Consider the following 57671-nt stretch of genomic DNA (forward strand, 5'->3'; position numbering starts at 1 on the left):
CCCCGGCCAGCACCAGCAGCACGGTGTGCCCGGTCGAGACGTGTCCGAACGCGGAGTCGCCGCGCAGGCTCAGCCATCCCAGGTACGCCAGCGCGGGCAGCGCCAGCACCGCCGACTCGACGAAGAGGCCCTCCGCGGCCGGCAGCCCCAGCCGCTTCTTCACGAACCCGTAGCAGGCGAAGCTGAAGGCGAGGGTGAGCGCCAGATAGGGCAGCCGGCCGTAGTCGACGGTGAGCACGGCGACCGCCAGCGCGCCGACGCCCAGCGCCGCCCATTGCGCCGGCCGCAGCCGCTCCTGCAGCACGAAGACCCCGAGCAGAACCGAGACGAGCGGGTTGATGAAGTAGCCGAGGGCGGTCTCCACCACCCGGTCCGAGTTCACCCCGTAGATGTAGGTGCCCCAGTTGACCGCGATCAGCGCGGCCGCGGCGGCGATGCCGGCCAGCGCCCGGGGCCGGCGCAGCAGCGCCCGCAGGAAGCCGACGTTGCGCATCGCGGCGAGCAGCAGCGCCACGAAGGCCACCGACCAGACGATCCGGTGGGCGAGGATCTCCATCGGCCCGGCCGGGCGCAGCAGCTTCAGGTAGAGGGGGAAGAAACCCCAGAGCAGGTACGCGCCGAGCCCGTACAGGTAGCCGAGGCGGATCGGGTTCACGCCTCCACCGTAAGTGGCGAAGCGGCGCTTTGCTCCTTTCCGGTGACCGGGTTCACCCGCTGGTCGAGCTGCATCCACCGGTCCGGGTCGACTGGGGTGAAGCCGACCTTGGCGTACACCGCGTGGGCGTCGGCGGTGGCCAGCACGATCCGGCGTACGCCCAGCTCGGCCAGGTGGTCGCGGGCCACGCCGGCCAGCCAGGTGCCCAGCCCGCGACCGCGCTCGGCCGGATCGACGTAGACGTCGCAGAGCCAGGCGAAGGTCGCCCGGTCGGTGACCACCCGGGCCACCGCCACCTGGCGCCCGTCACCGGGCCGGTAGACGCCGAAGCCGACCGAGCCGGCGAAGGCGCGCGCGACCGTCTCCCGGTCCCGCCCGAGCGCCCAGTACGCGTCGGTGGAGAGCCACCGGTGCACGAGGTCGAGGTCGATCCGGTCCGGGTCGGTGCTGAGCTGGTAGCCGTCAGGGCGGGTCAGGGTGCACACCCCGGTGACGCTAGTCCCGGCCCACCCGCTCCTCACGAGCCAATTCCCGCCCGCTGGACTGGCCGGCGGGCGGGAATCGGGTGCGTCGGGTGGTCAGTTGCGTCTCAGTCGCGGTCGAGGACGGCGCCGAGGATCCAGGTGACGATGCCGACGAAGAGCGCGCCGAGCACCGCGGCCGGCCAGAAGCCGTCCACGTGGAACGGTAGCCCGGCCTGGTCGGCGATCCAGCTCGTGAGCAGGAAGAGCAGCCCGTTGACGACCAGGGCGATCAGGCCGAGGGTGAACAGGTAGAAGCCGCAGCCGACGGTCTTGATGATCGGCTGGAGCACGGCGTTGACCACCCCGAAGATCACCGCGACCAGCACGAGGGTGGTGACCGTCTCGGTGACCGAGTCGGAGTTCAGCGAGATGCCTGGGATGAGCAGAGTGGCCAGCCAGAAGGCCACCGCCGTCGAGCCCAGCCGGATCAGAAGACCCTTCAGAAAACCCATGGCGGGGATCGTGCCACGGACCGTCCACCAGCGGAACCCGTGAAGATCGACGAATCCGCCGTTCGGCGGCCGGGTCGTCACCGGCGGGCGGCACGACCGACCAGTTGCGACTCGATCGGCGTCGGGGACAGCAGCGCCCAGCGCAGCGCCCGCCGGTTGACCACCGCCACCATGTCGTCCCGGATCCGGGTCAGCCACTCCGCCGAGCCGCCCAGCCCCAGGGCCGCGCCGGCCAGCGCCGCCTCACCCGGGTCCAGTGGTTGCAGGATCGCCAGGTCCGCCCGGGCCAGCGCGTCCACCTCCGCCGGGGTGAGCCCGTCCCGGACGACCAGGGTGCACTGCCAGGCCGTACCGGGCTGGGCCCCGTCCGACGCCGCGCCGGCGTCGACCACGAGCAGCAGCGGCCGCACCGGCGAGCCGGGCGCCCCGCCCACCGGCCGTCCGGGCGGGATGACCGGCACCGCCCCGCCGGGTGCGCCGGCGCCCCGGACGAACGGCTCCCAGGCCCGCGGCCGGGCGGTCTGCACCACCACCCGGGCGCCCAGTGCGAGCGCCCGCAGCACGACCAGCTGCGCGGCCCGTACTCCGCCGACGAGCAGCAGCCGGGTCGGCTCGGGACGGAACAGCCGGACGCTGACCGCCCCGCCGTGCCGGTTCGCGCCCACCATCAGCCCGGCCTCGCCGAGGCCCAGCTCCAGCGCGTCCAGGGCCGCCCCGCCCACCGTGCCCTCGGCCCGCGCCGACGCCAGCGGCAGGGTGGCGGCCAGCCCGCCCAGCTGCTCGCCGTCGAGCCGGCGGACCTCGGTGCCGAGGTCGGCGGCCAGTCGACGCAGCGCCCGGTCGGCGGCCGCCAGCTCCCCGGCGGTCCAGGCGGCCAGCCGTACGCTCAGCTCGGCCGGCACCGGCGCGGCGTCGGCCCCGGCGCGCGGGCCGATGCAGAGCGAGACGGTGGTGGCGGTGGCCGGCAGCGCGAGCAGCCGGGGCACCAGCCGCCGCGCGGCGTCGGCACGCGGATCCGGCCAGCGCCGTAGCCGGAACGTGGTCTGCAGCAGCCCGCCGGCTCCGACGGTCTGCCAGGACTCCCGGATGGGTACGCCGGCATCGTGGTGGGCCAGTTCGGCGAGCACCCGCAGCGCGGCCGGCTCGCCCAGCGGGCGGCCGGTCAGCGGCCCGAGCCGGCGGACGATCCGCCGGACCGTGCCGGACAGCGCGCGGCGCAGTTCCTCGTTCGACCAGCCGTCCACGCGCAGCACCCGGACGGCGAGCACGGCCCGCTCCCGCCCGGCCAGTCGCCCGTCGGTGAGCTGCCGGTACGACGTGCCGGCGGTGCCGGCGCCGACGGACGGTGCCGGGGCGGGCGCTGCGGAGAGCAGGAGCTGGATCCGAACCGGTGGGCTGTCCACGCTCGGGACCGGCAGCAGGGACAGCGGCGGCGGCAGGGTGCGCCGGCCGTCGCCGAGCAGGTCACCCGGGTCGCCGATCTCCAGCAGCGCGGTCAGCCCGGCGGCGTCGTCGACCACGGCGGCCGGACCACCGGCCAGCTCGGCGGAGCGCACCTCGGCGCCGGGGGCCACCAGGTCCACCAGGGCGGCCGGGCCGGCGGCCGGTGGGAGGGCGCGGCGCCGGGTGAGGTACGCCAGGCCGACGACCAGCCACTCGAAGAGCCAGCGGCCGTGGACCCGGACCCACGCGGTGGGCAGCAGCAGGGCGGCCAGCAGCAGGGCGGCGGCGGTGACGGCCGCCCCCCGGCCGACGGCGGCGACGAGCACCGCCACGGCCAGCTGCGCCGCCACGACCTGACCGGCCCGCGGCCCCGAGGCCGTACGCCCCCCGGTCCGCCTCCACTGTGGTGGCAGGGGCTGGCGGGCCGTCGCCGGCGCCGGGGATACGGTCCTGGTCGCCGTCACCGCGCCTCCTCCCGCCGATCCTCGGGTGACGATGGCGTGGCTCATCGTAAGGGTTCGCGGACCCAGCCGTTGTCCACAGGGGATGCGGAGGGGGTAGCACAACCGCAGTCGGGCGGCTACCGTCAGCGACGAGTTCCGTCGAGCGCGCCGCCGTCCCACCCCACGATGCCGGCCCCGCGCCACGGTTCGTCCACGGTGGTCGTTCCCGCGACCAGCCACGATCGAGGAGACGAGGTGACGTCCGGGTGTCCCAGACCCAGGCAGAAGCCGCGGTGATGCAGCAGACCGCCGCGAAGTTCGAGCAGGTGGACCAGTCCCTGCAGACCATGCTGAGCGGCCTGATGGCCGAGCTTGAGGTGTTGCAGCAGGCCTGGCGGGGCGCCGGCGGGCGCTCGTTCGAGCAGGTCAAGCAGCAGTGGTCGCAGGACCAGGCCGCGCTGCAGCGGGCCCTGCGAGAGACCGCCGCCGCGATCCGCACCGCCGGCCAGCAGTACCACGTCTCGGACACCGAGGCCGCCAGCCGGGTCGCCGGCACCAACCGCGGCATCCAGTTGCCGCTCTGACCTCACCGGAAGGGGAGATCCGATGGACCACGGTGTGCTGGTCGTCAACTTCGCCGCGTTGCAACAGGCCGGCGCGGACATCCAGAAGGCGCTGAACACGCTGGACAGCCAGCTCGGGCAGCTCGAACGGGACGCCGCGCCGCTAGTGGGGAGCTGGACCGGTGAGGCCCGGGAGGCGTACGAGCAGCGGCAGGCGAGGTGGCGGTCCGCCTCGCAGGACCTGCAGGCGATGCTGCGCGACATCAAGCTGGCGGTGGACGACTCCGCCGCCGACTACCTCGACACGGAGAAGCGGAACGTCAACCTGTTCCAGTGACCGCCGCGCGGCGGCGGCGTCGGGCAGCCCGCCCGGCTCCGCCGCCGCCCCGGGTCAGGTCGGGTCGGCCGGGCGCCAGCGGCGGCGGGTGCCCCGGGGCAGCACCACGGCCAGCAGCACCACCGCGGTCGTGGTCGCCCCGACCACGCCGGCCACCAGCAGCGCCCGGTGCCGCGCCACCGCCCGCCGGGCCCGGTGCGCCGCCGCGGCCGGGTCGGCGCCGTCCATCGGGAGTGCCACCGCCCGGGCGGGCCGGTCCACCACCGGTCCGGGTGTCTCGGTGACCGCGCGGTACGGATTCAGCACCCCGGCGCCGTAGCCGTCGCCGCGTCCCGGGGCCGGGTCGGCGCTGTCGACGATCCGCTCGGCCACCTCCGTCGCGGTCAGCTCCGGGCGGTACTGCCGAAGCAGCGCCGCGGTGGCCGCCACGAACGGCGCCGCGTAGCTCGTCCCCTCCGCCCGGTGGTGCCCCTGCCCGGGGGCGGCCATCAGCACGTCACCGCCGGGCGCAACCAGGTCGACGTACGGGCCGGTCTGCGAGAAGGGTGACCGCTGGCCGTCCGCGCCGATCGCGCCCACCCCGAGCACCCCGTCGTACCCGGCGGGGTAGGGGCGGGGGTCCCCGCTGTCGTGGAGGTTGCCCGCGGCGGCCACCACGACCACGTTCCGTCGCACCGCGTACGCGATCGCCGAGCGGACCGCGGGGTCGTCCGCGTACAGCACGACGGAGAGGTTGAGCACGTCGGCGTCGTGGTCGACCGCCCAACGGATCGACCGGGCGAAGTCGGCCGCGCCGACCGTACGCCCCGACTCCCGCCCGTCGACCACCTGCTGCTCGCTGACCCGCACCGGCAGGATGCGGACGCCCGGGGCCAGCCCGCGGAACGCCACGCCCGGGCGGGGCGCCGCCGCGACGATGCTCGCCACTCCGGTGCCGTGGCCGGCACAGTCCCGGGTGCCGTCGCCGCCCGGGTCGAGGAAGTCGGCGCCGTCGAGCACTCGACCGGCCAGCTGCGGGTGCCGCCGATCCACCCCCGAGTCGACCACCGCGACGACCACCCCGGCGCCGGTGGCCAACGGGGTGAGCCGGTCCGGGGCGTACCGTTGCTGGGGCCACGGCTGCTCGGCCACCGGGCGGACCGGCGCGGGCGCCGCGGAACAGGCCGGCGCGGCCCGGGCGGTGGCCGGCGCGGCCGGCAGGACGGCGGCGACGACCGCCGCCAGGGTGGTCAGGGCCGGGCGCGCGGTGGGCCGGGACATCGACCGCCTCCGTATCGTGGCGACTCCGGAACGCGATGTTAGCGCCTCCGCTGCGGGCCGGTGGGCCGACGACGGCCAGCAATCCTGATCTTGTTACTACCTTGTAGGTTGTACGCGATACCTATGGCCTGTTCGCGGGAGGAGAGGTGGCCGTGACCGGATGGGAACCGGCTACCGAGGCCGAGGTGGCGATGCGGGACGCGCTGCGTGCCCAGGACCAGGAGCTTTATTTCCGCATCCTGACCCGCGTCGAGCTGCTGTTGCCGGTCTCCGCGGAGGCGCTCGCCGGGCAGGCGCCGATGGGGTGGGGGACCTGGACCACCGGCGACCGGACGCACGTCCTGGCATTCACGTCGATCACCGCATTGCGGGCCAGTCTGGGTGAGAACGCGGGCACCAGCCGGCGCGTCCCGTACGCCGACCTGGCGGCGGACTGGCCGAACCACGAGTGGTGGCTGGCGGTCAATCCCGGGCTGCCGATCGAGGGCTACCTGCCCGCGTGGTTCGTCGCGCAACTCTCCCGGGGGGACGTCCGGCTGCCCGGGCGGACCATGGGCGCCCGGGCCCGCCTCGAACGCGCCGAGACGGCCGCCCGCGCCCGGGCCAGCGCCACCGTGCCCGGCCGGGACGCCCCGGTCTCCCCGGCCCCCGGCGAGCCGGTCTCCCCGGCCTTCGGCGGGTCCGCGTCGGCGCCGCCGCCCGCGGCGCCGGAGCCGTCGACCGTGCCGATCCCGACCGCGCCGGCCCGGCCCCGGGTTCCGCCGCCGGCCACCGCGCGCGGCGTTCCCCCGGCGGCCCGCCGGCCGGAGGCGCCGGACGCCCGAGCCGCCTCCGCCCACCCGACCTCGCCCGTCCGGTCCGGGCCGACCGGCGGCGAGCCGGCCCGGTCCGCGACCGGCACCGGTGACCGAGGCTCCGGCGACCGGTCCGGGGCGGGCGCACCCGTCGGCTGGAGCGGCACCGAGCCGACTGGACCGCTCGACCGTTCCGGCCGTGCCCGGCCCGGACCGGCGGCGCGGCCGGAGAACGGCGCCGAGGGCCTCTCCGGCTGGCTCGACGACCTCCGCCGCCCTGACGACCAGGACCCGTTCGGCTCCGGCCGGACCTCCGGCTCGACCTCGGGGCAGCCCGGGGCGGGGCCCGCGAACGGCGGGCGGGGCGACGGGGAGGTCATGCCCACCCGGTCGTTCTTCGAGCCCGCGTCCGGGCGGTTGTCCCGGCGGTCGTCACCGCTGGACGCGCCGCACCGCACCGGTGACCGGGCCGTGCCGCCGTCCCGCCTCGGTCGGGGCGGCCAGCCGTTCCCGCGTCGTCGGCCGCTGGGCGAACCGGTGCCGGAGGAGGCCAGCCGCGCCTTCCGGGTGGACAGCCCCGCCGAGCCGGCGCGGGGGCTTCCGCGTGCGCGGCCCGAGTCGCCTGCGGCCGAGTCGCCCGCGGCGTTCCGCCCCGCCGACCCGGCCGCCGGCGGTGACGTCGCCCAGGCCCTGCCCCGTCGTCGTCCGACGCCCGCCGGGGGGCCCGGGGCGGACGAGGAGACCCAGCCGATCCTCGCTCCCGCCGGACCGACCGCCCCGCCGTTCGTCGCCCCAGCCGAGGCGGAGGAATTGCCCCCGTTGATCGCCGAGCCGGTGTCGGGCCCGCCCGCGCCCCGGCGGACCTTCTCGCCGATCGTCATCGAGGGCACCGTCATCGAGTCCCGCGACCTCACCGAGCCGGCGGGCGATCATCCGGCGGGGTGGGCCGACGACCGTCCGGCCGGGACGGAGCCGGCGGAGCCCATCCGACCGGAACCGTACGAGGTGCCCACCGCTCCCGCCGCCGGATCGGCGGCGACCTCCGCCGACGCGGACCGGTCGGGAGCGCCCTGGGCGGGCGCCGCCGATCCCACCGTTTCGTTCGCCGTGGAACCGCGCACCGAACCGGCCACGCCCCCGACCGAACCGACCGCACCGCTGTTCGAACCCGGCACGCCGCGCGGGACCGCCGTGCCGCCGACCCAGCCGGCTGCGCCGCTGTTCGAGCCCATCACGCCGACCCAGCCGGCGGCACCGCTGTTCGAGCCCACCACGCCGACCCAGCCGGCGGCACCGCTGTTCGCGCCGGCCGCGCCGGCCGTGCCGCCGGCCGAACCGCTGTTCGCGCCGGCCCCGCCGGCCGAGCCGACGTCGCTGTTCGCACCGGTCACGCCGCCGGCAGCGTCCGCCGTGCCGCCGGCTGAGGCGACCACGTCCCCGGCCGAGCCCACCGGGCCGCTGCCCGCGCCCGGCACCTCGCCGGCCGGGACGACCATGCCGCCGGCGCAGCCGGCCACCCCGCCGGCGGGGTCGAGCACGCCGCCCGCCGCCCCCAGCAGGGCACCGGCCGAGTCGGCGACCGGGGCCGGTCGCGCGGCCGGCACGCCCCGCCCCGAGGAGCCGGCGCCGGTCGATTTCGTGCCGGCGAACGTCGTCGAGGAGGACCTGCTCGCGGCCGCCGGCAGCGGCAGCACGGACACGTTCCTCTCCACCTTGCTGCTGGCCCGGGTGCTGCTGCCCGCCGCGCCGGACTCGGCACCGGGCAGCCGGCCGGGGGACCCGGGCTTCGTCTGGCGGACCGAGGAGCTGGACGGCGAGACGTACGTGGTGGTCTACACCTCGCCGGAGCGGCTGGCGGACCGGGCCGACGGGCCGGTCGAGACGGTACGGGTCAAGTTCGTCCAGCTCATCCGCAGGTGGCCCGACGAGAGCTGGTCGTTCGCGGTCAACCCCGGGACCCCGGTCGGGGCGAAGTACCCGGGCGAGCAGGTCCTCGGGCTGGCCAACTGGGCCGCCGAGGTGGGGCTCGGCGACGACCCGGACAGCGAGCCGGAGCAGGCCGCCGTCGAGCCGGCGCCGGTCACCCCGACCCGGTACGCCCCGGTGGCGCACGACCCCACCCGCCCGGTGACCATGCAGAAGGCGGTCGCCGCGAGCCAGCTCGCCTACTACCTGGAGCGGGGCTACGACCGGGTCTCCGGCTTCGTGCACCGGGCCAACGAGCTGGCCCACCTGACCACCCCGGCGCAGCTGTACGACGCGCTCGGTCTCGGCCACCCGGGCTCGCCGTTCTCCCGGGACGCCGAGGAGATCTACGTGCTCCGCTGGCCGGCGTACCGGCCGAGCCTCTACCGCATCCCGTACGGCGGCCAGAACGAGCCCGCGATGCGGGCGATGGAGGGCTGGGTGATCGAACGTGCGCCGTTCCGGGGCAACGGGTTCGCCCCGGGGGAGAGCAGCGACGTGGTCGCGGAGTTCAAGGTGGACAGCGCGCGCCTGCCGCACGGCGCGCAGCTCTGGCGGATCGCCGTGGACGGCACCGAGCGGGTGGTCGCCACCCTGGACGCCGACGCGCTGCTGTGGCGACGGGTCGGTGAGCCGTGAGCCGCGACGGCTACGTGGCCCGCTGGCAGGGCCGCGAGTACCAGGCCAGCCCGGACGGCGACGACGTCCGGCTCTACCAGCCGGAACCGGGTGAGGGCTTCGAGGAGGTACGCCCCGGCCGGTACCGCCGGGTGGTGCCGGCCGCCGAGGTCGACGACCTGGCGTACGTGCGGACCACCTGCACCTGGCAGGGGCAGCCGTTCATCGTGCTGGCCCAGCACGACGGCTGGCTGCGGGTGGAGTACACCGGCGGACGCTGGCCGGTGGCCCAGGCGATGGGGCTGGAGGCCTTCGACTTCGGCGTCTACCAGGGCTGGGCGCCGGCGAACGAGGTGACCGACCTGCGCGAGCAGCGGGTCTGAGTCAGGACTTCGTCCAGCGCAGGATCTCGCCGAGCACCAGGTCCTTCGCCTCCATGTGCGGGAAGTGGCCGACCCCGTCGAGCAGCCGCCACTCGTACGGGGCGGTGACGTACCGGCCGGAGCCCTGCGCGGTGCGCGGCAGGGAGGCGGTGTCGAGCGCGCCGTGCAGTTGCAGGGTCGGCGTGACCAGCGGCTTCTGCATCAGCCGGACGAACCGGTAGCCGTGCAGCCGGAGCACCGACCGGAACGCCCAGCGGTAGCCCTCCAGCGCGCAGAAGGCGGCCTGCGGGATCTGCATCGCCTCGCGGCAGCACCGGGCGTACGCCTCGAAGTCCGGGCCGGCCACCCACTGTGGCCCGCCCCAGCGGCGCAGTATCGTCTCGACCTCGGCGGCGTCGTCCCGGGTGAGCACGTGTTCGTAGCGGGGGAGCTGGAATTTCAGCGCCGGGGTGGCGGCGGCGAACTGGCCGCGCGGGTCGGCGAAGATCGCGGCGCGCAGCCGGAGCGGGTGCGGGGCGGCGAGCACCACCAGCCGTCGGATCAGGGTGGGGTGGAACGAGGCGGCCGTCCAGCCGATCAGGCCGCCGGCCCCGGCACCGACCAGGGTCGCCGACCGCTCGCCCAGCGCCCGGATCAGCCCGGCCACGTCGGCGGCGAGGGTGTACCCGTCGTACCCCCGGGGTGGCTTGTCGCTCGCACCGTAACCGCGCAGGTCGACCGCGACCGCCCGGAACCCCGCGTCGGCCACGGCGGGCAGCAGGTCCCGCCAGGCCAGCCAGTACTCGGGGAAGCCGTGCAGGAAGAGCACCATCGGGCCGGTGCCGGCCTCGACGACGTGGAAGCGGCTGCCGTTGGCGCCGACGAACCGGTGCGTCCACGGCCCCTCGGGCAGGACGCAGGACTCGTCGACGGGTCCGCCACGCTGCTCGGTCATGTGCCACAGCCTAGGGTCCCGGCATCGCGGGGCCGGCCCGACCCGTCGGTCAGCGGCCGGGCACCCGTTACGGGCCGGCGGTGGCGTCAGGCGGTGACGATCCGCATCGGAACGGGCGATGCCCGGGCGGTGACCCGCCCGGGCATCGTGTGGTGCTGGTGGAACCTCGATCAGGAGATGCGGATCCGCATCGAGGTGCCGTTCTGCTTGAGAACCTGGATCTTGACCCCGTTGACCGGGACCTTCACGCCGTGGTTCGGCAGCTCCGGGTACCAGTACTGCTTGCTGTCGTCGAACAGCGGGGCAGCGGCCTGGCCGCGGATGTGCTGCGGCTCGCTGTTCACGTGGAGGGTGAACGAGTCGGCCTTCTTGAGGCTGAACGGCGCGTCGTAGATCTGCACGCGGGCCCGCCAGGGGTTGCCGGTCAGGTTGTACAGCGGCTTCGGGCGGGAGTCGATGTTCAGGTTCCGACCCTCACCCGGGTGACCGCCGGGGTTGAGCTTCTTGTCGTACGGCATGGTGTTGTTGTCCGCGTACCGGAGGTTCCAGTACGTGATCAGCAGACCCGTCTGGTACGCGTAGTGGTCGACGTAGTCCGGCCGGGTGTTGGCGTAGCCGAAGTAGTACGGACCGGTCTTCAGGTACTGGTCGTACGAGACGTACGACCGGTTGCCCGCGATGTAGTAGTTGGCGAAGTCGCGGGTGTAGGTCTCCTCGACGATGCTGAAGCCGTTGAGGGCCCAGTCGCCCGCGCCGGCCTCGGCGCCGTCGGAGAGGACGGTCTGCCCGTCGGCGGTCACGGTGATCGCGTCACCGTAGAACCCGCCGGCCGACACGCCGCCGTCGGTGATGTAGTGGTAGCGGAACTGCACGACCTTGCCCGCGGCCACGTCCATCGGGACGGTGAGGTCGACCCAGTCCGGCTCGTCGTCACCGTTGGTGTCGCTGTCACCGGTGAGGGCGTTGCGGCCGTTGCTGGTGGTCGGCGTGCCGTTGATCTCGAACGGCAGGGCCGTCCAGCTCTTGCCGCCGTCCAGCGAGGCCTCGAAGTACATGTAGTCGTAGTTGTTCTCGATGTTGTAGCGGGCCTTCATCGACAGCGACGCGCTGGACTTCCCGGTGAGGTCGAACGTCCGGGTCATCGTGGTGTTGAGGTTGTCGTCGTTGCCGGAGAAGTACTGCCTGGTGCCCTCGGCCGGCTTGCCGTTGTTGAAGGTGTAGGTCCGCTCCGGGAGCACCACCACCGCGGCCTGGGGCTTCTTGGAGTTGTACTCCTCCGGGCCCAGGTCGATCGTCTGCGGGTCCTGCTTGGCCGGGACCACGGTCTCGTAGTCCAGCCAGCCGAGCTGCAGCTTGTTCCAGGCGCCCAGGTCCGCGCCACGCTCGCCGATGCCGGCGTCGTTCTTGGCGCTGACCCGGCTCTGGGCCATCAGGGTCCAGTGCTCCTGGCTGTTGTCGCCGGCGGCGCCGGTGTTGTAGTCGTCCGGCAGGCCCAGGTCGTGGCCGTACTCGTGGTAGAAGACGCTCCGCCCGCCGTTCTCCGGCTGCACCGTGTAGTCGCCGATCCAGATGCCGGTGTCGCCGATCTCAGTGCCGCCGAGGGGCGCGTTGGCCGGACCGGTCTCGCCGATGTCCGTGCCGTACGCGTACCAGCGGTGGCTCCAGATGGCGTCCTCACCCTGCAGCGGGTCACCGTCGGCCTGGTCGCCGCCCGAGTGGACGATCTGGAAGTGGTCGATGTAGCCGTCCGGCTCGTTGAAGTTGCCGTCGCCGTCGACGTCGTACCGGTCCCACTGGTCGAAGGACTTCACGTCGGCCGCGATCTCGGCGTCGGTGCGGCCCTTGGCCTCCTGGTCGGCGACCCACTGGTTGGCGGCGTCCCGCACCAGCGCCCAGGTGTTCGGGCAGGTGGTGTCCTGGCAGACCGCCGGGTCGTCGTCCGGGTTCGGCGGGTCGTTCGGGTCCGGGTCCGGAACCGGGTCGTTCGACCGGCCGTAGCGGGCCTCGTTGTACCTGACCCTGACCCAGTCGGTGACCTCGCCGTCGACCGTGTACCGGCCGGAGGACTGGGCCTCGTAGTACTGCTTCAGCGACTCGTCGCCCGGCTTGTTGCCGAAGTACAACTGGCGGAAGTGCTCCGCGCCGTAGTTCGACTGCCAGACGGTGGAGTTGTCCACGGCCCGGTTGGGGGCCGGGATCTGGTTGTGCAGCGGACCGTCGAACCGGGTCGGCCCGGGGGTGTCCGGGTCGATGTCCTTGTCCGGGTAGGACGGGTGCCGCTCGGTGCCGAACTCGGCCAGGATCACGAAGATCCGGTCCGACTTCTCGCGCTGCAGCTCGACGTACTGGTCCTTCTGGCCGTTGCCGGCGCGAGCGGCGCGCGCGTCGGCGCCGACCGCGCCGGCCGCGCCGGCCGCGCTCCGGCCGACCTTGACTACCGTGCTGCCGTTGATCTTCTGTGCCTTGGCCTTGCCGGAGAGGACCTCGCTGAGACCCTCCTGGCGCAGCGCCCGCCGCTTCTCCTCGAGCGGGTTGGGCAGATCGTGGTCGACCTGGGCGGGCTCGCCGACCGACGGAGCGGCCGCCGGCAACTTGGGCGTGGGCGACGCGCTGGCGGTCGTGCCAACCACCAGTCCCGTCGCCGTCAGCGATAGCCCGAGCAGACCCACTGCGACTTTGCGCACGTGGTACCTCCGGTGTGAGGGAACCGGCCCAACGGGGGTACGGGCCGGCGAATTGGTCCCACGAGTGGGACCAATGGTGAAGATAAACATTCCCGTGACGGGTGGGAAGACAAGTTCGTCGATTTGTAGCAACTTTTTGTTGGGAATGCGTCGGCCCGTCACACCCTTACGCCGGTGGATACGCGGAAGGGGCCGGTGGCGTCGCCGCCACCGGCCCCTCCGGACTTGCTACCCGATCAGTTGGTGACCTTGACGACCATGTCGCTGGTCGGGGTGGTGCCCTGCTTCAGGATCTCGATGGTGGTGCCGCTGCCGGCCACCTTCACCGAGTTCCACGGGTTGCCCGAGTTCCAGTACTTGCCGATGCCCTTGTCACTGAAGATCGGCTGCGGGTCGAGCGCCGGGACCGTGACCGCCACGCCGTTCAGGTGGAAGGTCTGGGCCTGCTTGGCGTACAGACTGAACGCCGCGTCGTAGCCGTTGCGCCGGTTGGTGATGGTGCCCTGGCCGCCGACGTTGATCTTGTCCGGACGGACGTCAACCGGGAGGTTGAGGCCGTAGCCCGGGTGCGCCGACGTGTTGTTGTCGCCGTACGCGTAGTTGACGTACCAGACCAGCATGCCGGGCTGGTTCGAGAGGTGCTCCACCCAGTTCGGGCGGGTGTTGAGGAACCCGTAGTTGTACGGACCGGTCCGCAGGGTGTCGTCGTACCCGAAGAAGGTCCGGTTCTCGGCGATGTAGAAGCGGGGGTAGATGCCGGTCACCGAGCCGGTGATCCGGTTCCAACCCTTCACGGTCCACTCCGAGGCGAGGGTCTCCGCGTCGTCGGTCCACGCGACGGCGCCGTCCTTGGTCAGCGAGATGTTGTCCAGGAACGCGCCGGCGTAGTGCACGCCGCCGTCGGTGGCGTAGCGGTAACGGAACTTGACGGTCTGCCCGGCGTACGCGGACAGGTCGTAGGTCGAGTCGACCCAGGCACCGTTGCTGGAGCCGTCGATGCCGGCCTGGATGCTGCCGTCCTCGAGGGTGTCGTGCAAGGAGTTGGTGAGCTCCTTCCAGCTGGCGCCACCGTCGGTGGACACCTCGGCGAAGAGGTAGTCGTAGTCCTCTTCGATGTCGTACTGCAGCTTGGAGGTGATCGACGCGGTCGTCGCGCCGGTCAGGTCCAGGGTGCGGGTCAGCCTGCTCTCCAGGTCGTCCGCGCTGCCGCCCCACCACTCGTACGAGCCGGCGAACGGGGTGTTGTAGTTCGTCGTCTGCGTCTGAGTGGGCAGGTTGACCACGACCGCCTGGGCCTTCGGCCCGTCGCTGTCGCCGGCCGGGCCGAGCGTCACCTGGGTGGCGCCGCTGTTCTCGTCGACGACCGTGTGGTTCAGCCAGCCCAGGAAGAGCTTCGACCACGGGTCCATGTAGCCAGGGGTCGAACCGATGTCGTCGGTGCCGTGGCCCAGCCACGAACCCGAGGACATCAGGCTCCAGAAGCCGACGCCGTTGTCGCCACCCGCGGTGTCGTACAGGTCCGGCAGACCGAGGTCGTGACCGTACTCGTGGGCGAAGACGCCCAGCCCACCGTTCTCCGGCTCGGTGGTGTAGTCACCGATCCAGAGGCCGGTGTCGCCGATCTGCACACCACCCTTGAGGTTGCTGGCCGGGCCGGTCCTGCCCTTGTCGGTGAAGTAGGCGTACCAGCGGTGCGACCAGATGGCGTCCTCGCCCTGGGCACCGCCGCCGGCCTCCTCGCCCTCACCGGCGTGCACCGCCTGGAAGTGGTCGATGTAGCCGTCGGGCTCGTTGAAGTTGCCGTCCTCGTCGAAGTCGTACCGGTCCCAGATGTCGAACTGCTTGAGGTAGTCCTTGATCTGCGCCGGCGTCTTGCCGGCCTTGACCTGGGCCTCGTACCAGGACGTGGCGCTGTCCTTGATGAAGGGCCAGGTACCGGCGGCGTCGGAGATCTTGTTGCTGCCGTACCGGGCCTCGTTGTACGGCACGGTGACCCAGTCGCTGACGTCGCCGCCAACGGTGTACCGTCCGCCCGACTGCTTCAGATAGAAGTCCCGGAACGACTCGCCCTCGCCGTAGAACAGGTCCATGTAGTGCTCCCGGTGGAAGTCCGGGCGCCACATGGTGCTGTTGTCGTCGGTGGCATTGCCGTCCCAGTTGCGGTCCGGCTCGGGGATCTGGTTGACCACCGGGCCGGGTGTCCCGCCGGTCGTCGGGTGGACCTGGTCGCCGAAGTTGACCAGCATGGTGAAGATGGGGTCCACCTTCGGGGCCTGCTGGTACTCGACGAACAGGTCGTCCTTGACCTGGATGACCTTCGAGCCGTTGCGCGTCTGAAGCTTGGCCTTGCCCTGGAGCAGGTCGGCGATGGCCTGCTTCCGAACCTCCCGCTGCTGATCCGCGATGGGATTGGGGAGGTTGTCCGGGCGCTGCTTGGCCTGGTCGACGCCGGGGGTGCCTTCCGCCGCCGGGACGGCGGACGCCGGTGCCGTGACGACACCGGCTGCCAGCAGCGCGGCCGCAGCCGAAGCCAGGCCCGCTGTGACTAGTCTCCTCAAAGGTCCTCCTCCTTTGTGGATCTGTTACATGACAGAGGCAGCCAAGGCCGTCACTGTCATGTCATGCGTCACTCACAATGACACGGGTCTGCATCCTTGTCACGGGGCAATTATTCAAAGGGGGTGCACATCTTTTGCGGGCAAATCCGGACCAAAAGGCGTACGGATTTGGCGACGGTGCACATTACGTTTTGACCACGATCACGTAGCGTGATCGGAATTATGGAGGCCCCGTAGGGGAGCGCTGGGGGGTCGAAAAGTGTCACACCAAAAGTTGACTCGACGTCGGGCGGCGTAAGAAGAGACGGGGGGCCCGCCCGGAGCAGTCTGCTCCAGCCGGGCCCCGCCGTGTGTCCCGGTCAGCGCAGATAGCTGGCGTAGACGTGTCCGGCGACCGAGTCACCGGCCGCCACGCCGTTGTCCCCGTCCCACTGGTAGTGCACGCCGAGGTAGACCCGGCTGCGGGCGTTCTCCACCGCCGCGGCGGTGAAGGTGCTGAAGGTGCGGGTGACGCCGACCGCGTGCGGATCCTCCGTGGTCGCGGTGTAGGTGACGTTGTCCGTGCCGAAGTAGCGCCGCATGATGCCGGCCCAGGCCCCGCCGAAGGTGGCGTGACCGGAGACGTACGCCGGGAAGTTCGGCGAGAAGGGCACTCCGGCGTTGTTGGAGAGCGGCTGCCAACTGGCCTCCGCCGCTGTCTCCGCGTTGTTGTCGGTGCCGGCCTCCCGGATCGCGCTGACCGGCAGCAACCGGCAGGTCCCCGGGCGGTCCGGGACCGCCGTCCGCGCCAGGGTCTCGGGCGTGCAGATCACCCGGACCCGCGCGGCGCCGCCCCGCACCTGGGCGGGCCAGCCGGGCGGGCCGTCGGCGAGCTGCTGCCCGCGGACGTGCCGGCAGTCGTGCCGGGTCCCACTCACCAGCTCGTGCAGGCGGCCGACGATCTCGTCGCCGCCGCGCACCAGTTCCACCTCGCCGATGCCCGGCGTCCACCCCGGCCGGGGCAGGTCACGTTCCAGCCGGTCCAGCTCGGCGTACCGGTCGGCCAGCTCCCGGTTCGCCTCGGCCAGCTCCCGCTGCCGGGCGAGCAGCAGGCGGCGGAGGGCGGCGGCCGGTGGCACGGCGCGCAGGCGCCCCGTCGGGGTCCGGAACACCAGCGCGTGCCGCAGCAGCTCCGCCAGGGCCGGTGTCTCGCACGCCTCGGGTGGGCCGCTCGGCGGGCTGGTCTCCGCCACCAGGAGCTCGTACAGTCGTCCGGCATCGTCGGAGAGCAGCCCAGCAAACACCCTCGTCCCCCGTCCCCCGTGGCCGCCGGGTAGCGGCAGGTGCCGCGGCGCCGGTGCCGGATCGGGTCGGCGAACGCCCCGTCGCCTGCACAAATGCCACCGTCACGAACAGCATTCAGATCGTCACAGCGGAGTTCGGTCGCTGTCAATATCTCGCCGTCCGGTTCCGTCGCCCGGCCATCCGGATGGGCGGAACGGGCGAGGGGCCCGCCGGAAGCCGAAGCTCCGACGGGCCCCTCATCGGTCGTCGCGCGGGATCAGTTCGTGGCCGAGGTGACGTGCACCGTGGCGTACGAGTTGTCCTTCGCGGTCTTCAGATTCAGTGACGCGGCGGCGAGGGCGATGGCGGGTAGCGCGACGAGTAGGCGCCGGCGCGACCCAGATTGCGGTGATGTGTTCATGCCGCTCCGTTTCTCGGGCATGGGGAGGGAGAGAACCGATCGGTGCACGTCGCAGAGACGTACGTCGAAACCGAGCCGGTGCGGGTCAACCTAAATGAGAGCGGAGCCGTCCGACAGGGGCAGCCAACGCCTCTGGCCGTTCAGCCCGTACCTGCTCCACCGACCGACCGACGTGTGACAGCCGAGCGCCGTCACGCGCAGGTGCTGTTACGCGCGGTCGGCCGCGACGGCTCGACCGGACGCCGACTATCCGACGGCGGAGCGCAAAGTGACCCGATGGAGACCGAAAGTTATAGCGACGTTGACAAATGAAAGATGCATCGGTGAGGATTGATCGACCATCGCAGCGGGCCACGGGGGTTCTGCCGCGCGATAGTTCCCGCCGTCCTCGGCCCGGTGTCGAGGGCGCGGCTCCCCGTGGCCCAATATCGGGGAGGCCATGTGGTCGCAACACCTGCCGATGTCACACCCCTACTACTGATCCTGGCGTTCGCCGCCTTCGTCCTGGTGGGCGCGCGCCGACGCTCGACCTGGCCGGTCCGGCTCGCCCTGGCCGCGGGTGCGGGTCTCTGGATCGCCCTCGCCGGCGGCGCCATGTGGATGGTCAGCCAGGCCACCGCGGCGTCGCTGCCACCGCCCGCCGGCACACCGGGGAATCCCTGCGTCAGCGGAGCGCCGACGAAGACCTTCGACGTCTCGCTGATCAACCTGCCGATCTTCCTCAACCGGTTCGGGGACGTCGTCCCCGAGGGCAGGATGTACATCCTCGACTCGAACATCGCCACGGTCCGGCAGAACTTCGCCAGTGCCGCCGACCCGTACAAGGCGAACATCGACGACCTGATCGAGCCGCTCACCCTCCGGGTCAACAAGGGTGACTGTGTCACGGTCAACTTCACCAACCGGCTGAACGAGGCCGCACCGACCCTGGACCGCACGGTCCGGGACTCGGCGATCTACACCCTGCCGGGTGAGGTCAAGAAGGCGGCCGGGTCGACCACTCTCGGTGCCCGGGAGTTCGCGCCGGCGCTCTCCGCCCCGAAGATCGACTTCGATCCGACCACGGCGCCGAACGCCTCCATGCACTTTGACGGTCTGGACTACGACGTCAAGACCGCCGACGGCACCGTGGTGGGCAACAACCCGGACTCGACCGCGGCGCCGGGTGGCAGCATCACCTACCTGCTGCACGCCCAGGCCGAGGGCGAGTACCAGTTCAAGGACGGCGCCGACTTCAGCTCCCGGCAGACCCAGCCGAAGGACTCCACCGGCAAGGTGAAGTTCATCGGCTCGCACGGGTTCGGGGCGTTCGGCGCCATCGTGGTCGAGGCGAGTGACGCGACCTGGGTCCACTCGCGTACCGGTGGGCCGCTCGCGTCGGGCACCCGGGCAATCATCAAGCGGCCGAACAACAAGGACTTCCGCGAGCACGTGCTCTTCATGCACGACGAGGTGGAGGCGGAACCGGGCATCCTGACCCGGTTCTGCCGGGGCGGGTCGGCGGACAAGACCGGCTCCGAGTGCGTCCAGCCGAGCGCGGCGCAGACCGCGGTCCTGACCAAGGACACCCTGCCCGGCCTGGGCGGCGGTGACGCGGACGCCATCGTCCAGTACCACGAGGAGGTGCCGGTCAAGCTCGAGTGGTTCGCCTTCAACTACCGGGCCGAGCCGACCTTCAACCGGGAGGAGATCGGCTGCCCGGCGGCCACCGTGGCCGGCCAGGGCTACCAGGCGAACGAGTGCGTCGGTGAGGAGACCTCGCTGTCGTCGTGGATCTACGGCGACCCGGGCGGCGGCGACCTGGTCTTCCCGAACTACCGGGGTGAGCCGACCCAGGTCCGGCTGTTGCACCCGGCCGAATTCGAGACGCACACCTTTCACTGGCACGTCAACCGGTGGGCGTACGACCCGGAGAACGAGGGCGGGCTGGACGCGATCAGCAGCCCCAACCACATCACCGGCAAGACCAACATCCTCGACGTGCAGTCCGTCTCCCCCGGCACCAGCTACGACCTGGTAGTCCAGGGCGGTGCCGGCTCCTCGCACAAGACGAAGCAGGCCACCTTCGGCGACATCATCTTCCACTGCCATCTCTACCCGCACTTCGCCACCGGCATGTGGGGTTTGAACCGCACCCTCGACAAGTTCGAGGACGGTACCCGGAAGAACCCGGACGGCACGCCCATCCCGCGGTTGGAGCCGCTGGCCGACTTCGACTACGAGCCGGGCGGCTCGATCAACCCGCCGCCATCGCCGGACGCCACCCGCACCGGCTTCCCGCACTTCGTGCCCGGTGTCTTCGGGTACAAGGCGCCGAAGCCTCCGCTGGGGGTGTCGGATCGCAGCACGGGCGGTGTCTTCCCGCCGACCAGCAAGGAGAAGGCTGCGGCCGACACCGGCGCCCAGGTGCCGGGCGGCTTCTTCCAGAACCCCTGTCCGACCGGGCGGCCGGTGAAGACCTTCAACATCTCGGCCATTCAGCTCAACCAGGTCTACAACCCGAAGGTGAACTGGCGAAATCCGCAGTCCCGCGTCTACGTGCTCGACTCGGAGCGGGACGCGGTACTGGCCGGCAAAAAACCGGAACCCTTCTCACCCTTGCTCAATGTGGGTGACTGCGTGGTCTACAACCTGACCAACCGGCTGCCCATGACCTACGGCGGCACCGCCTTCGACCGGCTCCAGACCACCAACGAGGTCGGCCTGCACCAGCACATGGTCCAGTTCGACGTGCTCTCCTCGGACGGGGCCGCCAACGGTTGGAACTACGACCAGGGCGCGGACGGCGCGGCCGACGGCAACGGGCAGACCATCACCTACCGCGACTTCGTGCACGAGAACACCTCCACGAACTCCTTCCACGACCACTTCTACGCCAACGTCCACCAGGACGCCGGGCTCTTCGGCGGCGGGACCATCCACGACGCCGGCTGCACCTTCCGGGATCCGGTCAGCAACGCGGTGGTCACGATCGGCACCTTCGTCTCGGTGCAGTGCGCCGCCACGACCGACTACAACGGCAAGGTCACCGACGGGTACGACTACCGCAACGTGTCCCTCTTCATCGAGGATCACGTACCGATGTTCAAGGATCCGGATCCGAACACCGCCAACGACGACCAGTTCGTCACCGCCCACGGCGTGCCGATCCAGCCGGCCAAGTTCCCGTCCAGCAACGACGACCAGGGCGTGATGGGCATCAACTACCGGCTGGAGCCGTTCGAGGCGCGCCGGGACAAGGATCCGTCGCAGGTGTTCGCGGCCCCCGACGAGTTCTCCGGGAATCCGTACACCCCGATGCCCATGGCGTTCAAGGGCGATCGGATCAAATGGCGGATATTCCAGTTGTCCCAGGAGGAGTCGCACGGCATCAACCTGGACGGCAGGTGGAGGCACGAGCCCAAGGATCCCAACTCCAACATCGTCTCCGCCCAGCACATCGGCATTCTCGAATACTTCGAGATGCAGGTGAAACCGCAGACGGAAGGCCGTAAGGGCGGCGGGCCGGTGGACCGGGACGAGCTCTACTTCCTGGGCGGCTCGGACGACATGTTCCTCGGCGCCTGGGGCTATCTACGGGTCATGCGGTGCCAGTACTGGGGCCCGTCCGTCGGATCGGGGCCGGATGATCCGCCACCGGCGCCGAAGTCGCTGCTGTACCCGTTGCCGGACAACACCGCCAACGCAGCGAACTGCATCGACGAGAAGCCGACGACCGGGACCCCGCCGCCCGGAACACCGTGCGTCGACGGGGCGCCGGTGAAGGCGTTCAGCGTCGTGGCGATCAACCGGGACATCACCTACAACAAGGCCGGTGACCACGATCCCCACGGCCTGCAGTACGCCCTGGAGTCCGACTGGGCGAACAACACCGTCAAGAACGAGCCTCTGGTGATCAGGGCCAACGTGGGTGACTGCGTCGAGGTCACGCTGAAGAACAAGCTCGACCCGGCCAAGATGGTGCCGAGCTGCTTCGAGGGCGTGGAGCCGGGGCAGTTGGGTTACCGGACCGGATCGCTCAGCTACCCGGGTTGCCTCGACCAGCCGCCGAAGGACGAGGTCAATGTTCCGGGGTTCCTGCCGCTGCCGGTGAGCAACCGGGTGTCGATGCGGCCCCAGCTGACCGACCACTGGAGCTTCTCCGCCGGGGTGAACGTCGGCGCGATCCATGGCTACGACCGCACGGCGGGGCCGGGCGAGCAGGTCACCTACCGGTGGTACGTGCCCGCCGCCGGCATGGCGATGCTGCGCGACATGGCCGACCCGATGCACCACGCCTCGCACGGCCTGTACGGGGCGCTGATCATCGAGCCGGCGGGCAGCACCTACCTCAACCCGAGCACGGGTGCCCCGCTGGCCAGCGGAGTCAGCGCGGTGATCTCCAATCCGAACGTCGCGGACTACCGGGAGAACATCGTGCTGATGAACAGTGACCTGGCGCTGTTCCGCCAGGACACCAACGGCAACGTCGCCGACGACCAGCCGGTGCCGGACAACTTCGACCTGTCCCTGACCGCCAGCAACGAGGCGGACGACGCCGAGGACCAGGGCGAGTTCGGCATCAACTACAGCAACGAGCCCTGGGCCCACCGGTACGCCAACGACCAGAACATCACCAACATCTTCAGTTCGTACGTCCACGGGGATCCGTCGACCCCGACGTTCCAGGCCTACGGCGGGGACAAGACGGTGTTCCACGTCGGCCAGGCGGTCGGTGATCCCCGTTCGACGAGTTTCGCACTGCACGGCCACCTGTGGCGGCGCGGGCCAAACGACTCGCAGTCCCAGCTCGCGGCGGCGCAGGGGCAGTTCAACCCGGGTGTTTCGTACCAGATCGTGCTGGACCCGGCGGCCAACGGCGGCGCCGGTGGGCGACGCGGAGCGGCGGGTGACTACCTGTACCGCTCCGGCACCCTGGCCCGGCACCTCACCGGCGGCCAGTGGGGCATCTTCCGGGTGCACGGGGCGGGTCGGACGGGCCTGATCGCGCTCCCGGATCGGCCGGTCGCCGGCAGCGGCCCGGCGGCGTAGGCGAGGAGGAGTCACCAGCATGCAGGACGACATGTGGACGCAAGGGCGGTGCCGACGGTGACCGCGCTGAAGGAGAAGCTGCGGCTCTCCGACGAGATGCTCGGCCGTCCGGCGTTCGTCGGCAAGCCGGTCCGGGCCGGGAAACCGGCCCGGCCGGGGCGCCGGCCGCGCCGGCGGGGACCGAACCGGTTCCGGCAGGGCCTGCTCCTGGGCATCTGCGTCGGGATGACCGCCGCCCTGCTGGTCGGGGTGGTCGGCTTCCTGGTCACCCGGCCTCGGGGCGTCGCCCCAGCGGCCGCGGAGACGGCCCCGGCCGAGCGGCACGGCCAGGGCGACCAGCAGAAGCAGCCGCAGGCGGCGATCTCCATCGACAGCGAACACCTGGGCGACCTCCAGGTGCGGATCTCGGCGAAGGTCAGCTCCCCGACCAGCTACGACCCGATCAACAAGGGGCAGGTCGTGGCGTACACCGACATGGTCGCCATGCCGATGGCGCACAAGTCGGGTCCGATCGTGATGGCCGAGGCGCCCGGGCAGCCGGGCGTCTACCAGGCCCTCACGAACGTGCCGATGGCGGGTGAGTACAACATCATCGTCGAGGTGAAGCAGCCGATGGCCTCCACCGCGAACCAGCGGTTGGAGGTCGGCACGGTGCAGCCGAAGAAGTGACGGCATGACAAGGCGATGGGCGGGCCCCGTCGGGCCCGCCCATCGTCGTCCGTACCGGGTCAGTCCTCGGCCTTGCCGCCCTGCATGCCCGAGGAGATCAGCTCCATCACGGAGGAGTCCTGGAGCGTGGTGACGTCGCCCAGCGACCGGTGCTCCGCCACGTCCCGCAGCAGCCGGCGCATGATCTTGCCGGAGCGGGTCTTCGGCAGCTCCGGCACCAGCATGATCTGCCGGGGCTTGGCGATCGGGCCGAGCGTCTTCGCCACGTGGTTGCGCAGGTCGGCGATCAGCTGCTCGCCCGCCTCGCCGGAGACCTCCGTGCTGCCGCGCGGGATGGCGAACGCGACGATCGCCTGCCCGGTGGTCGGGTCGGTCGCGCCGACCACCGCCGCCTCCGCCACCGACGGGTGGCTGACCAGGGCCGACTCCACCTCGGTGGTGGAGATGTTGTGCCCGGACACCAGCATCACGTCGTCGACCCGGCCGAGCAGCCAGATGTGCCCGTCGTCGTCCTTCTTGGCCCCGTCGCCGGCGAAGTACATGCCCTCGAACCGGCTCCAGTAGGTCTCGATGAACCGGTTGTCGTCGCCCCAGATGGTGCGCAGCATCGACGGCCACGGCTCGCGCAGCACCAGGTACCCACCGCCGCCGTTCGGCACCGACTGGCCCTGGTCATCCACCACGTCGGCGACGATGCCGGGCAGCGCGGTCATCGCCGAGCCCGGCTTGGCCGCGGTGACGCCGGGCAGCGGAGAGATCATGATCGCGCCGGTCTCGGTCTGCCACCAGGTGTCCACAATCGGCAGCTCACCCCGGCCGACGTGCTGGCGGTACCAGATCCACGCCTCCGGGTTGATCGGCTCGCCGACGCTGCCGAGCAGCCGCAGCGACGAGAGGTCGTAGCCGGCGGGAATGTCCTCGCCCCACTTCATCATGGTGCGGATCAGCGTCGGCGCGGTGTAGAGGATCGTCACCTGGTACTTGTCGACGATCTCCCAGAACCGGCCCTTGTGCGGGGTGTCCGGGGTGCCCTCGTACATGACCTGGGTGGCGCCGTTGGAGAGCGGGCCGTACACGATGTAGGAGTGCCCGGTCACCCAGCCGATGTCGGCGGTGCACCAGTAGACGTCCGTCTCCGGCTTCAGGTCGAAGACCGCGTGCGTGGTGTACGACGTCTGGGTGAGGTAGCCGCCGGTGGTGTGCAGGATGCCCTTCGGGCGGGCCGTGGTGCCGCTGGTGTAGAGGATGAAGAGCGGGTGCTCGGCGTCGAACGGCTGCGCGGTGTGCTCCGGCGCGGCGGTCTCCACCGTCTCGTGCCACCAGTGGTCCTTCGCCGACCAGGCGACCTCCTCACCGGTGCGCCGGACCACCAGCACGTGCTCCACCGACGGGCAGTTCGCCACCGCCTCGTCCACTGTCGGCTTCAGCGCCGACGGCTTACCCCGCCGGTAGCCGCCGTCGGCGGTGATCACCACCTTGGCGGTGGCGTCCTGGATCCGGTTGGTCAGCGCGTCCGCGGAGAAGCCACCGAAGACCACGCTGTGCGTCGCGCCGATCCGGGCGCAGGCCAGCATCGCGACCGCCGCCTCCGGGACCATCGGCAGGTAGATCGCCACCCGGTCGCCGGCGGTGACGCCGAGGTCGGTCAGCGCGTTCGCCGCCTGGCAGGTCAGCCTGTGCAGGTCGGCGTACGTGAGGGTGCGGGTGTCACCCGGCTCGCCCTCCCAGTGGATCGCCACCTTGTCGCCCCGGCCCGCCTCCACGTGCCGGTCCAGGCAGTTGTACGCCACGTTGAGCTGCCCGCCGACGAACCACTTCGCGAACGGCGGGTTCGACCAGTCGAGCACCTGGTCCCACTGCTTCGACCAGGCCAGCCGCCCGGCCTGGCGCGCCCAGAAGCCGAGCCGGTCCTCGGCCGCCTCGGTGTACACCTCGGCGGTGACGTTGGCGTTCGCGGCGAGCTCGGCCGGCGGCGGGAACTGGCGCGTCTCGTTCAACAAGTTGGCCAATGCCTCGCTCATGCGGTGACTCCTTCGTCGCGTGACCTGCGTCTCCTACCCGGCTGAGGTTAGTCGTGCCGCGGCGCGCCCGCGACAGCCTGGTGACCGCCGACGCGCCCAGCGGCCCCCGTTGCGCGCCGGGTGGCCCCGGTCGCCTTCCGTCCGGGTGGCGCCCGGCGGGATGGGCGGGCTCGCTAACGTGGCGGGGTGACCACCGATCCGCTCGCCCCGCTGCTCGGGCTCGCCGACATCGCGCCCGCCGTCGAGCGCGCCCGCGACCGGGTCGACCAGGCACACCGCCACCGCGCGCTGCGCCGGCACGGCGGCCAGGTCGCGGCCGAGGTCAGCCTCCGGTCCGCGGTGGCCAGCGCCGCACTCGAGGGTCGTACGCACGAGCGCGAGGCGGTCCGGGCCGGCACCGTCACCGACGCCGTGCTCCAGGGCGCGCTGCGGGTCGCCGGGGCGCTCCCGGGACTCAGCGAACTCTGGCCGAAGGCGCCGCGCCAGGTCCTCGCCAAACTGCACGTCCTCGCCGCCCGTGACGTCGTGGCGGAGCCCGAGCTGGGCCGCCCGGTGGCAGACCCGGTGGTCGCGGCGCGCCTCGACGGGCTGGCCGACCTGGTCGCCGGCGGCACGAAGGTCTCCCCGCTGGTGCTGGCCGCCGTGGTGCACGGCGAACTGCTGAACCTGCGCCCCTTCGCCGGGCCGTCCGGGGTGGTGGCCCGGGCCGCCGCCCGGCTGGTGCTGCTCTCCACCGGCTTCGACCCGCGCGGGCTGGTCGCCGTGGACGTCGGCCACCAGGAGCGGGAACCGGAGTACGTCGGCGCGGCCGGCGCCTTCGCCACCGGCACCCCGGACGGCCTCCGCTCCTGGCTCCGCCACTACATGACGGCGGTCGAAATCGGCGCGGACCAGATCGAACTCATCGGCGACGAGGTCCTCGCCGCGTCCTGATCCGCCGGCCGCTCGCTGCCGCTGTTTCCGCGACTTGCCGCAGGTGGATGCCCCGGGCGACCGGGAGGCAGCGACATGCGGGAAACGGCGCCGATCCCCGGCCAGGCCGAACGGCCGGGCGGGCGGCGTCTTGAGGGCGGGGCGATGCCGTGCGGTCGGGGCGGCGTCTTGAGAGCGGGGTGGTCAGGCGACCGGGGCGATCTTGGCGCGGCGGTGCCGGCCGTACCAGGCGATGCCGATGGCCACCCCGACGCCGACGCCGAGGGCCGCCGCGGCAACCGGCACGGCGGGCCGCTCGCGCAGCCGCCGGCCCAGCGGGACGGGGTGCCGGAACTCCAGCACCGGCCAGGAATTCTCCACCGCCAGCCTGCGCAGTGCCCGGTCGGGGTTGACGACGGTGGGATGCCCGACGCACTCCAGGAGCGGCCGATCGCTGTACGAGTCGGAGTAGGCGTACGAGTCGGCCAGGTCGTAGCCGCGCGCGGTGGCCAGCTCGCCGACCGCGTCGACCTTGCTCGGGCCCGCCGCGTAGAACTCGACCTTGCCGCTGTACCGGCCGTCCTCGACCGCCATCCGGGTGGCGATCACGTCGGTCACCCCGAGCAGCGCGCCGATCGGGCGGACCATCTCCTCGCCGGAGGCGGAGACGAGCACCACGTCCCGCCCGGCGGCCTGGTGCTCCTCGATGAGGGCGGCCGCCTCGGCGTACACGTACGGGTTGATCAGCTCGTGGAGCGTCTCCGCGACGATCTGGCGGACCTGTTCCACCTGCCAGCCCTTGCAGAGCGTGGCCAGGTAGTCCCGGGTCCGGGCCATGGTCTGCTCGTCGGTGCCGCCCAGCCGGAACATCAGCTGCGCGTACGCCGACTTGACCACGTCTCGCCGGGTGATCAGACCGTCCCGGTAGAACGGCCGACCGAACGCCAGGGCGCTCGACTTGGCGATGACGGTCTTGTCCAGATCGAAGAAAGCGGCACTTCGGCCCACGGCGCGAAAGTCTAGCCCGATGGTGCCCGGTCGGCTGGTGCGCGGGGTCTCCGGGCCGGCCCGGACGCTCCCGCCGCGGCCGAGAGTGACGACGGTCACACTCTCCGAACACGAATTGGCAGTGGGTGGAGCGCAGACCACTCGACGTATACCGGTCCATTGCGGCATGCTTGTGCGCGACGAGAGCTCACGTCTCGTCCCCCGGAAGCCCTCGGCGGTTGCACCCCCCGTGACCGCTGAGTGGGTTCGGCTCGACCCCCCCGGAGCCGAACCTCCGACGACCCCCGTCTCCCCCCGACGGGGGTCGTCCCTTTCTGCCAGAAATGCTCCGCCGCAGGTCACAGGCCCTCCTCGTCCTCGTCCAGGACGCTGTCCGGCGTGGCTTCTTCCGCGAAAGGCAGCAGAGAGGCAGCAGAGCCGTCGAAAGCAGCGAGAACGCGAGCCGCGTAGTCGTCCGGGGTTTGCGTATAACGATTGAGCGTCGTGGACGCCTGCTCGTGGCCCATGACCCGCTGAACCAGGTTGATCGGTACACGGGGTGATCATTGGTTGCTGGGACCGACCAGGCCCGGGGACCGGGCTTCGCCCCACGCCCGATCCCCGGGTCGTCGGGATGTCACCCTCGCCTGTCAGCCTGGCGGAGCATCGCGTCTTGTTCGGGGTCGGGCATGAGCTCCCGGACCTCTTGCGCGCAGCGGCAACCAACGGCGATCTTGGCAGCCCACGCCAGCGCCTCCTCGCGTGAGGCCACGTCGACGACCGAGAACCCGCCAATGACCTCCTTGGTCTCCGGGTAGGGGCCGTCGGTGACCGTCCCGTCCGTGGCCACGACGCTCGCCCTCTGGCGTTCGAGTCCGGCGCCGAACACCCACACGCCAGCATTCACGGCCTCCTGGACCACCGCGTGCGAGGCCTTGCCCACGTCGGCCCACTCCTCGTCGGGGATGTGGTCCATCGCGCCGTCATTGAACGAGATCAAGTACCGGGTCATCCCATGACTCCCTTGTCCCGGCGGCCTCGTCCGGCCGCCTCTCACCTGTTCTACGATCGACCCGCCCCGGATCCGACGCTATGCCGGAAGAACTTTCACGGGGCCCCCGCCGCTCGGCGCCTGCGGGCGTCATGTCGCCCCTGTTCGCGGAGATCATCGCCGCTGCCACCGGCTACGAGTAGTCCCATCGCACTTATCTTCCGCCGGTCGGGCGTTACGGCACGCGACGGAGGAGCGGCTGCGGCCAGCGGGGTCGTGCTGGGAAGCGCACTGGAACATATCGGGACAACGCTCCGGCTTGAGCATCTGACACCGAGGCCCGGACTGGACAAGCCCCTTCGCGAGGGTAGGCGTCCGGCGCGTCTCGGGCCGCGGTTGCGGATGCCTCCGCCCATCTCACCGGTGGGCGAAGATGAACCCGCCCTCGATGTTCGGGGCTGGGCGGTGCATCATCTCGGCCTCGACGGTGAAGCCAGCGGCGTGCAGCCAGGCCGCGACCCGATCCGGTGGGCGGCGGTGCACGTAGACGTTCATCGGGTGTCCGCCGTAGCCCTCCGTCTTGAGCCGACTGCCGTCGCCGGCGTAGAACCCGAGCAGCATGATCGCGCCGGGCCGCAGCACCCGGTGGAACTCGGCAAGGACCGTCGGTACCTCGTCGTCGGGGACGTGGATCAGGGAGAACCAGGCGAGCAGGCCGGTCAGGCAATCGTCGGCCAGTTCGAGGCACGTCATGGAGCCGACCTCAAAGCGTAGGCCGGGATGGTCCCGCCGGGCCACGTCGATCATCGCGGGTGACAGGTCGATGCCGAACGCGTCCAGGCCGATGCTGTGCAGGTGGGCTGTGATGCGGCCGGGGCCGCAGCCGACGTCGGCGACCGGCCCGTTCCCCTCGGCGCGGACCAGTTCGGCGAAGAGCGCGAGGATGCCCCGCTGGAACGGTTCGTGGGCGAGGGCGTCGCGCAGCAGGTCGGCGTAGCTGACCGCCACCGTGTCGTAGGACGTCCGGGTGTCGTCGAGCCAACCGGGAACGCGCATGCGCTGCACGATAGCCCCGACTCGCCAGCGGCGTCGGTCTGGCCGACACCATGATCGGTCTGCGTAACTTCGTCCCCAGCTCCTGATCGCGTGCACGGATCTGCCGCCGACCGGGCGCTACGCAGCGTCACGACAACCGGATCACGCCGGCGCCCGGTCGTGCCGAGATCAGTGCATCAGTGTGTGAGGGATGCGGCGCGTTGGGAAGCTTCGATAATTCGTTGGTCGCTTGTTGGAGGCGGCCGTCCGGCACGCACTCGGCGCGGCGGGTGCGGGTCCGGCCCGTAGCAGCGGGTGAAGGGGATAAATGGCTTGCACAGGCGCCGGGCTGAGAGTTTGACTGCTCGCCATGCCTTTCCCCTCACCGATCTTCGTTGCGGGTACGGGTCGTTCGGGAACGTCACGGATCGCCGACATCATCGGCGAACATCCGCTGATCCATCGGATTCCCATGGAGACCCGGTTTCTCATCGACCCGGGTGGCCTGCGAAACCTGGCCGACGCGCTCACCGATCGATACGACCCCACCGTCGGTGAGGACGCCCTGCACCGGCTGAGCGACTTCCTCACCGTACGAGTGCCCGGCCGGCGCGACGATCGCGGCAAAACCGTTCCCGAGCTGGTCGGCGAGCGGCGCTACCGGGACGCGGTGCAACAGCTCTGGCCGCAGTTGATCGCGTACACATACGACGAACCTGCGCCCGCGGAAGGCTTCGGGAACGCCGACCGGCCTGCCGGGCCGTTCGAGCCGCTGAGCCGCCGGCGGGTACTACCCAGGTATTTCAGCGACCGGGGCGAACTGCTCGGAATCTTGCGGGGCCTGATCGACACCATGTTCGGCGGAGCAGCCGCCGACGCGGGCAAGCCGACCTGGTGCGAGAAGACACCGTTCAACCTGCTGTGCATGGAGTTCCTCTGGGAACTGGTCCCCGAAGCGACCATCGTGCACATCAAGCGTCACCCGGTCTCAGTGCTCGCATCCCACCTGGCCCAGCCATGGGCACCGCCCACCGTCGACGGCGCGCTCGCCTACCTCAAGCCGGTCTACCACCGATGGCTCACCTGGAAGAACACGGTCGACCTGACGGGCAGGCGATACATCGAGGTGAAAGCAGAAGATCTCGCAGCCGACTGGCCCGGGCAGCGCCGCGCCCTGTTCAAACGGCTCGACGTCGACGACTTCGCCACCCCTTCAACGTTTCAGTCGCACAAGCTGACGAACCGCAACGACCAATTCGACGACGAAGCCCGCGAGTTCATCGAAGAAGCACTCGGCAAGGTCATCCCGGCCATGGGATATGAGTGACGGCTCTGGCTCTCCACCTTGACGACGCCGCATCGTGCCCCTCGAACGCCCGGTAAACGCTGCTTCAGCCGAACCGCATCGCAGACCACTCGTTCCTAACTTTCCGGCCGTCTTTTGAGCCCGCGCTTATGGGCGGGTGCACGCTGCTGCCGCCGACCGCGTGTTACCGACAGTGACCCCACATCGACGCGCGGAGACGCCCGGTCGTGCCGAATTGAGGACGCGTCGCGCACTGGCGGGCGACGGGTGATGTTCAGGCAGGCAGTGACGGGCGCTCTTCCTCGACGGCCTCACGGAAGCGCCCTCTTGCCCGCATCATTTCGAGGGCCTGCCTAGCACTCGGCTGGACTCTGGTCGGCCAGCCGGAGCCAATGAACTGGTCCTCGGATTGGGCGTCCGGCGTCGCTGTGCAAGCAGCCCGGAGTAGCCGCTGAACCTCGGCGAGAGCCTGAACCTCATGTGGTGTGAAGCTGGTCCATTCCCGCCAATGCCACGGCCCGTCGTCGTCGATGATGTCGAAGAACTGCTCGACATACTCCACCAAGCCGACCTCTCGGACACCGTTGTCCCCCTTGCTATCTCCGGCGCTTCCATCGCCCGATTCCGCAGGGCTGTTCGACAAGGCGCTCGCTCGGGTGCTCGACATCGTTCATCTCAGTGAGGGTAACCAGAGGCAACGCACGCACATGCCGCGATCCGCGGCACGCAGCGTGACGGCTGGAGCTGCCGCTCGCCATCCGGATCTGCCGAATTGAGTGCGCCGCCACACCGGGCGGGTTGGTCGCGGGTGTGTATTGCGGGCGTATCGAGAGTGCTTACGCCACCGCAACAGCCCTACCGATTAGATGGGCACATGAACCACAGCGCATCCCTGTCAGCACCGACCCGCCGCACACGCAGGACCGTGCTCCTGAGCCTGGCGGTCATCGGCGTGGCGAGCGTCGCGTTCGCCGTGCGGCGACCGCTTCTGATGTCCGCTCCGAGGTGCATGGCCGGGCGGTGGCACGGCTGCTACGACACGGAGAACGGTGTGCTGCTCATGATGCTGGTGGGGCTGCCGTTGGCTGCTCTGGTGGCGTGGGCTCTGGCGCGCTTTCGGCGTGCCACCGGTAGCACATCGGCGTGGCGGATGTCGCTGGCCGAGATGGGCCTGGTCTACGGGACGGTACCGCTCGTATGGATCACCATGATGCCGGGACCGGGGGCCGGCACCGTCCCAGGCCGGGTGAGCCTGATCCCGCTGCGGGACCTGCTCACGATGGGGCCCGTCGGGATCGGCGGCAACCTGCTGATCTTCGCGGCGCTAGGGTTTTTCGCCCCTATGAGGTTCGCGGTGCTGGCGTCCGTGCCGCGGATCCTGGCGCTCGGGGCAGGCTGCTCGGCCCTGGTCGAAACCGCACAGTACGTGCTGCGGCTGGACCGGGTGTCCTCCGTCGACGACGTGCTGGTCAACGCCGCCGGCGCCGTGCTGGCCGGGCTCGCGTCGCGCCACTGGTGGCGCACCGCGGCGGAGCTACCGTCGGACCGGCCGCGCCCCGCGCCGGCAAGGGCAGACTGAGCGGCGTGTCCAGTAGGCGAATGTCAGCGATACTTTTCCTGATCATAGACATCCGGCATGCAGGTACTGATCGTGGAGGACGAGCCCTAGTAAGCCGCACTCTTCTGCCGCTGGTCGCGCTGTCGCTGGTCGAAGCGCGGACAGAAGCGGGTTTATGGTGGCCGGATGCTTGACCTGAGCAGGCTAGACCTGGAGGAGATCGCCACCGCGCTCGCGGACCAGACCGACTACGAGCACCGATGGCTGATCAACCCGCAGACTGGCGAGATCGTGTTCTGGACGACGGACGGCGGCATCGACGGACACACGCCCGTCGACCTTGACGACCTCGACCTGGTGGGCATCGATCCGCTGCCGTCCTACGTCTGGTACCAGGACATGGCCGACTTCGCTGAGAGGATCAGTGACGCGGCGGCCGGCAGCCGGCTCGCGCGAGCTATCCAGGGCAGGGGTGCCTTCCGCCGGTTCAGGAACGAGTTGCACGAGGAGTATCCGCACCTGCTGCCGGCGTGGTCCGCCTTCCGCGACGTGCGCGCGAGGCGGCGGGCGGTTGAATGGCTGGTCGACAACTCGCTGGTCGACGAGGAGACGGGCGAGCGTTTCGTGGCCGAGCACCGAGATCCCGACCTTCCCTGAGCTGGCGCCCGCCCCGCGCGACATCCTGTACGACGAACGCACGCATCTGCCGCGGATCGAGCGCGTAGGCGGCCGGTGCGGCCATCACCGTCCGTAGCTAAGCCCGCTCGGCAGATGTGCTTTGCCGGTGTGAGTGCTTGTTAAGGGGCTACGCCCAGGGCGCGATGTATCGGCCGACGTAGTCGCGAGCACGGGGGAGCGGGTCATGCCAATACTGGTTCGGCCTGCGGTGGTGGTGCTTCTCGCAGAACTCAGCGAGACTGTCCGTGATCTTGATGCGTTCTAGCGGGTGGCCTTCGAAGTCTGTGTTGACCGCCAGCAGTTGCGGCTCAGGATTCCAGCCCGAGTGGTCGAACGCCCAGCTATCCCAGGCCGCGTAGGTGTGGAAGACCTGCCGCTCGCCCAGGAAGCGCACCGCGGTTATCTCGATGGGCCGGTCTGGATAGGAATCCCGGCAGACCCAGGCGAGGATGTGACACGCTCCGGCAGCAAAGAAGGCCTGGTCCGTCCGTTCCCATGCGACCCGCTGATCTGATCGCTCGATCCGGCGTCCGATGAAACGCTCCCGCTGCTTTGGCTGCCATAGCCCGGACGGTAGTGGATGAGCCGACGCGTCCGCTGACTGCGCAGACTCTTCCTGTCGGCGGTCTCGTCGGGCACCGTGTCTGGTGCCGGCGGTCTCGGCAGCTCGTCCAGGCGCCCGTCCCAGTACCGATCAAGGAGCTCGACTCCGGCAGCGCTCGTACGGGCCACCTCCGCGCTTGCGGCCATCCACGAACGAACGAAGGTCATCGACCAGAACGATCGTTCGGCGGGCATCAACGCGATGATGATGCCTGGCACCACGATCCGCCATCCGGATCTGCCGCCGATGGTGCGTCTCGGATAGCGAATGTGGTGCTGCGGCGTGGGTGCGCCTCAGACCGAGGGGTTCGCGTTCGGCGCGGACGGCGGCTCATGGTCGACAAAGTGGTCGCCGGCGCGTCCGCGGTCGATCAGGGTTGGTGGCATCCTGTGAACCATGAGGTCTATGTGCTCCCTCTATGTGGATGTCGGTTACCTGCTCAGTTCCGCAGCTGTCCGGGTGACCGGGACGTCGCTGCGCAGCGGGGTTCACATCGACTACGCGCCGCTGATTGACGCGCTTGTTCGGCAGGCCGAGAGGATGTCGGAGCTGTCAGTGCTGCGGGTGCACTGGTACGACTCAGCTAAGGACGGCGTGCCCGATCCCCAGCAGCAGCGCATCGGCGAGTTGCCCAAGGTCAAGTTGCGGCTCGGCCGGTTTGGCATGGACGGCCAGCAGAAGGGCGTCGACCTGCGTATTGGGCTTGACCTCGTGACGCACGCGCGCAACGGAGCCGCCGACGTCTTCATCCTCGTCTCGGGCGACGACGACCTGACCGAGGCTGTCGAGGAGGCCCAAGTTCACGGCGTACAGGTCATCCTGCTCGCCGTTCCCAACACGGAGAACAAGCCCCACGGCATCAGCCGGCATCTGATTCGGGCGGCCGACGGGCTTGAAATCCTGCCTCCGGAGACCGTTGATCAGACGGTGGCGAAGGTCGAAATGCCGCCGACGCCACCGACGCCACCGACGCCACCGACGCCACCGACGCCGCAGCCGGTGGCGGTCGCGCCGCCAGCCGGGCAACCGCAGGTCAAGGCTACGCCCAGGGACCTCGCCGGGCTGGGACATCCAGGTGCGCTCCGTCCGTCGTCATCTGTGCTCGTCTACAGCGCGGCCACCGGCCGCGAGCCGCAGGTCACGACGGAGTATGAGGACTCCGCCGAACTTGCCGAACAGATCGACTCGGTGGTCATCAACGTCCTGACGGCATTCCGCAAGTCCGCCACCGCGGAGGCGCTGGCGGAACTCAAGGCTGGGAAGCCGTCGATCCCACGCGACATCGACAAGGCATTGCTGACCGATTTGTCCGACCGCCGTGGCGAATTTGACTTGAGTGAACAGGTGCGGCACAAGCTTCGGGCGCAGTTCTGGATAAAGTATGACGAGGCGCAGTGACGCAGGTTCAGTTGGTGGGGCAACCGACGGCCACCAGTGCTGCTGAGCATTGAACCTCACTCGTCGACAGCATGTACCCGGCTCCCCCCGACGGGGGTCGTCCCCTCTCTGGGTGATTGCTGCGCCGCAGGTCACAGCTCGTCTCCGTCCTCGTCAACGGCGCTATTCGGGGGCGTTTTCCCGGCGGAGGCGGCAGAGCGGTCGAAGGCGGCCAGGACGCGGGCCGCGTAGTCGTCCGGGGTGTACGTATAAAGATTGAGTAGTGCGTCTACGACCCGGACGACCGTCGGAAGCCAGCGAGTTGGTCACCGCACTTCGACGGCCGGGTAACCGACCTGACCGCGACCCGCGACCGGTTCGGCGCGATCGTCGCCGCCGCGCGCGGCCACCGCCCCTGACCCGCCTGCGGCGGATCTACAGGCGCTCCCGGTGCGACACGGGCAGAGCGATCCGACGCCGGAGGTGGTCCCGGTTAGACGCTTCATGAGGCGATCCGTCCATAGCAGATCAGAAACAGCGCCGGGGGCTGTCCACAGCGGTCAAACTTGTCCACAGGCGACCGAGGTGAGGCGGCGGGCCGGTCCGGCGGTCAGCAGGCTCGACGGCAGCACATTCGAGCCCGACCGCTGGAGGCCGCCATGCCGCCCCGTACCCCGCTCCCACCGCACCGCCGCCTTCCCCTGCTGGTCACCGCCGACGGCGACCTGCTCGACGAGCTGCTCCGGCTCGCCGCAGCCGGTGGCACCGAGGTCGAGCTCGCCGCCGACCCCGCCGCAGCCCGCGCCCGCTGGCTGCCGGCGCCGCTCGTGCTGGTGGGCAGTGACCAGGCTCAGGCCTGCCTGCGGGCTCGGCTGCCGCGCCGGCCTCGGACGGTGCTGGTAGGCCGCTCCGGTCACCTCGACCCGGGCGCGGAGATCGCCGAGCTGATCGGGGCCGAGCACGTGGCCACGCTGCCCGCCGCGGAGCCGTGGCTGGTCGACCGGTTCGCCGAGTGCGTGCTGGACCCGGCCAGCGGTGGCGCGGCACGGATGGTCGCGGTGCTCGGCGGGCGGGGCGGCGCGGGTGCCAGCGTGCTCGCCGGCGGCCTCGCGGTCACCGCCGCCCGAGCCCGACTGCGCACCCTCCTGGTCGACGCCGACCCGCTCGGCGGCGGGCTGGACCTGGTGCTCGGCTGGGAACAGCTGGAAGGCCTGCGCTGGCCCGGACTCACCGGCACCGACGGGCGGGTCGATCCACCCTCGCTCGTCCGGGCCCTGCCCAGCCGGGGTGACCTGGTCGTGCTCTCCTGGGATCGTGGCGACCTGCTGCATCTGCCCGCCGAGGCGATGGCCGCCACGGTCGACGCCGCTCGCCGGGGCCGGGACGTCGTGGTCGCCGACCTGCCCCGGCAACTCGACGACGCATCGGTCGTGGCGTTGCAGGCGGCGGACCGGGCCCTGGTGGTCGTACCGGCCGAGCTGCGGGCCACCGCCGCCGCAGCCCGGGTGGTCGCCACAGCCGCCCCGCACTGCGCCGACCTGGCGGTGATCGTGCGCGGCCCGGCCCCGGGCCGGCTTAAGGCCACCGAGGTGGCCCGGGCACTCAACCTGCCGCTCGCTGGCACACTTCGCCCCGAGCCCGGGCTCTGTCGCGGGCTGGAGCGGGGTGAGGCGCCCGCGGCGGGCGGGAAGGGGCCGCTCGCCGCGCTCTGCCAGCGGATCGTCGGCGAGCTGACCGGCGTGCCCGCCACCGGTGCGGCATGACCGGCCCCGTCGACTCCGGCGAGCTGGCGGCCCGCGTCCGGCGCCGGTTCGCCGCCGCGGCCACTCCGGTCACCCCCGCCGCCATCGTCTCCGCCGTACGCGCCGAGCCGAGCGCCGCCGTGCTCGGTGACACCGCCCTGCTGCGCATCGCCGACCGAGTGCACGATGACCTGGTCGGCGCCGGCCCGCTCGCTCCGTTGCTGGCCGACCCGCAGGTGACCGACGTGCTGGTGAACGGCACCCGGGTCTGGGTCGACCGTGGGCAGGGGCTGCGCCAGGTGGCGGTACCGATCGGCTCCGTCGAGGACGTACGCCGGCTCGCGCAGCGCCTCACGGCGGCCGCCGGGCGCCGGCTTGACGACGCCTCCCCGTGCGCGGACGCCCGACTGCCCGACGGCACCCGGCTGCACGCCGTGCTGCCGCCGGTGGCGACCGACGGGCCGTACCTCTCCCTGCGGACCTTCCGGCAACGGCCGTTCACCCTCGAGGAACTGGTCCGGCAGGGCACCGTGCCCCGGCCGGTGGCACCGGTCCTCGCTGCCGTCGTGGCGGCCCGGCTGGCGTACCTGGTCACCGGGGGCACCGGTTCGGGCAAGACCACCCTGCTCAACACGCTGCTCGGGCTGGTGCCGACGACCGAGCGAATCGTGCTGGTCGAGGACGCCGCCGAACTGCGCCCGGTGCACCCGCACGTGATCGGCCTCCAGGCGCGTACGTCGAATGTGGAGGGCACGGGCGCGGTGGGACTGAGCGACCTGGTCCGGCAGGCGTTACGGATGCGCCCGGACCGGCTGGTGGTGGGCGAGTGCCGGGGTGGCGAGGTGGTGGACCTGCTCGCTGCCCTGAACACCGGCCATGATGGTGGAGCGGGGACGCTGCACGCCAACGCCCCGACGGACGTACCGGCCCGGCTCGAGGCGCTCGGTCTGCTCGGCGGTCTGCCCCGGGCCGCGCTGCACGCTCAGGTCGCGGCGGCACTGCAGGTGCTGCTCCAGGTTCGTCGCGGCAGCGAGGGCCGCCTGCTGGAGTCGATCAGCCTGCTGGTGCCCGAGGGGCCGGAGCGACTGGTGACCGTGGTGCCGGCCTGGGTACGTGGTCGTGGCCTCGGCCTCGCCGCTCGGGCGCTCGGGGCGCTGCTGCGGGAGCGCGGGGTCGACGTACCCCCGATCCTCTGCGCGGTCTGGCCCGGCTCGGCGGGCCCGTCGTGAGCGGCCCGGCCTGGCTGGTGACCGCGTTCCTGGTCACGGCCGCGGCGGTGGTCGCCTGGCCGCTGGGAAAAGGCCGGGCTCGGCGTCGCGCCGTCTTCGGCCCTCCGTCGCGGTCGGCTCCCGGTGGTCCGCCGCCGATTGCCGTCCACGTTCCGGCCTCCCTCGTCGTCAGGTGTCGGTCGAGCCACGGGCGGCTGTTGACGGGGCCTGCGGTGGTTCGTCGCGGTGCCCCGGCCGGGGTCGCCGGGCGGTCCTTCCCGACCAGGCCGCCCGGTCGCCGGGACCCGCGTCGTCCGGCAGCCGCGTTTCCCGACGACCTCCGCCCCGTCGCGACGCTCGTCCGGCGGGCGGCTGCCCGATCGGGCGCAGCCGGCGGCGGACGCCGTCCCCGGCGGATCGGGGCATCCGCGCCGAGGCGAACGGTGCTGCTGGCCGCCGTGGTGGGCGGTGGGTTCGGTGGTGGGTTGGCCGGCCCGGTGGCCGCGGTTGTTCTCGCGGCCTACGTCGCGCTGGGGGTGCGTGCCGTCCTGCGCCGTCACGCCGGACGGCACGCGCAGCGGGCCCGTCGGCAGAGCCTGGACCAGCTCGGCGGCCTCGCCGCCGACCTGCGGGCCGGGTTGCCGGTGACGGCCGCGCTCCGCGGTCCGCTGCCGAGGTTGTCGACATTCGGGGATCCGCTGTTGGGCTCGGTGGCACTCGGGCGGCCAGGGCCAGGATTCGTGACATTTGACGGTCCGGGGTCGGGCTCCGTGACGTTCGAGGGCTCGGGGCCGGGCTCGGCAGGGCTCGGCGCTCCGGCGCCGGGGTCGGTAGGGGTCGGCGGTCCGGCCGCCGGGGGATCGGCGTTCGGGGACACGCTGCCTGGGCGGTCGCGGGCCGGCGAGGCGTTGCCCGGGCAGCCGGCTCTCGACGGGCCCGTGCCCGGGCAGCCGGCGCTGAACCGGGTGCTGGCGACGTCTGGGGAAGCGCTCGCGACCCGGGCTGCGGTTGCCGGCCCGCCGCCGCTCGTGGACGGCCTGCCGCCGGCCCTTCCCGATAGCGCCGGTCGCCACGTCGCAGCCGATGCCGGTGGGCCCGCCCGGTCGCCGCAAGCCCCCGTTCCCGACCGCCCGGACGGGCCGACGCGGGTCGCCGAGCTGGCCCGGGCTGCCGTGCGGCTGGCCGACCGCACCGGAGCTCCCCTCGCCGAACTCCTGGAGCGAATCGAGGCCGATGCCCGGGCGGCCGACCGTGGGCTGGCCGCGGCTGCCGCCCAGGCCGCCGGTGCGCGGGCCACGGCCTGGCTGCTCGCCGCGCTGCCGCTCGGCGGCATCGGGCTCGGGTACGCCATCGGGGTCGACCCCGTCGCGGTGCTGTTGCACACGCCGGTCGGTGGCGCCAGCGCGGTCGCCGCCGTCGGACTGCAGGTCGGCGGCCTGTTGTGGGCGGAACGGCTCGGCGCGGCCCCGGGGCGGGTTGGCTGATGCCCCGGCAGGCGTTCGCGGCGTCCTGCCTGGTCGGGGCGGCGCTGCTTGTGATCGTGGCCGGCTCGCCGACCGTCCGACCAGGCCGACGTCTTCGCCGGCTGGGCCGATCGTCAGAGGGCGGGGCTGAGCGGGCGAGGCCGGCGTGGTGGCCCGATCGGACCCGGCTCGGCGCCGGGCTCGCCGGTGTGGCCGCCGCAACCGTCGTCGGCGGCTGGGCCGGCCTGCTCGTCGGGATGCTGGCCGGACTCGCGGCGGATCGCCTGCTCCGTCGGATCGAGCCGCGCGCCGTCCGGGACCGGCGACTGCGCGAGATCGCCGATTTGCCGCTCGCCGCCGACCTGCTCGCGGCGGCCCTCCGCGCCGGAGCGCCGGTCGACCGGTCGGTGCTGGCGGTCGCCGAGGCGCTGGGTGGGCCGATGGCCGACCGGCTCGGCCAGGTCGGCCGGACACTGCTGCTCGGTGGCGAGCCGGCGGAGGCGTGGTCGCAACTGCTCCCCGTGCCCGGTGCGGACCGGCTGGTGGCGGCCGCGCTCCGCTCGTCCAACAGCGGGGCCGCGCTGGCCGGCGCGCTCACCCGTCTCGCCGACGACCTGCGGGCCGACCGATTCACCGCGGCCGAGGCGGCGGCCCGCCGGGCGGGCGTGCTCATCGTGCTGCCGCTCGGGCTCTGCTTCCTGCCCGCCTTCATTCTCGCCGGTCTGGTGCCGGTGATCGTCGCCGTCCTCGGCGACGTGCTCTGAACCCACAAGAAGGGAAACGAGATGCGGAAACTCTTCGCCCGCCTGCGCGGCGACGCCGGGATGAACACCGCCGAGTACGCCGTGGGCACGCTCGCCGCGGTGGCCTTCGCCGGCATCCTGCTCAAGGTGCTCACCTCCGGCAACGTGCAGTCCGCGCTCACCGCCGTCATCGACCGGGCACTGAAGTGACCGGGCGCCGGCCGGCCGGCCACCGATCGTCGGCCGGGCAGCGGACCGTCGGGTCGGAACGTGGCTCGTTCACCGCCGAACTGGCGGCCGGCCTGCCGGCGCTGGTCCTGCTGCTGCTCACCGGCCTCACCGCCGTCAACGCGGTGACCACGAGGAGCGGTTGCCTGGACGCCGCCCGGGAGGCGGCGCTCGCCGCCTCCCGGGGCGAGAACGGAACGGCCACCGGTGCGCGGTACGCACCGCCCGGCGCGGACGTCGCGGTCACCGTCATCGGCGATCGCGTCACCGCCACGGTCCGCGTACCGGTCCGCACCCTGGGGGCGCGGCTGCCCCGGATCACGGTGTCCGCCACCGCGATCGCCGCCGTCGAACCCGGTGCCCCGGCACCACGACCGTGACGGCGGTAGGCGCGTCCCGGGCGAACCGGGCCGGCGCGGCCACGGATCGCGGCGGCGCCACGATCTGCCTGCTCGCCGTAGGGCTGGTGTTCGTCCTGGTAGGTCTGTTCGGCGCGGCGCTCGGCGCCGCCCGGACGGCCCGGCAGCAGGCCCGGGTAGCGGCCGACTTCGGGGCGCTCGCCGGCGCCGGCCGGGCACTCGAAGGGGAGGCGGCGGCCTGCGGGACGGCCGGGAAACTGGTCGGCCTGAACGGCGCGCGGCTCTCCGCGTGCCGTCTCGACGGGATGGACGTGCTGGTCACAGCGGAGGTCACGGTCACGCCGTTGCCCTGGCTGACCCGCACCGCCACGGCGACCTCCCGGGCCGGCCCGATCCGAGGCTGACCGCTCCGGGTCGGCCCGCCGGGCCGCCCACGGGCCGGGTCGGTCGGGGCGCGGCGAGCTGCCGCGCCCCCGGACCGATTACGGCTCAGCGGGACTGGAGGGCGTCCAGGCCGACCGCCATGGCGATGACGAGTCGCCGGTCGATCTGCGGGTTCTGGATCTCCACCACGTACCGGTCGCGCAGGCCCCACTTCTTGACGACCGAGAACACCGGCTGACCCCCGGCGACGAAGTCGAAGTGGTACGGCAGCCAGGACAGCGAGTCGACGAAGCGGCGCAGCAGCGCCACCGGCAGGCTCCGCTCCTGGCCCGTGATCTGCGGCAGGCCGGCCTGTTCAACGTGCCACGTCGACCGCAGCAGCGACTGGGCGAAGTCCTTGCGGAACAGCCCGATCGGGTTGGCGGCGTGGTCGGTCACGTCGTACGTGGCGCCGAGGTCGAGCCGCTGACGGGCCTTGAAGCCGAGCAGCGGGGTCTGCTTGGAGTCGTCGGTGTAGATGGTCACCTGCTCCTTGAAGGCGAGCCGCTTCTGCTGCGCGAACGCGAGCAGCTCGCCCTCCGAACCGTCCGGCGCCACCGCGCGGACCTCGTACTGGTTGACCATCATCCGGATCCGCTGGCGGATGAAGAACTGGTGCTGGGTCTGCAAGGTGTCGAGCTGCATGCGATCTCCTTCGAGGGGTAACGCCGGAGTCTCGCACAGCCGGGCCCTCAGCGTCCGCCCTCGATGGTCGCCTTCATCGCCCAGGCGTTGAGCACCTGGTCAGCCGGGACGGCTGCCACAACGGCGAGGTGGCCCTTTCCGGCACGCCGGACACCGCGACATCGCCGAAGCCGAGTCGATCACCCCGCCCGCGAGCCCCGAGCACGCCGCGAGGCGGCCAGGTCGCGTCGGTCGTCGCGCTAAGGGTGGTCGAGGACCCGCTCGTCCTGCCGCGGCAGGGCGGGAGCCGGCGCCACCGGGGCGTCGCCGTCGGGCGACATCGGCAGTGCGGAGGCACTGCCCGTCGGGTCGTCGTCCTTGGGCGGAAGGTTGGCGAGGACCACGTCGAGGACCCGCACCGCGTCGGACTTGGACAGCGGGTTGTTGCCGTTGCCGCACTTCGGGGACTGCACGCAGGACGGGCAGCCCGACTCGCAGCCGCACTCGGCGATCGCGTCGCGGGTGGCGCGGAGCCAGGCCGCCGCCGTCCCGTACGCCCGCTCGGCGAAACCGGCTCCGCCGGGGTGCCCGTCGTAGACGAAGACGGTGGGCGCCTCGGTGTCGGGGTGCACGGCGGTGGAGAGCCCGCCGATGTCCCAGCGGTCGCAGGTGGCCATCAGCGGCAGCAGGCCGATCGCGGCGTGCTCGGCGGCGTGCAGCGCACCCGGAATGTCGGCGGCCTCCACTCCGGCGGCGGCCAGCGACTCGGGCGAGAGCGTGAACCAGACCGCGACGGTACGCAGCTCCCGGGCGGGCAGGTCCAGCGGCCGGGTGTCGATCACCTCGCCGGAGGCGATCCGACGGCGCTGGTACGACACGACCTGGCTGGTCACGTCCACCTCGCCGAGGAAGAGCCCGAGCGGCCCGGCGTCCACGTACGACCGGACCGACACCACCGACAGCGAGGTGACGTCGCGGGCGTGGGTGGACCAGTCCGGCTCCTCGGCGTGCACCAGCGCGCACCCGTCGGCCAGGTCGAGCGAGTCGACCACGTACGAGACGCCCTGGTGCAGGTAGACCGCGCCGGGGTGGATGAGGAAGTGCGACGAGCCGCCGTCGACGGTGCCGAGCAGCCGCCCGGTGGACGCCTCGACCACGCAGACCGGTGCGCCGCCCTCGCCGCGCAGGTCGACGTCGGGGCGTTCCCGATGCCGCCAGTACCACCCGGTGGGCCGCTGCCGCAGCGCGCCGGCCTCGACGAGCGAGTCGACCGCCTCCTTCGCGCCGTCGCCGAACAGTTCCAGGTCGGCCGGGGTGAGCGGGGCCTCGGCCGCGGCGCAGGCGAGCTGCGGGGCGAGGACGTACGGGTTGGCCGGGTCGAGCACGGTCGCCTCGACGGGCCGCCCGAACAGCGCCTCCGGGTGGTGGACCAGGTAGGTGTCGAGTGGGTCGTCCCGGGCCACCAGCACGGCCAGGGCCTCGTCGCCGGAGCGGCCGGCCCGGCCGGCCTGCTGCCAGAGCGACGCCCGGGTGCCGGGCCAGCCGCAGATCAGCACCGCGTCGAGCCCGACCAGGTCGACGCCGAGTTCGAGGGCGTTGGTGGAGGCGAGGCCGAGCAGGTCGCCGTGCAGCAGGGCCCGTTCCAGCTCGCGCCGTTCCTCGCGCAGGTAGCCGGCCCGGTAGGCGGCCACCCGGTCGCCGAGCCCGGGGACCGCTTCGTCCAGGGCACGCCGGGCGGTCGCGGCCACCACCTCGGCGCCCTTGCGAGAGCGGATGAAGGCGAGGGTGCGTACCCCCTCGGCGACGCTGTCGGCGAGCAGGTCGGCCGTTTCCCGCAGCGCCGACCGCCGGACCGGCGCGAGGTCCACGGCCTCGGACGCGGGATCACGAGGCAGCAGCGGCGGCTCCCAGAGCGCGAAGGTCACCCCGCCGCGCGGGGACGTGTCCTCGGTGACGGCGGCCACCGGCAGGCCGGTGAGCCGCCCGGCCGCCGTCGCCGGGTCACCCGACGTCGCCGAGGCCAGCACGAAGACGGGGGTACGACCGAAGCGGGCGCACTGCCGGCGCAGCCGGCGCAGCACGTGCGCCACGTGCGAGCCGAACACGCCGCGGTAGGTGTGGCACTCGTCGATCACCACGTACGCCAGCCGGCGCAGGAAGCCGGACCAGTGCGCGTGCCCGGGCAGGATGCCGTGGTGCAGCATGTCCGGGTTGGTCAGCACGAACCGGGAGTGCCGGCGGATCCACTCCCGCTCGGCGCGCGGGGTGTCCCCGTCGTAGCAGGCGGGGCGTACCCCGTCGAGTTCCAGGCCGGCGACGGCGCGTAACTGGTCGGCGGCGAGCGCCTTGGTCGGCGCCAGGTAGAGCACGGTGGCGCGCGGGTCGGCGAGCAGGGTGCTCAGCGCGGGGAGCTGGTACGCCAGCGACTTGCCGGACGCGGTGCCGGTGGCCACCACGACGTGCTGCCCGGCGTATGCCAGCTCGGCGGCCTCGGCCTGGTGCCGCCAGGGGGCGACCACGCCGCGGCGGGCGAACGCCGCCCGCAGTTCCGCCGGGGCCCAGGCCGGCCAGGGTGCCGGCTCGCCGGTGCTGGCCGGCACCCGCTCGACGTGGGTGACCGGGTCGGCGGTGTGCCGCGCGCGTAGCCGACGCAGCAGCTCGGCCGGCGGTCGCCCGGGGCCGGTGCCTGCGGATACGGTGGCGGCGGACGACGGCTTCAGGTCGTGGCGCGGCGCCAGACGCGCCGAGCTGAAGCCGTCGTAAGTCACGTCCTGCACTCTCGCACTGGTGTTCGGAATTGGGAACCCGGGGCGGTGGGTATGGGGAGCCTTCGCCGGTGACCCGGCAGGGGTCCGGTGGGCGGGATGGTTAGATGCCCAGGAGAGTCTACGAGGAGGACCGATGGAGCTGTCGCTGGCGACCCGCACCGTGGGGGAGCACACGGTGCTCGAGGTCGGCGGTGAGGTGGACGTCTACACCGCGCCGCGGCTGCGGGAACGGCTCCTGGAACTGATCGACGGCGGGGCCCGCCGGGTCGTGGTGGACCTGGGCCGGGTGGACTTCCTCGACTCGACCGGGCTCGGCGTGCTGGTCGGCGCCCTCAAGCGGCTCCGCTCGGCGGATGGCTCGTTCGCCCTGGTCTGCGACAAGGAGCCGCTGCTCAAGATCTTCCGGATCACCGCGCTGGACCAGGTCTTCCCGCTGCACCCCACGGTCGACGCGGCGATCAGCGCCGACCCGACCGGCGCCAGCGCGTGATGGCGACCGTCAAGCTCTCGTTCTCGCCCGCCCCGGTGCACGTGCGCACCGCCCGCCTGGTCGGCGTCGCGGTGGCCCGCCGGGCCGGGGTACGCGAGGACCTGCTGGACGAGGTGCGCCTGGCCATCGGTGAGGCGTGCACCCGGGCGGTGGCCCTGCACCGGCAGTACGGCCTGCACGATCCGGTGCTGGTGGAGATGTCGGACTCCGGGGCGTACTCGGTGCGGGTGGTGGACCGGGCTCCGATCGAGGCGAGCATCGGCCTGGCCGCGCTGCCCCCGGACGAGTTGGCCAAGGAGTCGCTCAGCGAGGACGCGCTGACCACCGGCGTCGGCTTCGCCCTGCTCGCCGGCTTCGTCGAGGATCTCCAGGTCCGCCCGGTCGACGAGGGCATCGGCACCGAGGTCCGGATGGTGTGGCCGGTCGGCCGCTGACCTGACAGTTCGTCCCGCAGGCCGCGTTCCCGCTCGGGAGCGCGGCCTCGTCGTGCTGGTCGGCCCATATATCAGATATTTCCTCATAACACAGTTACGAAGATCATCGAGACAGGGTGCCCCCTCGGTGTGACCTCCAACACTGCGGAGGGCTACAGTACCCGGGTTGTCAGCAAGTGACCCGTCCCGCAGCCAGCAGGAATGGGTGTTCATCGCTGGTCCGCGGTGGTGGGTTGGCGCGCTGGCGAGTTCGCATCCAGGCGTCGGCCCGTGCGTCTCCACGGCCGGCGCGAGTGTTCGGTACAGGAGGACATAGATGTCCGGGACCTTGGCCGCCGACGGCGGCGCACTGTCCCTTACCGGAGCCAACACGACGTACGTCGTCATCGCCGCGGTCATCGCGCTGGTGGCGCTCGTCTTCGCCGCCGCCTTGACCAAGGCCGTGCTGGCAGCCGGTAAGGGCACCACCAACATGCAGGAGATCTCCGGGGCGGTGCAGGAGGGCGCTTCGGCGTACCTGCTGCGGCAGTTCCGGACCCTGGCGATCTTCGTGGTGATCGCCGTCGTGCTGCTCTTCCTGCTGCCGGTGCACGACACCGACGGCAACCAGACCCTGGTGAAGATCGGCCGGTCGGCCTTCTTCGTGGTGGGTGCCCTGTTCAGCGCGTTCATCGGCGGCGCCGGCATGTGGCTGGCCACCCGCGCCAATCTGCGGGTCGCCGCGGCGGCCCGGGAGCGCGAAGGCGGCCGCGAGGGCGCCATGAAGATCGCCTTCCGGACCGGTGGCGTGGTCGGCTTCCTCACCGTCGGCCTCGGCCTCTTCGGTGCGGCGCTGGTCGTCATCCTCTTCCGGGGGGACGCGCCGACCGTGCTGGAGGGCTTCGGCTTCGGCGCCGCGCTGCTCGCCATGTTCATGCGGGTCGGCGGCGGCATCTTCACCAAGGCCGCCGACGTCGGCGCCGACCTGGTCGGCAAGGTCGAGCAGGGCATCCCCGAGGACGACCCGCGCAACGCCGCCACCATCGCCGACAACGTCGGCGACAACGTCGGCGACTGCGCCGGCATGGCCGCCGACCTCTTCGAGTCGTACGCGGTCACCCTGGTCGCCGCGCTGATCCTGGGCCGGGCCGCGTTCGGCGAGGACGGCCTGGTCTTCCCGCTGATCATCTCCACCATCGGCGTGCTGGTCGCGATCGTCGGCGTCTTCATCACCCGGCTGCGCGCCAGCGACCGCAACGGCCTGACCGCGATCAACCGGGCCTTCTACATCTCGGCGGTGCTCTCCGCGGTGCTGGTGGCGATCGCCGCCTACGCCTACCTGCCGGCGACCTTCGCCGGGCTGGAGGGTGGCCTGACCGACGTCGACCGGAACCCGCGGCTGGTGGCCATCGGCGCGGTGATCATCGGTATCGTGCTGGCCGCCGCGATCCAGGCGCTGACCGGCTACTTCACCGAGACCAACCGGCGCCCGGTGCAGGACATCGGCAAGAGCTCGCAGACCGGTGCGGCCACCGTCATCCTCGCCGGCATCAGCATCGGCCTGGAGTCCGCGGTCTACTCCGCGCTGCTGATCGGCGCGGGTGTGTTCGGCGCGTTCCTGCTCGGCGGCAGCTCCATCACGCTCTCGCTCTTCGCGGTCGCGCTGGCCGGTACCGGCCTGCTCACCACCGTCGGCGTGATCGTCGCGATGGACACCTTCGGCCCGATCTCCGACAACGCCCAGGGCATCGCGGAGATGTCCGGCGACATCGACGAGCACGGCGCGCGCACGTTGACCGAGCTGGACGCGGTCGGCAACACCACCAAGGCGATCACCAAGGGCATCGCGATCGCCACCGCGGTCCTCGCGGCGACCGCGCTGTTCGGCTCGTACACCGACACGCTGCGCAGCTCGTACGAGGACGCGGGGGTCGGCGACGCCGGGGCCGAGATCCTGAACGCGCTGAACGTGGCCAACCCGCGCAACCTGGTCGGCCTGATCATCGGCGCGGCGGTGGTCTTCCTCTTCTCCGGCCTGGCCATCAACGCGGTCTCGCGGTCGGCCGGCGCGGTCGTGATGGAGGTCCGCCGGCAGTTCCGCGAGCTGCCCGGGATCATGGACCGCACCCAGCGCCCCGAGTACGGCAAGGTGGTCGACATCTGCACCCGGGACGCGCAGCGCGAGCTGATGACCCCCGGCCTGCTGGCCATCCTGGCGCCGATCGCGGTCGGCTTCGGCCTCGGCCCGGGCGCCCTGGCGTCCTACCTGGCCGGTGCGATCGGGGCGGGCACGCTGATGGCGGTCTTCCTGGCCAACTCCGGTGGCGCCTGGGACAACGCGAAGAAGCTGGTCGAGGACGGCGCGTACGGCGGCAAGGGCTCCGACTCGCACGCCGCGACCGTCATCGGTGACACCGTCGGCGACCCGTTCAAGGACACCGCCGGCCCGGCGATCAACCCGCTGATCAAGGTGATGAACCTGGTCTCACTGCTGATCGCGCCGGCCGTGGTGGCCTGGAGCGTGGGCGACGACCGGAACACCCCGCTGCGGGTGACGCTCGCCGTGGTCGCCGCACTGATCATCGTGGCGGCCGTGGTGTTCAGCAAGCGCAAGGGCGTCGCGATGGCGGACACCGGCACCGGCACCGACGCCGGCGCGGGCAGCCAGGAGGAGCGTCCGGAGCCGATCAACGCCTGAGGGCCGGCCGGCAGCGGTTCCCGGTCGGCGGACGCCGGCCGGGAACCATCCTTCTCCCGTCCATCGGTGAAACCTGACCGGTGGCAGTTCCACCGGAAGGCCGTACGCTGCTTCGCATGCGTACGCGCCGGGCGGCAACCGCCGGAAAGCTCACGGTGGTGCTGGCCACGCTCGCCCTCGTCCTCGCCGGCTGCGGCGGTCCGAGCCCCCGGGTCTGGGCCGCCTCGGTCTGCGAGGCGCTCACCCCGTGGCGCGCCGAGATCAACAAGCTGACCAGCAGCACCCAGCAGCAGATGACCGCGCAGACCACCCCGGCGCAGGCCAAGGAGAACCTGGTCCGGCTCTTCGCGGGCGCCGAGCAGGCCAGCGAGACCGCCCGCCGCAAGGTCGAGCAGGCCGGGGTGCCGGAGACCGACCACGGCGCGGAGATCTCCGCCGGCTTCCGGGCCTCGCTGAGCAAGGTCCGGGACGCCTACGGTCGGGCCCGGGACACCATCGACGGACTGGACACCGGGGAGGCCAAGGCCTTCTACGACGGGGTCCGGGCCGCGGTGGAGACGCTCAACAAGGAGTACGACGCGAGCGCGCTGGACACCGGCAAGCTCAGCTCCACCGAACTCAAACAGGCCTTCGACGAGGTCCCGGAGTGTCGCTGACGCCACCCTTCCCCGATCCGGTCCGGCAGCTCTCGCTGTTCTCCACCGAGGCGGCCGACCCGTCCCTGGCGGACCTGGCGGGCCTGCTCGCCGGGCCGGCGGAGGTGGTCCGGATGGGCGGGACGGCCCGGCTGTCGGTGGTGGTCGACGCCGCCTGGCGGGTGCACGTGCTGGTGGCCGAGCTGGCCGCGCGCGGGGTGCCGGCGAGCTGGGAGCCGACCGAGGACGGCCGGCACCTGGTCCGCACCGCGTACGCCAGCACCCTGGCCCCGCTCGCGGTGGCCTGGTTGCGCGGCGCCGGGAAGCGACCGCCGGCCGGGTTCCACCTCAACGGGCGCCGGCTGCGGCTGTGGCTCGCCGCCGCCGGGGCCGCTGACCCACCCGGCTTCCTCCTCCGGCTCGGCGTCGGGGACCAGTCCTGCTGGCCGCAGGTGCGGGCGGCGCTGGCCGCGGTCGGCCTGGCCGGGGCGCTCCTCGACCCGGGGGCGGGCGGGCCGGCGTACCGGATCACCGGACGGCGGCGGCTGGCCCGGCTGGCCGAGCTGGTGGGTGACCGGCCACCCGCCGCGCCCGCGGCGGACTGGCCGGGCGGCGCAGCCTGAGCCCGCCCGGGTGGGTCCGGGCGGCCGTCGCGCCGGGCCCGCAACCCCCGTGGGCTGTCCGATCTCGGACACCGCCCGCCCGGCGGTTTGTCCAGGAAAACGGACCGGTGACGCCTCGGCCGAGGGTCCGTGATCGTCACAGTGGCCCGCTCCCCGCCCCACTCGCGGTGTACGGTGGCGCCGTCCGGCGGGAGTCTCCGCGTGGCCGGGCCGGCGGCCGCCACGTACCGACCGGTTTGCCGCCCGCGAAACCCGAAACGCGGCCGGCGCGTTACGTTGGACATCCGGACCGGCGGTGGTCCGGCCGGTGCAACACGGCCCGAAACGGGCATGGAGCAGGAGTGAGGTCGGAGAGAGACGTGCCGAGCAACGCTGGAACCACCCGTCTGGTCATCGTCGAGTCACCGGCGAAGGCCAAGACGATCTCGGGCTACCTCGGCCCGGGATACGTCGTGGAGGCCAGCTTCGGCCACGTCCGGGACCTCCCGCGCAACGCCGCCGACGTGCCGGCCAAGTACAAGGGCGAGCCGTGGGCCCGGCTCGGGGTGGACGTCGACAACGGCTTCCACGCCCTCTACGTGGTCTCCGCCGACCGGAAGCAGCAGATCAGCAAGCTGGTGAAGCTGGCCAAGGAGGTCGACGAGATCTTCCTGGCGACGGATGAGGACCGCGAGGGCGAGGCGATCGCCTGGCACCTGGTGGAGACCCTCAAGCCCAAGGTGCCGGTCAGGCGGATGGTCTTCCACGAGATCACCAAGCCGGCGATCCAGGCCGCCGTGGCCAACCCGCGCGAGATCGACCGGGACCTGGTCGACGCGCAGGAGGCCCGCCGCATCCTCGATCGGCTGTACGGCTACGAGGTCTCCCCGGTGCTGTGGAAGAAGGTCATGCCGAAGCTCTCGGCGGGCCGGGTGCAGTCCGTGGCGACCCGGATCGTGGTCGAGCGGGAGCGCCAGCGGATGGCCTTCCGCACCGCCGAGTACTGGGACATCCTGGCCACGCTGGCCGTCGCGAACGCCGGCGAGGGGCCGCGCACCTTCAACGCCACCCTGATCGCGCTGAACGGCGACCGGATCGCCACCGGCAAGGACTTCGAGCCGACCACGGGCCGGGTGCGGGCCGGGGCCGGCGTGGTGCACCTCGACGAGGGCGGGGCCAGGGGTCTCGCCGCCCGGCTGGCGGGGCGGCCGTTCACGGTCACCCGGGTCGAGGAGAAGCCCTACCGCCGGCGCCCGTACGCGCCGTTCATCACCTCCACGCTGCAACAGGAGGCGGCCCGCAAGCTGCGGTTGTCGTCGCAGCAGACGATGCGCACCGCGCAGCGGCTGTACGAGAACGGCTACATCACCTACATGCGTACCGACTCGGTGAACCTGTCGGAGACCGCCATCGCGGCGGCCCGCCGGCAGATCGTCGAGCTGTACGGCGAGCGCAGCGTGCCGCCGGAGCCGCGCCGCTACACCGGCAAGGTGAAGAACGCGCAGGAGGCGCACGAGGCGATCCGCCCGGCGGGGGACAACTTCCGCACCCCGGGCGAGGTGGCCAAGGAGCTGTCGGCCGAGGAGTTCAAGCTCTACGAGCTGATCTGGCGGCGCACCATCGCCTCGCAGATGACCGACGCGGTCGGCTCCAGCGTCTCGGTGCGCATCCGCGCGGTCACCTCCTCGGGCGAGGAGGCCGACTTCGGCGCCACCGGCAAGACCATCACCGACCCGGGCTTCCTCCGCGCCTACGTCGAGTCCAGCGACGACGAGAACGCCGAGGCCGAGGACGCCGAGCGCCGGCTGCCCACCCTGGTCAAGGACCAGCCGCTGACCGCCGAGGAGCTGGCCGCGCAGGGGCACCACACCCAGCCGCCGTCGCGCTACACCGAGGCGTCCCTGGTCAAGGCGCTGGAGGAGCTGGGCATCGGCCGCCCGTCGACGTACGCGTCGATCATGCAGACCATCCAGGACCGCGGCTACGTGACCAAGCGCGGCCAGGCGATGATCCCCACCTTCCTGGCGTTCGCGGTGATCGGGCTGCTGGAGCGGCACTACCCGCGCCTGATCGACTACGACTTCACCGCCAGCATGGAGAACGAGCTGGACGAGATCGCCGGCGGGGAGCACGCCGCCGTCGACTTCCTCAGCTCCTTCTACTTCGGCAGCACCAACGGCACCGGCGATCGGGCCATCGCGCACGCGGGTGGGCTGAAGAAGCTGGTCACCGAGAACCTCAGCGAGATCGACGCGCGCAGCGTCAACTCGATCCCGCTCTTCACCGACGACGAGGGGCGTGAGGTCGTCGTCCGGGTCGGCCGGTACGGGCCGTACCTCCAGCGGGCGGTGCCCGGCGAGCAGCCGGCGGCCCCGGCGGAGGGCGAGGAGGGCGGCGGCCAGGGCGACCGGGCCCCGATCCCCGAGGGGCTGGCCCCCGACGAGCTGACCCCGGAGAAGGTGCACGAGCTCTTCCTCGGCGGCGGCGGCGAGCGCAAGCTCGGCGACGACCCGACGACCGGCGAGCCGATCCTGCTCAAGTCCGGCCGGTTCGGCCCGTACGTGGCCAGCGGCGAGCGGAAGTCGTCGCTGCTGCGCTCGCAGACGCCGGACTCGCTCACCCTCGACGAGGCGCTGAAGCTGCTCAGCCTGCCCCGGCTGGTCGGCGTCGCCCCGGACGGCGTGGAGGTCTTCGCCAACAACGGCCGCTACGGCCCGTACGTCAAGCGCGGTGACGAGTTCCGCTCGCTGGACTCGGAAGAGAAGATGTTCACCGTCACGCTGGACGAGGCCCTGGCCCTGCTGGCCGCCCCGAAGAAGGGCCAGCGTCGGGCCGCGGCGCCCCCGCTGCGCGAGATGGGCAACGACCCGCTCACCGAGAAGCCGCTGGTCATCAAGGACGGCCGGTTCGGGCCGTACGTCACTGACGGGGAGACCAACGCGTCCCTGCGGCGGGCCCAGACCCCGGAGGCGCTGACCCTGGAAGAGGCCTCCGAGATGCTCGCGGAGAAGCGGGCCAAGGGGCCGGCGCCGAAGAAGAAGGCGGCGGCGAAGAAGGCCGCCCCGGCCAAGAAGACCGCGGCGAAGAAGACCGCCGCGGCCGCCAAGTCGACGGCCGCCAAGAAGACCACCACGGCCAAGGCGACCACGGCGAAGAAGGCCCCGGCCAGGAAGGCGGCGCCGAAGAAGGCAGCCGCCGCCAGCCCCGTCGAGGAGTGACGGTCGCCGGCCGCTGTCCCTAACGGCTGACATGCCCGGTTTGGCCGTAGGGCGCTGGTGGCTGTTCCCTAACGTGAGGGAATGTTCGTCGCCGTCGCCACGCGCCGCCGGGTGCTGCTCGGCGCGCTGGCGGGAGCGCTGCTGCTCGCCGCCGCCGTGGTCGGTTTCCGGGCGGTGGACGCGGGCGGACCCGCGCCGGCGGACACCATCGAGTCACCGGTCCACCGGCAGACCCTCGCCCCCGGGTCGTCGCCCGTGCCGGCCCGGGATCCCGCCGGCCGGCGGGTGGTGCGGGTCGTCGCCGCGGGCGACGTGCTGGTCCATCCGGAGGTGACCGCCCAGGCGCGCCGGGACGCCGACCGGACCGGACGGCCGGGTGCTCTGGACTTCGCCCCGATGTTCGCCGGGGTCGCCCCGGCGGTCGCCGGAGCCGACCTCGCGCTGTGCCACCTGGAGACGCCGCTGGCCGATGCCGGCGGCCCGTTCTCCGGTTATCCGTCGTTCAACGCGCCCCCGCAGGTCCTCGACGGGGTGCGCTCCGCCGGCTTCGACGGCTGTTCCACCGCCTCCAACCACACCCTCGACCAGGGCGCCGACGGGGTGGCCCGGACGGTCCGGGCGCTCGACGCCGCCGGGCTGGGCCACACCGGCAGCGCCCGGAGCGCGGCCGAAGCCGCCACGCCGCGGATCTACCGGGTGGGCGACGTCCGCATCGCCCACCTGGCGTACAGCCTGAACTTCAACGGGCTGAGCCGCCCACCGGGTCAGCCGTGGCTGGCCAACCTCATCGACCCGCCCGAGATCCTCGCCGCCGCCCACCGGGCGCGGGCCGCCGGCGCCGACATCGTCGTGCTCAGCCTGCACTGGGGTACGGAGTACCAGCACCTGCCGGACGCCGACCAGCGGGCCTGGGCGCAGCAGTTGATCTCCTCGCCCGACGTGGACCTCATCCTGGGGCACCACGCCCACGCGGTGCAGCCGTTCCAGCGCTTCGGCGACAAGTGGGTGGTCTTCGGGATGGGGAACGAGCTGGCCCGGCATGCCGAGCCGGTCGACGACAACCGCGAGGGTGTGATGGCCCGGGCGACCTTCACCGAGACCGCCCCCGGGCGCTGGACGGTGACCCGGATGGAGGCGCTGCCCACCTGGACCGACCTCGCACCGGACCTCCGGCTGGTCGATCTCACCGCGGCGCTGGCCGACCCCGCCACCGGGGCGGGCGTGCGGGACGACTACCGGGCGGCGTACGACCGGGTGCTCGGCTACGTCCGGGCCCTCGGCGCCGGCCCGGATCAGCTGGTGGCGCCGGGCGGCGGAGCGCCGTCGCCGAGGACCCGGTCGAGGTAGTCGTTGGCGAAGCGGCGGTCGGGGTCCAGGCGGTCGCGGACGGCGAGGAAGTCCGCGAACCTGGGGTAGGCGGGGGCGAGGTCGGCCGCGGCGCGCCAGTGCAGCTTGCCCCAGTGCGGGCGACCGCCCAGTTCGGTGGCCACCTCCTCGAACGCCCGGAAATACGGCTCGTAGGGCGCCCCGACGTACTGGTGGATGGCGACGTACGCGGAGTCGCGGCCGTACCCGTGGGACAGCCAGATGTCGTCGGCGGCGGTGAAGCGGACCTCGACGGGGAAGAGCACCTTGAACGGGAGCCCGTCGATGATCCGCCGGAGCGCGTCGAGCGCGGTGGGCAGGACGGCGCGCGGCAGGGCGTACTCCATCTCCACGAAGCGGACCCGGCGCGGGGTGCAGAAGACCTGGTCGGAGCGGCCGGTGTAGGTGCGTTCGGTGAGCGCCCGGGCGGAGACCGCGCTGATGCCCGGGGCCAGCGCCGGCACGGCGCGGCCGAGCCGGCAGGCGCCGGCGAACACGGTGTTGGCCAGGAACTCGTCGTCCAGCCAGCCGCGCCACCGGGGCAGCGGCCGGTCGTCGGCCGGCACCCGGTCGTTGGTCTTGACCTGCACGCGGGAGGTGTACGGGAACCAGTAGAACTCGGCGTGGTCGTGCCCGTCGATGAGGGCCGGCAGTTCGGCGAGCACCGCGTCCAGCGGCGCCGGGCGCTCGTGCGCGCGGAGCACGAAGGCGTCGACGCAGCGCAGGGTGACCTCGGCCAGGACGCCGACGGCGCCGAGGCCGACCCGGGCGGCGGCGAAGACGTCCCGGTGCTCGTCGGCGGAGCAGCGCAGCACCTCGCCGGTGCCGGTGACCAGGGTCAACGCCGTGACGAAGGTGGACAGGCAGCCGAGGCGGGCGCCGGTGCCGTGGGTGCCGGTGGAGAGCGCGCCGGCGACGGTCTGGGCGTCGATGTCGCCGAGGTTGGGCAGCGCCAGGCCGTGCCGGGCGAGCAGGTCGCTGAGGGCGTGCAGGGTCATCCCGGCCGGCACGGTGACCAGCCGCCGGGCGGTGTCGACGGTGACGCCGGTGTCCAGTTCGGCCAGTTCGAGGCGGTCCCCGTCGGTGAGGGCGGCGCCGGTGAACGAGTGGCCGCTGCCCACCGCCCGGATCCGTCGGCCCGCCGCGGCCGCGGACCGGACCGCCTCGGCGATGTGCTCGACGCTCCGAGGGCGCAGGATGGCGGTGGCCGTGCTGTGCTGGTTGCCGGCCCAGTTGGACCAGGTGGGTGGCGTACCGGGCATGGACGCTCCTCGAAATGAATATGAACTGACTTCATATCAGGAACGTTGTGCCTGGTAAATACCGCAATCGAGCCCCGTTCGTTGTACCGGTAGTCACAGTCCAGTGACGTGCAGATATGTTCATCCGTCGAAGGGGGGTGGCGAGTGTCCACACCAGCCGCCACGACCGGGCCGCTGCGCCGCGTACCGGTGCAGGGTCGAAGTGTCGCGCGGGTCCAGCGAATGCTGGACGCCTGCGCCGAGCTCGTCGACGAGGTGGGGTACGAGGGACTGACCACGACCCTGCTCGCCGAGCGCGCCGAGGTGGCGATCGGGTCGGTCTACCAGTTCTTTCCGGACAAGCGGGCGATCGTGCAGGCGTTGACCCTGCGCACGATGGAGTCCTACCTCCAGCGGCTCGACGAGCGGTTCGCCTCCGACGACCTGACCCACTGGTGGGACGGCGTCGACGCGGGGATCGACGAGTACATCACGATGCACCGCACGGTCCCCGGATTCCGTACCCTGCACTTCGGCGACGTGGTCGACCTGCACCTGCTCGATGAGCAGCGGGACAACAACGGCGTGATCGCCGACCAGTTGGCCCGGGTGCTGACCGAGCGTTTCGGCCTCGACGCGCCCGATCTCCGGTTCCACCTGGAGATCGCGGTGGAGGCCGCCGACTCCTTGATCAAGCTGGCGTTCCGTCGCGTCCCCGAGGGCGACGAGCGGGTGCTGGCCGAGGCCAAGGCGCTGATCCGGGAGTACCTGCACCGCCAGGTCGACGCCCGGAGCGAGGCCACCCAGCCGAACTGAGCACGGCGCCGCCGATCCGTGGTGCGTCGGCCGGCGGCCAGCGCAGAGCCCGGGTGCGACCGGGTGGCTCGACGGCAACCCGTCCGGGGTGCGACCGGGGCGGGAACAGCAACGGAACTCGCCCGGGGTGCGCCGGGTGGCACGACCGGCACCGAGGGCCGGGTGGCAGTTCAGAGGAACGCCCGGCCCTCGCCCCGGTACGTGGGGACGGTCGCGACCAGCGCGTCGCCGTCCACCAGGTGCAGTTCGTTGACGTGCTCGCAGAGCTCGCCGGCCTTCGCGTGCCGGAACCAGACCCGGTCGCCGACCCGCAGGCCGGCCGTCGCCGGGCCGGCCAGCGGGGTCTGCACCTCGCCGGCCCCCTCGGGGCCGAGCAGCTTCAGCCCCGCCGGCAGCCACGGGCGGGGCAGCCGGCTGTCGGCGGCGGGGCCGGAGGCGATCCAACCGCCGCCGAGCACCGTCGCCAGGCCGGGTGCCGGCCGGCGGACCACCGCGCAGGCGAAGAAGGCCGCCGGGGTGGGCCGCCAGGCACGGTAGGCGTCGAAGAGCGTCGGCCCGTACAGGCCCGATCCCGCGGTGACCTCGGTGACCACGGGATCGGCGCTGGTCGCGGCCACGCTGCCGGTGCCGCCGCCGTTGACGAATTCCAGGTCGGCGTGGTCGCGGACCGCGGCGACCGCCGCCGCGCGCCGGGCCAGCAGCTCGCGGTACGACCCGCGCTGGGCGACCCGGATCGCCGTGCCCAGCAGGGCCTGTCCGGGGGGCGCGTCGCCGAGGCCGGCGATCTGCGCCTCGTACGACATCAGGCCGACCAGCCGGAAGCCCGGCCGGCCGGCGACGGCGGCGGCGAGGGCGCCGGCGGCCCGGGCGCTGTGCACCGGGGAGCGGCGGACCCCGACGTGCACCCGCCCGCCCAGTGGCCGCCAGGAGGCGTCCAGGTCGAGGCAGACCCGCAGCGCCGGCCGGCGCCCGGGCGGGCACACCTCGTCGACCAGGTCGAGCTGTTCGGTGCCGTCCACCATCAGCGTCACCGCGTCGGCGAGCGCCGGGTCGGCCGCCAGCTCGGCGAGGCCGCCCCGGTCCGCGGTGGGATACGCCACCAGCACGTCGGTCGAGACGCCGGCCCGGGCCAGCCAGATCGCCTCGGGCAGGGTGAATGCCATCACCCCCTGCCAGCCGGGCCGGCCCAGCGCCCGGGTCAGCAGGTCCCGGGCACGCACCGACTTGCTGGCGACCCGGACCGGCTTCCCACCGGCCCGGTCGGCCAGCGCGGTCGCGTTCGCGTCGAAGGCGGCGAGGTCGACCACGGCGTACGGCGGGTCGAGGTGCGCGGTCGCCCGGTCCAGGCGGTCGCGAAGTTTGTCACTTTCGGTGGCCACGTCTGCACGCTAACTGTCTGGGCGTCAATGCGAAATACCCTCGCGTCTGTCCGGGCTGCGGCCGGTGGTGTCGGCGGCCTACGCTCGGCGAGCAGGCGAATGTCGCGGGTGGGGTCGTTCCCCACCGGGACTAGAGTGTTCCACCGGGGATGCCCAGCTCTGGGCCGGCACGTGGAGGTACGGCCATCGAAAGCCAGAAGAACGGCGAGTCGCCCGGCGTGTCGTCGCCCGGTAGCCAGGCCGACCGGTCCGGCGCCGCCGCGATCCGCTCGGTGCTGCGCATCCGGCCGTTCCGCCGGCTCTGGATCGTGCTCGGCGCGGCCTCCTTCGGCGACTGGCTCGGCCTGCTCGCCACGTCGGTCTTCGCCGCCGCGCAGGTCTCCGGCAGCACCGCGAAGGGCGCTGCCTTCGGCAGCCTGATCGCCGTCCGGCTGCTGCCGGCGCTGGTGCTCGGCCCGGTGGCCGGCGTCTTCGCCGACCGGTTCGACCGGCGCTGGACGATGGTCATCTGCGACCTGCTGCGCTTCCTGCTCTTCGCCTCGATTCCGCTGCTCGCGCTGACCGGCGCCAGCGGCGGGGTGGTGGTCAGCTGGGCAGCCGTCGCCACCTTCCTGATCGAGACGATCACCCTGCTCTGGATCCCGGCCAAGGAGGCCGCGGTCCCGAACCTGATCCCGCGGGCCCGGCTGGAGACCGCGAACCAGCTCACCCTGATCACCACGTACGGCCTGACCCCGGTCGCCGCCGCGATCGGCCTGGCGGTGCTCGACCGCAGCGTCCGGGGCCTCGT

49 protein-coding genes (2 of these 49 cut by a window edge) are annotated in these 57671 nt (G+C 72.1%); 27 read left to right on the forward strand and 22 right to left on the reverse strand.

The genetic code is table 11. The features are described from left to right. The 4 genes from rarD to eccE form a co-directional block, all read right to left on the reverse strand. Positions 1-655 carry the 5' portion of an EamA family transporter RarD gene (rarD, locus tag ACFOYX_RS31430; RefSeq protein ID WP_322441100.1) on the reverse strand. 284 nt of this gene lie to the left of the window's left edge, so 655 of the gene's 939 nt are visible here — the first part of the coding sequence; its start codon is at positions 653-655; the stop codon falls past the left edge of the window. Further along, positions 652-1140: a GNAT family N-acetyltransferase gene (locus ACFOYX_RS31435; RefSeq protein ID WP_322441099.1), complete on the reverse strand. Its 489-nt coding sequence runs from the start codon at positions 1138-1140 to the stop codon at positions 652-654. The genes rarD and ACFOYX_RS31435 overlap by 4 nt, the downstream gene beginning before the upstream one ends. A gap of 104 nt (positions 1141-1244) precedes the next feature. Further along, positions 1245-1631 carry a phage holin family protein gene (locus tag ACFOYX_RS31440; protein ID WP_322441098.1) on the reverse strand — a complete coding sequence of 129 codons (387 nt, stop codon included), beginning with the start codon at positions 1629-1631 and terminating at the stop codon, positions 1245-1247. Between the two features lie 77 nt (positions 1632-1708). Then, the gene (gene eccE / locus ACFOYX_RS31445; protein ID WP_377534657.1) at positions 1709-3538 is read right to left on the reverse strand and encodes a type VII secretion protein EccE; all 1830 of its coding nucleotides are present in this window, start codon (positions 3536-3538) and stop codon (positions 1709-1711) included. 245 nt (positions 3539-3783) lie between these two features. Between eccE and ACFOYX_RS31450 the strand changes: the two genes are divergently transcribed. Both ACFOYX_RS31450 and ACFOYX_RS31455 read left to right on the forward strand, forming a co-directional pair. Continuing rightward, positions 3784-4101: a WXG100 family type VII secretion target gene (locus tag ACFOYX_RS31450; RefSeq protein ID WP_322441096.1), complete on the forward strand. Its 318-nt coding sequence runs from the start codon at positions 3784-3786 to the stop codon at positions 4099-4101. 22 nt (positions 4102-4123) lie between these two features. After that, complete coding sequence (locus tag ACFOYX_RS31455) at positions 4124-4417, forward strand: WXG100 family type VII secretion target (RefSeq protein ID WP_322441095.1); 294 nt, start codon at positions 4124-4126, stop codon at positions 4415-4417. A 54-nt stretch (positions 4418-4471) separates the two neighbouring features. On the opposite strand, the gene mycP is transcribed toward ACFOYX_RS31455, so the two are convergent. After that, positions 4472-5677: a type VII secretion-associated serine protease mycosin gene (mycP, locus tag ACFOYX_RS31460; protein WP_322441094.1), complete on the reverse strand. Its 1206-nt coding sequence runs from the start codon at positions 5675-5677 to the stop codon at positions 4472-4474. Positions 5678-5829: 152 nt separating this feature from the next. Between mycP and ACFOYX_RS31465 the strand changes: the two genes are divergently transcribed. Together ACFOYX_RS31465 and ACFOYX_RS31470 are read left to right on the forward strand one after the other, a co-directional pair. Further along, entirely contained in the window at positions 5830-9075 is a 3246-nt protein-coding gene (locus ACFOYX_RS31465; RefSeq protein ID WP_322441093.1) for an SseB family protein, read from the forward strand. Then, positions 9072-9437: a hypothetical protein gene (locus ACFOYX_RS31470; RefSeq protein WP_322441092.1), complete on the forward strand. Its 366-nt coding sequence runs from the start codon at positions 9072-9074 to the stop codon at positions 9435-9437. The genes ACFOYX_RS31465 and ACFOYX_RS31470 overlap by 4 nt, the downstream gene beginning before the upstream one ends. A 1-nt stretch (position 9438) precedes the next feature. Here ACFOYX_RS31470 and ACFOYX_RS31475 read toward each other — a convergent pair whose 3' ends face one another. The 5 genes from ACFOYX_RS31475 to ACFOYX_RS31495 all read right to left on the reverse strand — a co-directional run bounded on the left by ACFOYX_RS31475 (position 9439) and on the right by ACFOYX_RS31495 (position 17297). Then, positions 9439-10371: an alpha/beta fold hydrolase gene (locus ACFOYX_RS31475; protein WP_109805454.1), complete on the reverse strand. Its 933-nt coding sequence runs from the start codon at positions 10369-10371 to the stop codon at positions 9439-9441. A gap of 170 nt (positions 10372-10541) precedes the next feature. Continuing rightward, complete coding sequence (locus tag ACFOYX_RS31480; protein ID WP_322441140.1) at positions 10542-13040, reverse strand: immune inhibitor A domain-containing protein; 2499 nt, start codon at positions 13038-13040, stop codon at positions 10542-10544. Positions 13041-13291: 251 nt separating this feature from the next. After that, on the reverse strand, positions 13292-15613 hold the full coding sequence (locus ACFOYX_RS31485; protein WP_322441091.1) for an immune inhibitor A domain-containing protein: 2322 nt from the start codon (positions 15611-15613) through the stop codon (positions 13292-13294). 359 nt (positions 15614-15972) lie between these two features. Next, complete coding sequence (locus ACFOYX_RS31490; RefSeq protein ID WP_322441090.1) at positions 15973-16845, reverse strand: vanadium-dependent haloperoxidase; 873 nt, start codon at positions 16843-16845, stop codon at positions 15973-15975. A 308-nt stretch (positions 16846-17153) separates the two neighbouring features. Beyond that, positions 17154-17297, reverse strand: coding sequence for a hypothetical protein (locus ACFOYX_RS31495; RefSeq protein WP_322441089.1), 144 nt, complete (start codon positions 17295-17297; stop codon positions 17154-17156). A 441-nt stretch (positions 17298-17738) separates the two neighbouring features. Here ACFOYX_RS31495 and ACFOYX_RS31500 point away from each other — a divergent pair, with 441 nt between their 5' ends. Both ACFOYX_RS31500 and ACFOYX_RS31505 read left to right on the forward strand, forming a co-directional pair. Beyond that, a complete protein-coding gene (locus ACFOYX_RS31500; RefSeq protein WP_322441088.1) occupies positions 17739-22328 on the forward strand; it encodes a hypothetical protein in 4590 nt (1529 codons plus the stop codon). Between the two features lie 33 nt (positions 22329-22361). Continuing rightward, the gene (locus ACFOYX_RS31505; protein WP_322441087.1) at positions 22362-22997 is read left to right on the forward strand and encodes a FixH family protein; all 636 of its coding nucleotides are present in this window, start codon (positions 22362-22364) and stop codon (positions 22995-22997) included. A gap of 59 nt (positions 22998-23056) precedes the next feature. Here the strand turns inward: ACFOYX_RS31505 and acs are convergent, their stop codons facing one another. After that, a complete protein-coding gene (acs, locus tag ACFOYX_RS31510; protein ID WP_322441086.1) occupies positions 23057-25018 on the reverse strand; it encodes an acetate--CoA ligase in 1962 nt (653 codons plus the stop codon). A gap of 186 nt (positions 25019-25204) precedes the next feature. Between acs and ACFOYX_RS31515 the strand changes: the two genes are divergently transcribed. Then, complete coding sequence (locus ACFOYX_RS31515) at positions 25205-25951, forward strand: oxidoreductase (RefSeq protein WP_322441085.1); 747 nt, start codon at positions 25205-25207, stop codon at positions 25949-25951. Between the two features lie 183 nt (positions 25952-26134). Here the strand turns inward: ACFOYX_RS31515 and ACFOYX_RS31520 are convergent, their stop codons facing one another. The 5 genes from ACFOYX_RS31520 to ACFOYX_RS31540 form a co-directional block, all read right to left on the reverse strand. Further along, complete coding sequence (locus ACFOYX_RS31520) at positions 26135-26938, reverse strand: HAD family phosphatase (protein WP_109800007.1); 804 nt, start codon at positions 26936-26938, stop codon at positions 26135-26137. 338 nt (positions 26939-27276) lie between these two features. After that, entirely contained in the window at positions 27277-27444 is a 168-nt protein-coding gene (locus tag ACFOYX_RS31525; protein ID WP_322441084.1) for a hypothetical protein, read from the reverse strand. A 110-nt stretch (positions 27445-27554) separates the two neighbouring features. After that, positions 27555-27929 carry a YciI family protein gene (locus ACFOYX_RS31530; protein WP_109800002.1) on the reverse strand — a complete coding sequence of 125 codons (375 nt, stop codon included), beginning with the start codon at positions 27927-27929 and terminating at the stop codon, positions 27555-27557. 396 nt (positions 27930-28325) lie between these two features. Beyond that, positions 28326-28964 (reverse strand): class I SAM-dependent methyltransferase, encoded by a 639-nt coding sequence (locus tag ACFOYX_RS31535; protein ID WP_322441083.1) that lies wholly within the window; start codon positions 28962-28964, stop codon positions 28326-28328. 400 nt (positions 28965-29364) lie between these two features. Further along, positions 29365-29514, reverse strand: coding sequence for a hypothetical protein (locus ACFOYX_RS31540; protein ID WP_336635929.1), 150 nt, complete (start codon positions 29512-29514; stop codon positions 29365-29367). A 27-nt stretch (positions 29515-29541) separates the two neighbouring features. Here ACFOYX_RS31540 and ACFOYX_RS31545 point away from each other — a divergent pair, with 27 nt between their 5' ends. Then, complete coding sequence (locus ACFOYX_RS31545; protein ID WP_336635931.1) at positions 29542-30270, forward strand: sulfotransferase; 729 nt, start codon at positions 29542-29544, stop codon at positions 30268-30270. A gap of 253 nt (positions 30271-30523) precedes the next feature. Here ACFOYX_RS31545 and ACFOYX_RS31550 read toward each other — a convergent pair whose 3' ends face one another. Beyond that, positions 30524-30811, reverse strand: coding sequence for a hypothetical protein (locus ACFOYX_RS31550; protein WP_322441081.1), 288 nt, complete (start codon positions 30809-30811; stop codon positions 30524-30526). A 363-nt stretch (positions 30812-31174) separates the two neighbouring features. Between ACFOYX_RS31550 and ACFOYX_RS31555 the strand changes: the two genes are divergently transcribed. Further along, positions 31175-31828, forward strand: a complete 654-nt coding sequence (locus ACFOYX_RS31555) for a VanZ family protein (RefSeq protein WP_322441080.1) — start codon at positions 31175-31177, stop codon at positions 31826-31828. Between the two features lie 165 nt (positions 31829-31993). Further along, the gene (locus tag ACFOYX_RS31560; RefSeq protein ID WP_322441079.1) at positions 31994-32464 is read left to right on the forward strand and encodes a UPF0158 family protein; all 471 of its coding nucleotides are present in this window, start codon (positions 31994-31996) and stop codon (positions 32462-32464) included. A 148-nt stretch (positions 32465-32612) separates the two neighbouring features. Here the strand turns inward: ACFOYX_RS31560 and ACFOYX_RS31565 are convergent, their stop codons facing one another. Continuing rightward, positions 32613-32879 carry a hypothetical protein gene (locus tag ACFOYX_RS31565; protein ID WP_322441078.1) on the reverse strand — a complete coding sequence of 89 codons (267 nt, stop codon included), beginning with the start codon at positions 32877-32879 and terminating at the stop codon, positions 32613-32615. Positions 32880-33494: 615 nt separating this feature from the next. Between ACFOYX_RS31565 and ACFOYX_RS31570 the strand changes: the two genes are divergently transcribed. From ACFOYX_RS31570 to ACFOYX_RS31605, 8 genes are all read left to right on the forward strand, one after another. Continuing rightward, complete coding sequence (locus ACFOYX_RS31570; protein ID WP_322441077.1) at positions 33495-34487, forward strand: NYN domain-containing protein; 993 nt, start codon at positions 33495-33497, stop codon at positions 34485-34487. A 638-nt stretch (positions 34488-35125) separates the two neighbouring features. Continuing rightward, the gene (ssd, locus tag ACFOYX_RS31575; protein ID WP_322441076.1) at positions 35126-36229 is read left to right on the forward strand and encodes a septum site-determining protein Ssd; all 1104 of its coding nucleotides are present in this window, start codon (positions 35126-35128) and stop codon (positions 36227-36229) included. Further along, positions 36226-37437 (forward strand): TadA family conjugal transfer-associated ATPase, encoded by a 1212-nt coding sequence (locus ACFOYX_RS31580; RefSeq protein WP_322441075.1) that lies wholly within the window; start codon positions 36226-36228, stop codon positions 37435-37437. Before ssd ends, ACFOYX_RS31580 begins: the two co-directional genes overlap by 4 nt. Before the next feature lie 422 nt (positions 37438-37859). Beyond that, the gene (locus tag ACFOYX_RS31585; RefSeq protein WP_322441074.1) at positions 37860-38900 is read left to right on the forward strand and encodes a hypothetical protein; all 1041 of its coding nucleotides are present in this window, start codon (positions 37860-37862) and stop codon (positions 38898-38900) included. Continuing rightward, entirely contained in the window at positions 38900-39643 is a 744-nt protein-coding gene (locus ACFOYX_RS31590) for a type II secretion system F family protein (RefSeq protein WP_322441073.1), read from the forward strand. Before ACFOYX_RS31585 ends, ACFOYX_RS31590 begins: the two co-directional genes overlap by 1 nt. Before the next feature lie 21 nt (positions 39644-39664). Continuing rightward, entirely contained in the window at positions 39665-39832 is a 168-nt protein-coding gene (locus ACFOYX_RS31595) for a DUF4244 domain-containing protein (RefSeq protein WP_088997060.1), read from the forward strand. Beyond that, entirely contained in the window at positions 39829-40230 is a 402-nt protein-coding gene (locus ACFOYX_RS31600; RefSeq protein ID WP_322441072.1) for a TadE family type IV pilus minor pilin, read from the forward strand. The genes ACFOYX_RS31595 and ACFOYX_RS31600 overlap by 4 nt, the downstream gene beginning before the upstream one ends. Continuing rightward, on the forward strand, positions 40227-40613 hold the full coding sequence (locus tag ACFOYX_RS31605) for an Rv3654c family TadE-like protein (protein ID WP_322441071.1): 387 nt from the start codon (positions 40227-40229) through the stop codon (positions 40611-40613). Before ACFOYX_RS31600 ends, ACFOYX_RS31605 begins: the two co-directional genes overlap by 4 nt. A gap of 85 nt (positions 40614-40698) precedes the next feature. Here ACFOYX_RS31605 and ACFOYX_RS31610 read toward each other — a convergent pair whose 3' ends face one another. Then, on the reverse strand, positions 40699-41277 hold the full coding sequence (locus tag ACFOYX_RS31610) for a hypothetical protein (RefSeq protein ID WP_322441070.1): 579 nt from the start codon (positions 41275-41277) through the stop codon (positions 40699-40701). Positions 41278-41516: 239 nt separating this feature from the next. Then, positions 41517-43994: a DEAD/DEAH box helicase gene (locus tag ACFOYX_RS31615; RefSeq protein WP_377534669.1), complete on the reverse strand. Its 2478-nt coding sequence runs from the start codon at positions 43992-43994 to the stop codon at positions 41517-41519. 163 nt (positions 43995-44157) lie between these two features. Here ACFOYX_RS31615 and ACFOYX_RS31620 point away from each other — a divergent pair, with 163 nt between their 5' ends. From ACFOYX_RS31620 to ACFOYX_RS31650, 7 genes are all read left to right on the forward strand, one after another. Then, positions 44158-44514 carry an STAS domain-containing protein gene (locus ACFOYX_RS31620; RefSeq protein WP_322441068.1) on the forward strand — a complete coding sequence of 119 codons (357 nt, stop codon included), beginning with the start codon at positions 44158-44160 and terminating at the stop codon, positions 44512-44514. Then, complete coding sequence (locus tag ACFOYX_RS31625; protein ID WP_322441067.1) at positions 44514-44948, forward strand: ATP-binding protein; 435 nt, start codon at positions 44514-44516, stop codon at positions 44946-44948. Before ACFOYX_RS31620 ends, ACFOYX_RS31625 begins: the two co-directional genes overlap by 1 nt. 316 nt (positions 44949-45264) lie before the next feature. Then, complete coding sequence (locus ACFOYX_RS31630) at positions 45265-47625, forward strand: sodium-translocating pyrophosphatase (RefSeq protein ID WP_322441066.1); 2361 nt, start codon at positions 45265-45267, stop codon at positions 47623-47625. A 116-nt stretch (positions 47626-47741) separates the two neighbouring features. Continuing rightward, the gene (locus tag ACFOYX_RS31635) at positions 47742-48281 is read left to right on the forward strand and encodes a hypothetical protein (protein ID WP_109801713.1); all 540 of its coding nucleotides are present in this window, start codon (positions 47742-47744) and stop codon (positions 48279-48281) included. After that, entirely contained in the window at positions 48272-48883 is a 612-nt protein-coding gene (locus ACFOYX_RS31640; protein ID WP_322441065.1) for a hypothetical protein, read from the forward strand. The genes ACFOYX_RS31635 and ACFOYX_RS31640 overlap by 10 nt, the downstream gene beginning before the upstream one ends. A 359-nt stretch (positions 48884-49242) precedes the next feature. Next, positions 49243-52080: a type I DNA topoisomerase gene (topA, locus tag ACFOYX_RS31645; protein WP_322441139.1), complete on the forward strand. Its 2838-nt coding sequence runs from the start codon at positions 49243-49245 to the stop codon at positions 52078-52080. An 81-nt stretch (positions 52081-52161) separates the two neighbouring features. Further along, positions 52162-53427 carry a CapA family protein gene (locus ACFOYX_RS31650; protein ID WP_322441064.1) on the forward strand — a complete coding sequence of 422 codons (1266 nt, stop codon included), beginning with the start codon at positions 52162-52164 and terminating at the stop codon, positions 53425-53427. On the opposite strand, the gene ACFOYX_RS31655 is transcribed toward ACFOYX_RS31650, so the two are convergent. Beyond that, positions 53373-54707, reverse strand: coding sequence for a D-arabinono-1,4-lactone oxidase (locus tag ACFOYX_RS31655; protein WP_322441063.1), 1335 nt, complete (start codon positions 54705-54707; stop codon positions 53373-53375). The genes ACFOYX_RS31650 and ACFOYX_RS31655 overlap by 55 nt on opposite strands. A gap of 222 nt (positions 54708-54929) precedes the next feature. Here ACFOYX_RS31655 and ACFOYX_RS31660 point away from each other — a divergent pair, with 222 nt between their 5' ends. Beyond that, on the forward strand, positions 54930-55502 hold the full coding sequence (locus ACFOYX_RS31660) for a TetR/AcrR family transcriptional regulator (RefSeq protein ID WP_109801717.1): 573 nt from the start codon (positions 54930-54932) through the stop codon (positions 55500-55502). A 170-nt stretch (positions 55503-55672) separates the two neighbouring features. Here the strand turns inward: ACFOYX_RS31660 and ACFOYX_RS31665 are convergent, their stop codons facing one another. Further along, positions 55673-56881 (reverse strand): amino acid deaminase/aldolase, encoded by a 1209-nt coding sequence (locus tag ACFOYX_RS31665; protein WP_322441062.1) that lies wholly within the window; start codon positions 56879-56881, stop codon positions 55673-55675. Positions 56882-57099: 218 nt separating this feature from the next. Between ACFOYX_RS31665 and tmk the strand changes: the two genes are divergently transcribed. Then, positions 57100-57671, forward strand: partial view of a dTMP kinase gene (tmk, locus tag ACFOYX_RS31670; protein WP_255420198.1) — the 5' end (the start) only. It continues 1582 nt past the right edge of the window; 572 of the gene's 2154 nt are visible here — the first part of the coding sequence; its start codon is at positions 57100-57102; the stop codon falls past the right edge of the window.

The sequence above is a fragment of the Micromonospora sp. GCM10011541 genome, from assembly GCF_042650725.1.
Taxonomy (GTDB): Bacteria; Actinomycetota; Actinomycetes; order Mycobacteriales; family Micromonosporaceae; genus Micromonospora; species Micromonospora sicca.

Bases quoted from the DNA above. Each gene is read 5' to 3' on its own strand.
- ACFOYX_RS31660 (WP_109801717.1), top strand. From the start codon at position 54,930: ATGCTGGACGCCTGCGCCGAGCTCGTCGACGAGGTGGGGTACGAGGGA.
- ACFOYX_RS31625 (WP_322441067.1), top strand. From the start codon at position 44,514: ATGGCGACCGTCAAGCTCTCGTTCTCGCCCGCCCCGGTGCACGTGCGC.
- mycP (WP_322441094.1), bottom strand. From the start codon at position 5,677: ATGTCCCGGCCCACCGCGCGCCCGGCCCTGACCACCCTGGCGGCGGTC.
- ACFOYX_RS31635 (WP_109801713.1), top strand. From the start codon at position 47,742: ATGCGTACGCGCCGGGCGGCAACCGCCGGAAAGCTCACGGTGGTGCTG.
- ACFOYX_RS31610 (WP_322441070.1), bottom strand. From the start codon at position 41,277: ATGCAGCTCGACACCTTGCAGACCCAGCACCAGTTCTTCATCCGCCAG.
- ACFOYX_RS31560 (WP_322441079.1), top strand. From the start codon at position 31,994: ATGCTTGACCTGAGCAGGCTAGACCTGGAGGAGATCGCCACCGCGCTC.
- ACFOYX_RS31530 (WP_109800002.1), bottom strand. From the start codon at position 27,929: ATGACCCGGTACTTGATCTCGTTCAATGACGGCGCGATGGACCACATC.
- ACFOYX_RS31620 (WP_322441068.1), top strand. From the start codon at position 44,158: ATGGAGCTGTCGCTGGCGACCCGCACCGTGGGGGAGCACACGGTGCTC.
- ACFOYX_RS31595 (WP_088997060.1), top strand. From the start codon at position 39,665: ATGCGGAAACTCTTCGCCCGCCTGCGCGGCGACGCCGGGATGAACACC.
- ACFOYX_RS31570 (WP_322441077.1), top strand. From the start codon at position 33,495: ATGTGCTCCCTCTATGTGGATGTCGGTTACCTGCTCAGTTCCGCAGCT.
- ACFOYX_RS31440 (WP_322441098.1), bottom strand. From the start codon at position 1,631: ATGGGTTTTCTGAAGGGTCTTCTGATCCGGCTGGGCTCGACGGCGGTG.
- acs (WP_322441086.1), bottom strand. From the start codon at position 25,018: ATGAGCGAGGCATTGGCCAACTTGTTGAACGAGACGCGCCAGTTCCCG.
- ACFOYX_RS31655 (WP_322441063.1), bottom strand. From the start codon at position 54,707: ATGCCCGGTACGCCACCCACCTGGTCCAACTGGGCCGGCAACCAGCAC.
- ACFOYX_RS31525 (WP_322441084.1), bottom strand. From the start codon at position 27,444: ATGGGCCACGAGCAGGCGTCCACGACGCTCAATCGTTATACGCAAACC.
- ACFOYX_RS31455 (WP_322441095.1), top strand. From the start codon at position 4,124: ATGGACCACGGTGTGCTGGTCGTCAACTTCGCCGCGTTGCAACAGGCC.
- ACFOYX_RS31630 (WP_322441066.1), top strand. From the start codon at position 45,265: ATGTCCGGGACCTTGGCCGCCGACGGCGGCGCACTGTCCCTTACCGGA.
- ACFOYX_RS31535 (WP_322441083.1), bottom strand. From the start codon at position 28,964: ATGCGCGTTCCCGGTTGGCTCGACGACACCCGGACGTCCTACGACACG.
- ACFOYX_RS31580 (WP_322441075.1), top strand. From the start codon at position 36,226: ATGACCGGCCCCGTCGACTCCGGCGAGCTGGCGGCCCGCGTCCGGCGC.
- ACFOYX_RS31495 (WP_322441089.1), bottom strand. From the start codon at position 17,297: ATGAACACATCACCGCAATCTGGGTCGCGCCGGCGCCTACTCGTCGCG.
- ACFOYX_RS31590 (WP_322441073.1), top strand. From the start codon at position 38,900: ATGCCCCGGCAGGCGTTCGCGGCGTCCTGCCTGGTCGGGGCGGCGCTG.
- ACFOYX_RS31650 (WP_322441064.1), top strand. From the start codon at position 52,162: ATGTTCGTCGCCGTCGCCACGCGCCGCCGGGTGCTGCTCGGCGCGCTG.
- ssd (WP_322441076.1), top strand. From the start codon at position 35,126: ATGCCGCCCCGTACCCCGCTCCCACCGCACCGCCGCCTTCCCCTGCTG.
- ACFOYX_RS31475 (WP_109805454.1), bottom strand. From the start codon at position 10,371: ATGACCGAGCAGCGTGGCGGACCCGTCGACGAGTCCTGCGTCCTGCCC.